54 protein-coding genes (1 of these 54 cut by a window edge) are annotated in these 56,323 nt (G+C 68.0%); 33 read left to right on the forward strand and 21 right to left on the reverse strand.

Features of this window, described 5'->3' with window-relative positions:
- The first annotated feature begins 199 nt into the window (after window positions 1-199).
- The gene (locus ACFULV_RS12560) at window positions 200-544 is read left to right on the forward strand and encodes an MmcQ/YjbR family DNA-binding protein (protein ID WP_378655986.1); all 345 of its coding nucleotides are present in this window, start codon (window positions 200-202) and stop codon (window positions 542-544) included.
- Window positions 545-572: 28 nt separating this feature from the next.
- Here the strand turns inward: ACFULV_RS12560 and ACFULV_RS12565 are convergent, their stop codons facing one another.
- Together ACFULV_RS12565 and ACFULV_RS12570 are read right to left on the reverse strand one after the other, a co-directional pair.
- Entirely contained in the window at window positions 573-1,481 is a 909-nt protein-coding gene (locus ACFULV_RS12565) for an RNA polymerase sigma factor SigF (protein ID WP_378655989.1), read from the reverse strand.
- Window positions 1,481-1,849, reverse strand: coding sequence for an anti-sigma factor (locus ACFULV_RS12570; protein WP_378655992.1), 369 nt, complete (start codon window positions 1,847-1,849; stop codon window positions 1,481-1,483). Before ACFULV_RS12570 ends, ACFULV_RS12565 begins: the two co-directional genes overlap by 1 nt.
- Before the next feature lie 153 nt (window positions 1,850-2,002).
- Between ACFULV_RS12570 and rpe the strand changes: the two genes are divergently transcribed.
- Window positions 2,003-2,659 (forward strand): ribulose-phosphate 3-epimerase, encoded by a 657-nt coding sequence (gene rpe / locus ACFULV_RS12575; protein ID WP_378656384.1) that lies wholly within the window; start codon window positions 2,003-2,005, stop codon window positions 2,657-2,659.
- Here the strand turns inward: rpe and ACFULV_RS12580 are convergent, their stop codons facing one another.
- Entirely contained in the window at window positions 2,660-3,130 is a 471-nt protein-coding gene (locus tag ACFULV_RS12580; protein WP_378655995.1) for a hypothetical protein, read from the reverse strand.
- Between the two features lie 549 nt (window positions 3,131-3,679).
- Between ACFULV_RS12580 and ACFULV_RS12585 the strand changes: the two genes are divergently transcribed.
- The 4 genes from ACFULV_RS12585 (at window position 3,680) to ACFULV_RS12600 (ending at window position 6,745) form a co-directional block, all read left to right on the forward strand.
- The gene (locus ACFULV_RS12585; RefSeq protein WP_378655997.1) at window positions 3,680-4,303 is read left to right on the forward strand and encodes a riboflavin synthase; all 624 of its coding nucleotides are present in this window, start codon (window positions 3,680-3,682) and stop codon (window positions 4,301-4,303) included.
- Between the two features lie 207 nt (window positions 4,304-4,510).
- Window positions 4,511-5,755 carry a bifunctional 3,4-dihydroxy-2-butanone-4-phosphate synthase/GTP cyclohydrolase II gene (locus tag ACFULV_RS12590; protein ID WP_378655999.1) on the forward strand — a complete coding sequence of 415 codons (1,245 nt, stop codon included), beginning with the start codon at window positions 4,511-4,513 and terminating at the stop codon, window positions 5,753-5,755.
- 25 nt (window positions 5,756-5,780) lie between these two features.
- A complete protein-coding gene (gene ribH, locus ACFULV_RS12595; RefSeq protein WP_378627052.1) occupies window positions 5,781-6,257 on the forward strand; it encodes a 6,7-dimethyl-8-ribityllumazine synthase in 477 nt (158 codons plus the stop codon).
- Window positions 6,254-6,745: a PH domain-containing protein gene (locus ACFULV_RS12600; protein ID WP_378656002.1), complete on the forward strand. Its 492-nt coding sequence runs from the start codon at window positions 6,254-6,256 to the stop codon at window positions 6,743-6,745. Before ribH ends, ACFULV_RS12600 begins: the two co-directional genes overlap by 4 nt.
- A gap of 90 nt (window positions 6,746-6,835) precedes the next feature.
- On the opposite strand, the gene ggt is transcribed toward ACFULV_RS12600, so the two are convergent.
- A complete protein-coding gene (ggt, locus tag ACFULV_RS12605; protein ID WP_378656004.1) occupies window positions 6,836-8,788 on the reverse strand; it encodes a gamma-glutamyltransferase in 1,953 nt (650 codons plus the stop codon).
- A 168-nt stretch (window positions 8,789-8,956) separates the two neighbouring features.
- On the opposite strand from ggt, the gene ACFULV_RS12610 reads away from it, so the two are divergent.
- Window positions 8,957-9,649: an HAD family hydrolase gene (locus ACFULV_RS12610; protein ID WP_378627056.1), complete on the forward strand. Its 693-nt coding sequence runs from the start codon at window positions 8,957-8,959 to the stop codon at window positions 9,647-9,649.
- Window positions 9,650-9,659: 10 nt separating this feature from the next.
- Here the strand turns inward: ACFULV_RS12610 and ACFULV_RS12615 are convergent, their stop codons facing one another.
- Window positions 9,660-10,073 carry a hypothetical protein gene (locus tag ACFULV_RS12615; RefSeq protein ID WP_378627058.1) on the reverse strand — a complete coding sequence of 138 codons (414 nt, stop codon included), beginning with the start codon at window positions 10,071-10,073 and terminating at the stop codon, window positions 9,660-9,662.
- A gap of 234 nt (window positions 10,074-10,307) precedes the next feature.
- On the opposite strand from ACFULV_RS12615, the gene uvrC reads away from it, so the two are divergent.
- The 7 genes from uvrC (at window position 10,308) to tpiA (ending at window position 18,650) form a co-directional block, all read left to right on the forward strand.
- The gene (gene uvrC, locus ACFULV_RS12620; RefSeq protein ID WP_378627060.1) at window positions 10,308-12,293 is read left to right on the forward strand and encodes an excinuclease ABC subunit UvrC; all 1,986 of its coding nucleotides are present in this window, start codon (window positions 10,308-10,310) and stop codon (window positions 12,291-12,293) included.
- 120 nt (window positions 12,294-12,413) lie between these two features.
- The gene (gene rapZ, locus ACFULV_RS12625) at window positions 12,414-13,370 is read left to right on the forward strand and encodes an RNase adapter RapZ (RefSeq protein ID WP_358062678.1); all 957 of its coding nucleotides are present in this window, start codon (window positions 12,414-12,416) and stop codon (window positions 13,368-13,370) included.
- Window positions 13,367-14,431 carry a uridine diphosphate-N-acetylglucosamine-binding protein YvcK gene (yvcK, locus tag ACFULV_RS12630; protein WP_378627062.1) on the forward strand — a complete coding sequence of 355 codons (1,065 nt, stop codon included), beginning with the start codon at window positions 13,367-13,369 and terminating at the stop codon, window positions 14,429-14,431. The genes rapZ and yvcK overlap by 4 nt, the downstream gene beginning before the upstream one ends.
- Window positions 14,422-15,405: a DNA-binding protein WhiA gene (gene whiA, locus ACFULV_RS12635; RefSeq protein ID WP_056810477.1), complete on the forward strand. Its 984-nt coding sequence runs from the start codon at window positions 14,422-14,424 to the stop codon at window positions 15,403-15,405. Before yvcK ends, whiA begins: the two co-directional genes overlap by 10 nt.
- A gap of 216 nt (window positions 15,406-15,621) precedes the next feature.
- Window positions 15,622-16,638, forward strand: a complete 1,017-nt coding sequence (gene gap, locus ACFULV_RS12640) for a type I glyceraldehyde-3-phosphate dehydrogenase (RefSeq protein WP_378627065.1) — start codon at window positions 15,622-15,624, stop codon at window positions 16,636-16,638.
- Between the two features lie 5 nt (window positions 16,639-16,643).
- Complete coding sequence (locus ACFULV_RS12645) at window positions 16,644-17,858, forward strand: phosphoglycerate kinase (RefSeq protein WP_378627067.1); 1,215 nt, start codon at window positions 16,644-16,646, stop codon at window positions 17,856-17,858.
- 3 nt (window positions 17,859-17,861) lie between these two features.
- The gene (gene tpiA, locus ACFULV_RS12650) at window positions 17,862-18,650 is read left to right on the forward strand and encodes a triose-phosphate isomerase (RefSeq protein WP_378627069.1); all 789 of its coding nucleotides are present in this window, start codon (window positions 17,862-17,864) and stop codon (window positions 18,648-18,650) included.
- Window positions 18,651-18,722: 72 nt separating this feature from the next.
- On the opposite strand, the gene ACFULV_RS12655 is transcribed toward tpiA, so the two are convergent.
- Window positions 18,723-19,508, reverse strand: a complete 786-nt coding sequence (locus ACFULV_RS12655; RefSeq protein ID WP_378656007.1) for an META domain-containing protein — start codon at window positions 19,506-19,508, stop codon at window positions 18,723-18,725.
- A gap of 71 nt (window positions 19,509-19,579) precedes the next feature.
- The gene (locus ACFULV_RS12660; RefSeq protein WP_378627072.1) at window positions 19,580-20,110 is read right to left on the reverse strand and encodes an MmpS family transport accessory protein; all 531 of its coding nucleotides are present in this window, start codon (window positions 20,108-20,110) and stop codon (window positions 19,580-19,582) included.
- Window positions 20,111-20,346: 236 nt separating this feature from the next.
- Between ACFULV_RS12660 and ACFULV_RS12665 the strand changes: the two genes are divergently transcribed.
- A complete protein-coding gene (locus ACFULV_RS12665; RefSeq protein WP_378656010.1) occupies window positions 20,347-21,942 on the forward strand; it encodes an MFS transporter in 1,596 nt (531 codons plus the stop codon).
- A gap of 34 nt (window positions 21,943-21,976) precedes the next feature.
- Window positions 21,977-22,210, forward strand: coding sequence for a preprotein translocase subunit SecG (gene secG, locus ACFULV_RS12670; protein WP_101468684.1), 234 nt, complete (start codon window positions 21,977-21,979; stop codon window positions 22,208-22,210).
- A 4-nt stretch (window positions 22,211-22,214) separates the two neighbouring features.
- On the opposite strand, the gene ACFULV_RS12675 is transcribed toward secG, so the two are convergent.
- Window positions 22,215-24,338: a thiamine pyrophosphate-dependent enzyme gene (locus ACFULV_RS12675; RefSeq protein ID WP_378656386.1), complete on the reverse strand. Its 2,124-nt coding sequence runs from the start codon at window positions 24,336-24,338 to the stop codon at window positions 22,215-22,217.
- 249 nt (window positions 24,339-24,587) lie between these two features.
- Here ACFULV_RS12675 and ACFULV_RS12680 point away from each other — a divergent pair, with 249 nt between their 5' ends.
- From ACFULV_RS12680 to ACFULV_RS12695, 4 genes are all read left to right on the forward strand, one after another.
- Entirely contained in the window at window positions 24,588-25,304 is a 717-nt protein-coding gene (locus ACFULV_RS12680; protein WP_378656013.1) for a hypothetical protein, read from the forward strand.
- A 173-nt stretch (window positions 25,305-25,477) separates the two neighbouring features.
- Complete coding sequence (locus tag ACFULV_RS12685; protein WP_378656016.1) at window positions 25,478-26,443, forward strand: alpha/beta hydrolase fold domain-containing protein; 966 nt, start codon at window positions 25,478-25,480, stop codon at window positions 26,441-26,443.
- Window positions 26,444-26,481: 38 nt separating this feature from the next.
- A complete protein-coding gene (locus ACFULV_RS12690; protein WP_378656020.1) occupies window positions 26,482-28,212 on the forward strand; it encodes an ABC transporter ATP-binding protein in 1,731 nt (576 codons plus the stop codon).
- Window positions 28,209-29,918 (forward strand): ABC transporter ATP-binding protein, encoded by a 1,710-nt coding sequence (locus ACFULV_RS12695; protein ID WP_378656023.1) that lies wholly within the window; start codon window positions 28,209-28,211, stop codon window positions 29,916-29,918. Before ACFULV_RS12690 ends, ACFULV_RS12695 begins: the two co-directional genes overlap by 4 nt.
- Before the next feature lie 67 nt (window positions 29,919-29,985).
- Here the strand turns inward: ACFULV_RS12695 and pgl are convergent, their stop codons facing one another.
- From pgl to tkt, 5 genes are read right to left on the reverse strand one after another with little or no spacing between them, the layout of a single operon-like run.
- Window positions 29,986-30,771, reverse strand: coding sequence for a 6-phosphogluconolactonase (gene pgl, locus ACFULV_RS12700; RefSeq protein ID WP_378627087.1), 786 nt, complete (start codon window positions 30,769-30,771; stop codon window positions 29,986-29,988).
- Window positions 30,764-31,672 (reverse strand): glucose-6-phosphate dehydrogenase assembly protein OpcA, encoded by a 909-nt coding sequence (opcA, locus tag ACFULV_RS12705; RefSeq protein WP_378656389.1) that lies wholly within the window; start codon window positions 31,670-31,672, stop codon window positions 30,764-30,766. Before opcA ends, pgl begins: the two co-directional genes overlap by 8 nt.
- Window positions 31,669-33,240, reverse strand: a complete 1,572-nt coding sequence (gene zwf / locus ACFULV_RS12710) for a glucose-6-phosphate dehydrogenase (RefSeq protein WP_378627088.1) — start codon at window positions 33,238-33,240, stop codon at window positions 31,669-31,671. The genes opcA and zwf overlap by 4 nt, the downstream gene beginning before the upstream one ends.
- Window positions 33,241-33,244: 4 nt before the next feature.
- On the reverse strand, window positions 33,245-34,378 hold the full coding sequence (gene tal, locus ACFULV_RS12715) for a transaldolase (RefSeq protein WP_378627090.1): 1,134 nt from the start codon (window positions 34,376-34,378) through the stop codon (window positions 33,245-33,247).
- Window positions 34,379-34,382: 4 nt separating this feature from the next.
- Entirely contained in the window at window positions 34,383-36,524 is a 2,142-nt protein-coding gene (gene tkt / locus ACFULV_RS12720) for a transketolase (RefSeq protein WP_378656026.1), read from the reverse strand.
- Between the two features lie 502 nt (window positions 36,525-37,026).
- On the opposite strand from tkt, the gene ACFULV_RS12725 reads away from it, so the two are divergent.
- Entirely contained in the window at window positions 37,027-37,962 is a 936-nt protein-coding gene (locus ACFULV_RS12725) for a heme o synthase (RefSeq protein WP_378628319.1), read from the forward strand.
- Between the two features lie 103 nt (window positions 37,963-38,065).
- On the opposite strand, the gene ACFULV_RS12730 is transcribed toward ACFULV_RS12725, so the two are convergent.
- On the reverse strand, window positions 38,066-39,580 hold the full coding sequence (locus tag ACFULV_RS12730; RefSeq protein ID WP_378656029.1) for an FAD-dependent monooxygenase: 1,515 nt from the start codon (window positions 39,578-39,580) through the stop codon (window positions 38,066-38,068).
- Between the two features lie 95 nt (window positions 39,581-39,675).
- Here ACFULV_RS12730 and ACFULV_RS12735 point away from each other — a divergent pair, with 95 nt between their 5' ends.
- Complete coding sequence (locus ACFULV_RS12735) at window positions 39,676-40,278, forward strand: TetR/AcrR family transcriptional regulator (protein ID WP_378656032.1); 603 nt, start codon at window positions 39,676-39,678, stop codon at window positions 40,276-40,278.
- Here the strand turns inward: ACFULV_RS12735 and ACFULV_RS12740 are convergent.
- On the reverse strand, window positions 40,275-40,865 hold the full coding sequence (locus tag ACFULV_RS12740) for a TetR/AcrR family transcriptional regulator (RefSeq protein ID WP_378656035.1): 591 nt from the start codon (window positions 40,863-40,865) through the stop codon (window positions 40,275-40,277). The genes ACFULV_RS12735 and ACFULV_RS12740 overlap by 4 nt on opposite strands.
- A 74-nt stretch (window positions 40,866-40,939) precedes the next feature.
- On the opposite strand from ACFULV_RS12740, the gene ACFULV_RS12745 reads away from it, so the two are divergent.
- On the forward strand, window positions 40,940-41,842 hold the full coding sequence (locus ACFULV_RS12745; RefSeq protein ID WP_378656037.1) for an oxidoreductase: 903 nt from the start codon (window positions 40,940-40,942) through the stop codon (window positions 41,840-41,842).
- A gap of 13 nt (window positions 41,843-41,855) precedes the next feature.
- Here the strand turns inward: ACFULV_RS12745 and ACFULV_RS12750 are convergent, their stop codons facing one another.
- Window positions 41,856-42,821: a quinone oxidoreductase family protein gene (locus ACFULV_RS12750; RefSeq protein WP_378656040.1), complete on the reverse strand. Its 966-nt coding sequence runs from the start codon at window positions 42,819-42,821 to the stop codon at window positions 41,856-41,858.
- 76 nt (window positions 42,822-42,897) lie between these two features.
- Here ACFULV_RS12750 and ACFULV_RS12755 point away from each other — a divergent pair, with 76 nt between their 5' ends.
- On the forward strand, window positions 42,898-43,263 hold the full coding sequence (locus tag ACFULV_RS12755; RefSeq protein ID WP_378627099.1) for a hypothetical protein: 366 nt from the start codon (window positions 42,898-42,900) through the stop codon (window positions 43,261-43,263).
- Between the two features lie 82 nt (window positions 43,264-43,345).
- Here the strand turns inward: ACFULV_RS12755 and ACFULV_RS12760 are convergent, their stop codons facing one another.
- The 5 genes from ACFULV_RS12760 to ACFULV_RS12780 all read right to left on the reverse strand — a co-directional run bounded on the left by ACFULV_RS12760 (window position 43,346) and on the right by ACFULV_RS12780 (window position 48,898).
- Window positions 43,346-44,317, reverse strand: a complete 972-nt coding sequence (locus tag ACFULV_RS12760) for a heme A synthase (protein WP_378656042.1) — start codon at window positions 44,315-44,317, stop codon at window positions 43,346-43,348.
- Window positions 44,318-44,385: 68 nt separating this feature from the next.
- Window positions 44,386-45,168: an ABC transporter permease gene (locus ACFULV_RS12765; RefSeq protein WP_378656043.1), complete on the reverse strand. Its 783-nt coding sequence runs from the start codon at window positions 45,166-45,168 to the stop codon at window positions 44,386-44,388.
- Window positions 45,165-46,097 carry an ABC transporter ATP-binding protein gene (locus ACFULV_RS12770; protein WP_378627104.1) on the reverse strand — a complete coding sequence of 311 codons (933 nt, stop codon included), beginning with the start codon at window positions 46,095-46,097 and terminating at the stop codon, window positions 45,165-45,167. The genes ACFULV_RS12765 and ACFULV_RS12770 overlap by 4 nt, the downstream gene beginning before the upstream one ends.
- A gap of 73 nt (window positions 46,098-46,170) precedes the next feature.
- Window positions 46,171-47,889 carry a polyprenol phosphomannose-dependent alpha 1,6 mannosyltransferase MptB gene (gene mptB / locus ACFULV_RS12775; protein WP_378656046.1) on the reverse strand — a complete coding sequence of 573 codons (1,719 nt, stop codon included), beginning with the start codon at window positions 47,887-47,889 and terminating at the stop codon, window positions 46,171-46,173.
- Window positions 47,890-47,968: 79 nt separating this feature from the next.
- A complete protein-coding gene (locus ACFULV_RS12780) occupies window positions 47,969-48,898 on the reverse strand; it encodes a rhomboid family intramembrane serine protease (protein WP_378656048.1) in 930 nt (309 codons plus the stop codon).
- Between the two features lie 345 nt (window positions 48,899-49,243).
- Here ACFULV_RS12780 and ACFULV_RS12785 point away from each other — a divergent pair, with 345 nt between their 5' ends.
- From ACFULV_RS12785 to ACFULV_RS12825, 9 genes are all read left to right on the forward strand, one after another.
- Window positions 49,244-50,038 carry a helix-turn-helix transcriptional regulator gene (locus tag ACFULV_RS12785; protein WP_378656051.1) on the forward strand — a complete coding sequence of 265 codons (795 nt, stop codon included), beginning with the start codon at window positions 49,244-49,246 and terminating at the stop codon, window positions 50,036-50,038.
- Window positions 50,035-51,471, forward strand: a complete 1,437-nt coding sequence (sufB, locus tag ACFULV_RS12790) for a Fe-S cluster assembly protein SufB (RefSeq protein WP_062983114.1) — start codon at window positions 50,035-50,037, stop codon at window positions 51,469-51,471. The genes ACFULV_RS12785 and sufB overlap by 4 nt, the downstream gene beginning before the upstream one ends.
- The gene (gene sufD, locus ACFULV_RS12795; RefSeq protein ID WP_378627109.1) at window positions 51,471-52,649 is read left to right on the forward strand and encodes a Fe-S cluster assembly protein SufD; all 1,179 of its coding nucleotides are present in this window, start codon (window positions 51,471-51,473) and stop codon (window positions 52,647-52,649) included. Before sufB ends, sufD begins: the two co-directional genes overlap by 1 nt.
- 32 nt (window positions 52,650-52,681) lie before the next feature.
- Window positions 52,682-53,449: a Fe-S cluster assembly ATPase SufC gene (sufC, locus tag ACFULV_RS12800; RefSeq protein WP_378627111.1), complete on the forward strand. Its 768-nt coding sequence runs from the start codon at window positions 52,682-52,684 to the stop codon at window positions 53,447-53,449.
- Between the two features lies 1 nt (window position 53,450).
- Window positions 53,451-54,704: a cysteine desulfurase gene (locus ACFULV_RS12805; protein WP_378656054.1), complete on the forward strand. Its 1,254-nt coding sequence runs from the start codon at window positions 53,451-53,453 to the stop codon at window positions 54,702-54,704.
- 3 nt (window positions 54,705-54,707) lie between these two features.
- Window positions 54,708-55,190, forward strand: a complete 483-nt coding sequence (gene sufU / locus ACFULV_RS12810; protein ID WP_056810385.1) for a Fe-S cluster assembly sulfur transfer protein SufU — start codon at window positions 54,708-54,710, stop codon at window positions 55,188-55,190.
- Window positions 55,187-55,594 carry a metal-sulfur cluster assembly factor gene (locus tag ACFULV_RS12815; RefSeq protein ID WP_378627114.1) on the forward strand — a complete coding sequence of 136 codons (408 nt, stop codon included), beginning with the start codon at window positions 55,187-55,189 and terminating at the stop codon, window positions 55,592-55,594. The genes sufU and ACFULV_RS12815 overlap by 4 nt, the downstream gene beginning before the upstream one ends.
- 122 nt (window positions 55,595-55,716) lie before the next feature.
- On the forward strand, window positions 55,717-56,196 hold the full coding sequence (locus ACFULV_RS12820) for a DUF4189 domain-containing protein (protein WP_378656057.1): 480 nt from the start codon (window positions 55,717-55,719) through the stop codon (window positions 56,194-56,196).
- Between the two features lie 46 nt (window positions 56,197-56,242).
- On the forward strand, window positions 56,243-56,323 hold the beginning of the coding sequence (locus ACFULV_RS12825) for a DUF4189 domain-containing protein (protein WP_378656060.1). Its footprint extends 516 nt past the window's final position; 81 of the gene's 597 nt are visible here — the first part of the coding sequence; the start codon lies at window positions 56,243-56,245; the stop codon falls past the right edge of the window.

Below are 56,323 nucleotides of genomic sequence, written 5' to 3' on the forward strand. Positions count from 1 at the left end.
AGTTCCTGCCCGGTGTCACCGATCTCGGCGACGGCCCCTCCGCGCAGCTGTGGCCGCATCGCCACGGCACCGACGCCATGTTCCTGGCGACGCTGCGCAAGAAGTAGCCGCGACAGCACGACGGCGCCGTCCCCCCACGGGGGCGGCGCCGTTCCATTTGTCCAAGCGAGGAGCGAGCGCCGAGGAGGAGAATCGGCGTATGGCGATGACATGGGATCAGGTGGTCGCGATGGCAACGGCACTGCCGGGTGTGGCGGAAGGCACCTGGTGGCGCAGTCCCGGCCTGAATGTCGGCGGCACGAGCTTCGCTCGACTGCGTGATGAAGCCGAAGGCGGCCTCGTGCTGCTCTGTGAACCCATGGAGAAGGAAGCGCTGCTGGCCTCCGGCGACCCAGCCTTCTACACGACCCCACACTATGACGGGTACCCGTACATCCTCATCGATCTCGACGCGGTCGACCCACAGCAGCTCGTCGAGCTACTCGACAGTGCCTGGTGGCTGTGCGCACCCGCGAAGCTGCGGCGCGCGAGGCAAGGTGCATAGGAGAGGACGCCGTTGTCCTGTCCCCGAGTCAGTCCCGTTCGGACAATTCGCGCAGGCGTGCCAGGGTTTTCGCGAGAATCCGGGACACGTGCATCTGCGAGATCCCCAGCTGCGACGCGATCTGCGTCTGCGTCATCGACTCGAAGAATCGCATGGTCAGGATGCGGCGCTCACGTTCGGGCAGGCCCGCCAGCAGTGGCCGCACCGCGATGTACTCCTCGACGCGGTCGAACTGCGACTCTTCCTCGCCGAGCGTGTCGAGCAGCGACGCGTCGCTGTCGCGCCCGATCGAGGCCGCGTCGATCGACGTCGGCTGATAGGCATTGCCCGCGATAACGGCCTGGGTGACCTCGTCGGGGTCCACATCGAGTTCGGCGGCGATCTCCTTGGCGGTGGGGGAGCGCCCCAATCGCTGCGAGAGCTGATCCACGGCCGCGCCGATCCGCAGGTGGGTTTCCTTGACTCGCCGCGGAACCCGCATCGCCCAGGTGTTGTCCCGGAAGTACCGCCGGACCTCACCCATGATCGTCGGCACCGCGAAGGACAGGAAGTTCGAGCCACGGCTCAGGTCGAACCGGTCCACCGCGTGCACCAGCCCGACGCGCGCCACCTGCGACAGATCGTCGAACGGCTCGCCGCGTCCGCTGAATTTGCGGGCGATGTGGTCGGCCAGCGGAATGCAGCGGTTGATCAGCGCATCGCGCGCGACCGCGTGCGCGACACTGCCCGGCTCGGTCGCCGCGAGACGCTCGAACAGGGCGCTGACGTCGTCGTACCCGGACACCGGTTCCGGAGTTTCGGTCTCCTCCTCGAGACTTTCCTGCTCGAGGGCTTCCTTGTCCGGTTCCGCGGCGTTCTCCGACTCCGCGGCAGGGGAGTCGGTTTTGTCGGGTTCGCTGAGATTGTGCTGGTCGGGCTGGTTGTCCTCGCCGTGCACTATGCCTTCCCCCGGACCCTGCGGAATCGGACCGTCGTCGGGTACCCGGACACGCCTGCGTCGAAATCCTGCTGTTCGGCGATGACTTCGTCGCAGAGCGTACGCAGCACATGCCACCCGAAGCTGCGCTGATCCGGCATGCCCTGCGCCGCGGCGACACCGTCGACGCGCACCTGGAGTTCGAAGTCGCCGACGAGGAACTCGCAGGTGAGCAGCGTATTCGGGCCGGCGATCGCGATGATCGTCGAGCACACCTCATCCACGGCGAGGCGCACGTCGGCTACCTCGTCGAGGGTGAAATCACTGAGTAGCACCAGTGTTTCGGCCAGTCCGCGCACGATTGGCAGCTGCGTCAGCTGTGCTGCCACACGAATCTCCACCGGGGCGCCGAAGGGCCCATGTTCCGCCGAAAAATTGGTCACCCTGAGAAGGCTACCCATATCCCGGCAGGGCAATCACCATCGCCGTCGCTACACTGGCGCGCTGTGTCCACTCCGACGTTCTCCCGTCCGTCCCAGCCGATGATCGCCCCGTCAATCCTGTCCGCGGACTTCGCGAATCTGGCCGCCGAGGCCGCCGCTGTCGAAGGATGCGATTGGCTGCACGTCGACGTCATGGACGGGCACTTCGTACCGAACCTCACGCTGGGTCTGCCGATCGTGCAGAGCCTGCTGAAGGCGACCGATATTCCGTTCGATTGCCACCTGATGATCGACGATCCGGGCCGCTGGGCCCCGAGCTACGCCGAGGCGGGCGCCTACAACGTCACCATCCACGCCGAGGCGACCGATGATCCGATCGCGGTGGCGCGCGATATCCGCGCCGCGGGCGGGCGGGCCGGGCTGTCGGTGAAGCCGAACACCCCGATCGAGCCGTACCTGGAAATCCTGCGCGAATTCGACACCGTGCTGGTGATGAGCGTGGAACCCGGTTTCGGCGGGCAGTCGTTCATCCCCGGCGTGCTGGAGAAGGCGCGGATCGTGCGCAATCTTGTCGATTCGGGCGAGCTGCACCTGGTCGTCGAAATCGACGGCGGCATCAACGACGACACCATCGAGCAGGCGGCAGCGGCCGGAATCGATTGCTTCGTGGCCGGGTCGGCCGTCTACAACACGGCCGACCCGGGCGCTGCCGTGCAGAAGCTGCGCAACCTGGCCACCTCGGCCTGGCTGCCGTAACTACAGGGCGCGGAGCTTGCGGGTTCCCAGCGCCCGCGCCGCGTCGATGACGGCCTGCACCGGCGGCCGCTGGTCGCCGGATTCGGGTTCCTGCACCCAGGTGCGGTAGCCGGTGCGCTCGTCGTCGGGGGAAGGCAGCACGATCTGGCTGCCCGCGCAGGCGACGGTCGCGTACAGGCGGAACAGTTCGGCCGACGCGGTCGCGGTGACGGAGTCCGGGCGGCAGGGGCCGGTGAGGAACGTCCAGCGCCGCGCGCGGGGGTGATCGACCACCGGACCCGCGATCGCGGCCTCGCGCAATCGGGCCTGGACGCGTTCGCCCAGATCGCCGGGCATGGTGACCGCGCCGTAGTGCGCGCCGATCTGGAGCAGAATGCGGCGGGAATCGAAATCGATCTTGGCCGGCAGGTGCAGTTCTCGCCGATAACGCACGCAGCGCATTTCCAGCGTCGAATCGATCAATGTGCTCACGCGGCACCCCCACATATAGCGAACCTGTTGTGACCCACAGTGTTGTCTTCCTGGAGTGGTGGACTATCCCTGGGGCGAACTCCCGGTAGCCGCTGTGCTCCGGGCGATGATGTCGGGAGAACCTGCAGTTCCAGGGCCCGACATCTGGCTGAACAGCAGGAATCGTTGACGTAACAATATTGCGTCAACGGCGCGGCGGGCGCAAGCATTACACTCACCGTGTTTCCAGTTCGTAGTGGCGGGTAATACCAGGCTAAGGCAGCCTGATGAATGCCGGGGATCGGTTCGCCGAAAATTGGATTGAACGACAACCGCCGTATTGATTAACGGCGGCGTTGCGTCATGTCGATACACGTTCGCGGCCGAATCGATGCGCTATCGATCGCTTTCGGTGATCAAGGGCTGCGTGCGGTCGGGTTCGGCCCCCGACCCGGGCTCACGGGCCGCGCTACTAGGCTGTGCGACGAGCTGGGTGGCCTCGCGGGAATAGCGGCCACCCACCTGCTGTTGGGCCCAACGGGTACGGATGACGCGACAAGGGAGTCAGGCATGTTCACAGGGATCGTCGAGGAGCTTGGCGAGATCGTGGCCACCGAAGCGCTGACCGACGCCGCCCGGTTGACGATCCGCGGCAAGCTGGTGACTTCCGATGCCGGGCACGGCGATTCGATCGCCGTCAACGGCGTCTGCCTCACCGTCGTCAACGTGATCGACGGCGACAGCTTCACCGTCGACGTCATGGACGAGACGTTGAAGCGCTCGAGCATCGGCGGCTTGGTCCCCGGATCGCCGGTCAACCTCGAGCGCGCGGCCGCGTTGAACAGCCGCCTCGGTGGCCACCTCGTGCAGGGCCATGTAGACGGCACCGGCACCGTGCTGCGGCGCACCCCGTCGGAGAACTGGGAGGTCGTGCGGATCTCGCTGCCGGATTCCATCGCGCGCTATGTGGTGGAGAAGGGCTCGATCACCGTTGACGGCGTTTCCCTCACCGTCTCCGCGCTCGGCATCGACGACGAGCCGAACGCCGACGGATCCCGCGATTGGTTCGAGGTCTCCCTGATCCCGACCACCCTCGCCCTGACCGTCCTCGGCACCGCCCCCGTCGGGGCCACCGTGAACCTCGAGGTGGACGTCATCGCCAAGTACGTGGAACGTCTCGCCCAGCGAGGCTGACACCGATCGGCGCCGGGCCTCACCGAACACCCCGAGGCCACGCCGTAATGTAGGAAGTCATTGCCATCCCCAGGGCAGTTTCTCGGCCGCCTCGATCTGGACTGACCAGAGAGTGCGACGGAAGAGTGCCCGCCGGGAGGGAAGATCGAGGCCCACCGGGCCGAGAAACCCGCGGCCCCGGCCGCCAAATATACGGAGCAAGCAGACGTGACCAGGTTGGACAGCATCGAGCGCGCGGTCGCCGATATCGCGGCCGGCAAGGCTGTTGTCGTCATCGACGACGAGGACCGGGAGAACGAAGGCGACCTCATCTTCGCGGCCGAGAAGGCCACCCCGGAGCTGGTCGCGTTCATGATCCGCTACACCTCCGGCTACATCTGCGTGCCGTTGACCGCCGACGACTGCGACCGGCTCGGTCTGCCGCCCGCGTACGCGATGAACCAGGACAAGCACGGCACCGCCTACACCGTCTCGGTGGACGCGCGCGAGGGCATCACCACCGGCATCTCCGGCGCCGACCGGGCCGTCACCATGCGCCTGCTGGCCAGCGCGCAGGCCAAGGCCGACGAGTTCACCCGCCCCGGCCATGTGGTGCCGCTGCGCGCCAAGGACGGCGGCGTGCTGCGCAGGCCCGGCCACACCGAGGCCGCGGTCGATCTGGCCCGGATGGCCGGGTTGCGTCCCGCGGGCGTGATCTGCGAGATCGTCAGCCAGAAGGACGACGGGCACATGGCCCGTACCGACGAGCTGCGCGTGTTCGCCGACGAGCACAACCTGGCGATGATCTCGATCGCCGACATGATCGCCTGGCGGCGCAAGCACGAGAAGCATGTCGTGCGGGTGGCCGAGGCCCGTATTCCGACCGCGCACGGCGATTTCAAGGCCGTGGGCTACCAGAGCATCTTCGACGAGGCCGAGCACGTCGCGCTGGTGCGCGGCGACATCGGTGACGGCGAGGACGTGCTGGTGCGGGTGCACTCGGAATGCCTGACCGGTGACGTCTTCGGCTCGCTGCGCTGCGATTGCGGCCCGCAGCTGGACGCGGCACTGGAGATGGTCGATCAGGAGGGTCGCGGTGTCGTCCTCTACATGCGCGGGCACGAGGGCCGTGGCATCGGCCTGATGCACAAGCTGCAGGCCTACCAGTTGCAGGACACCGGTCGCGACACCGTCGACGCCAACCTCGATCTCGGTCTGCCCGCCGACGCCCGTGACTACGGCACCGGCGCGCAGATCCTGGTCGATCTCGGCATCCGCTCGATGCGCCTGCTCACCAACAATCCGGCCAAGCGGGTCGGCCTCGACGGTTACGGTCTCGCGATCACCGAGCGCGTCCCGATGCCGTTGCGCGCCAATGCCGAGAACCTGCACTACCTGCGCACCAAGCGGGATCGGATGGGCCACGACCTGGTCGGCCTCGACGATCTCGACCTCGGCGAAACCGCGCAGTGATCACTTCGTACGAAAGGCGGCAACGATGAGCGGTACAGGTGTCCCGAGCTTCGCTCTGGCGCAGGCCAAAGACGTCAAACTCGGCATCGTCGCCTCGCGCTGGCACACCGAGATCTGCGACACCCTCGTGGCGAATGCCGAACGGGTGGCCAAGGAAGCCGGCGTCGAACATGTGACCGTGGTGCGCTGCGCCGGTGCGATGGAGCTGCCGGTCGTCGCGCAGGAACTGGCGCGCACGCACGACGCCGTCGTGGCTCTGGGTGTCGTGATCCGGGGTGGCACACCGCATTTCGAGTACGTGTGCGATGCGGTGACGGCCGGGCTGACCCGGGTGTCGCTCGATGCGGCCACCCCTGTCACCAACGGTGTGCTCACCACGAACGACGAGGAGCAGGCGCGTGATCGGGCCGGGCTACCCGGTTCGGCGGAGGACAAGGGCGAACAGGCCTGCGCCGCCGCTCTCGATGCCGCGCTCACCTTGCGCGCGCTGCGATCGGTGTGACCGTGCCGGTGGTGCGGACCTGGCGTCGTAGCGCTCCCCAGCCCGACGCGGGCTGGGAGTTCCAGGTGCGTCCGCGCCGGGCGACTCGCACCGCCATCGTGGTCGCGATCGTCATCCTCGTCGCGTTCACCGCGGGTGGGCTGCTGCTGCGCACCGGATCGACCGGGGTGAACTTCCGGGTCGCCGATCAGGTCGCGATGATCCTGATCGGGGTGGTCGGGGCGGGCGCGGTACTGATGCTCACCCGTCCGCGAGTGCGCGTGGGCAGCCAGGGTGTCGGGGTGCGTAACATCCTGGGCGAGCAGGTGTACCCGTGGGCCTACATCCGTGGCGCGTCCTTCCCGGACCGCAAGGCATGGGCCCGCCTCGAACTGGCCGACGACGATTACGTCCCGATGCTCGCCATTCGTTCCAACGACAAGACCCACGCCGCCGACGCCATCGAGCGCGTCCGCGAACTCGGCGCCCGCTACGCCCCGCGGGACTGACTTCGCTGAGCGGTTGGCCCCTCGAGCCGACAGATTGCCGGCAATGCTGCTGTCTGTGCGCCACCGAGTAGTGACGCACAGACCAGCGCATCAGCGGGTATCGCCGAGGACCGCTCCCTCGCGGCGCGGATCCGCACCGCCGATCCAGCCGTCCTTGCCGTTGTGCTGCAGGGCGCTGAGCCCGCTGGACTGCGGTGCCACCGACACCTGATGGCCCATTGCCCGCAGCTTCTCGACCAGGGGATCGTGGTCGCCGTTGTCGGTCGCATTGATATCGGGGTGCTCACCCCCGACGCCGGTGACCGGCGTATTGCCCGCGCCGAACGACACCCCGGAGACCGCCTGTTGCGGGTCGAGACCCCAATCCAGTGCATTGACCAGCGTTTTCACGACGAACTGGATGATCACCGAACCACCGGGCGAACCCGTGACGAGCTTCAGCTCGCCACGGTCGCCCTGATCGTCACGATCGAACACCAGGGTCGGGGCCATCGAACTGCGCGGGCGCTTGTTGGGCTGGAGCCGGTTGGCCACGGGTGTCCCGTCGGGGTCGACCGGGTCGGCGGCGAAGTCGGTGAGCTGATTGTTGAGCACGAACCCGTCGACGAGATGGAAAGACCCGAACGCCGATTCGACCGTCGTGGTCATGGCGGCGGCGTTGCCGTACTTGTCGACGACGGAGATGTGGCTGGTGCCGTGCTCGGGCGGCTGCGGACCGTTGCCGAGGGGGACCGGCCCGAGGTTGCCGGGCTTGGCGGTACCCATGCTGCGCTGCGGGTCGATCAGCGTCGACCGTTCTTTCAGGTACTGCGGGTGCACGAGCGAGAGCGCCGAATTGCCCGGCAACGGAACGAAATCCGGGTCGGCGACGTACTTGTTGCGGTCGGCGTAGGCCAGTCGTTCCGCTTCGGAGATCAGGTGCACGGCCTGCGCGTCGGGACGCCCGCCGTTGGCATCGAGCTCCTGTGGGCGCAGCGCCGGGAGATCGAAATTGGCGAGAATGCCCAGCGTCGCCGCGACGGTGCTGCCGCCCGAGGACGGCGCGGGCATGCCGCACAGTTCGTACTTGCGATACCCGGTGCACAGCGCCGTGCGCTTCTTCGCCTCGTAATTCGCCAGGTCGGTGGTGGTCAGCGCGCTGGGGGTACGACCGCCCGCCGTGCTGCCCGCCGCCTCGACGATGTCCTGGGCGATGGCGCCGCTATAGAAGGCCTTCGCGCCGTCGGTCGCGATCGCCGAGAGCGTTTTCGCCAGTGCCGGATTGGTGAGGACGGTGCCCGACTTCTTGGGCGAGCCGTCGGCTTCGAGGAAGTAGCCACGCGCGGCCTCGTCGGCGGCCAGGTCTTTCGCGGATTCGGCGATCTGGCCTGCCAGCCGCGGACTGATCTCGAAACCGTTGTCGGACAGGCTGATCGCGGGATCGAACAGTTCCTTCCAGGCGCTCATCCCGTGTTCGGAATGTGCGAGTTCGAGCATCCGCAGCACTCCGGGCACGCCGATGGAACGACCGCTGGCGCGGGTGTTCGGCGCGGGTTCGGTGCGGTCGGTGTCGCTGACCCAGCGCAGATAGTTCTCGGTCGCCGCGGCAGGAGCGGTCTCGCGGCCGTCGTAGGTGTCGACCGTGCGCGACTTCGCGTCGTAGTGCACGAGGAACGCGCCACCGCCGATGCCGGAGGCCTGCGGTTCGACCAGCCCGAGTACCGCCTGCGCGGTGACCAGCGCGTCGGCGGCGGTGCCACCCGCGCGCAGCACCCGGCACGCGGCCTCGGTGGCGATCGGATTGGCGGTCGACACCGCGTAGGTGCTGGTGCGCACCGCGGTCATATCCGAGCGGTATCCCGACGAGATCTCAGGATTGGTGCTGAGGTTCTGCGAGGTCGGCGCACCGCCACCCGTCGCGGGCGCCGCGGACACCGGAGTGCCGTTGGGTGTGCTCGTACACTCGGCAGCCGTCTTCTCATCTGTCGAACAACCGGCCAGTACCCCCACCGCGAGCACTGCGGCCGTCGTGGCCCCGATCCACGTCCGTCGCCTTGGCGTCATGTAGGCAGCGTAACTCGCCGGTCCGACACCCTTCGAGCTTTTTCCGCCGGGGCGCATGCCACGGACCACCTCGACGATCTCGACGCCCGGATGACGAGTTCGCGAATCCTGGACTCCCCGGCCGGTTTCCGCCGGAGCCGCAGTCGCCGGCTGGCTACCCTGGCTGATATGGACATCGACGCGGTGCTGTTCGACTACTCGGGCACGGTCTTCCGTTTGGAAGACGACCGGACCTGGGCCGACGAACTCGTCGGCGACGACGGAACACCCTTCGACATCGCGGCGAAAGCCGAAGTGCTGCGGCGGATGACGGCCCCGGTCGAGCAGTTCATGACCTTCGACGCGGCGGGCCAACACGCCTGGGACAACCGCGACCTCGACCCCGCCCTGCACCGCCACGCCTACCTGGAGGTGCTGCGCGGCTCCGGCGTTCCCGGCATTCAGGCGACCCGCCTCTACGAACGCCTCATCGACCCACTCACCTGGACTCCGTACCCCGACACCGGGACGGTCCTGAAATCCCTTGCCGCACAAGGAATTCCGGTCGGCATCGTCAGCAACATCGCCTTCGACATCCGCCCCGCCTTCGCGAAGCACGGCTGGACGGACCTGATCGGTGCGATGACCCTGTCCTACGAAGTAGGCGCCATCAAACCGAACGCCCAGATCTTCCGCGACGCCACCGACCGCCTCGGCGTCGACCCCGAACGTGTCCTCATGATCGGCGACAGCACCGAAGCAGACGGTGGCGCCACCACCCTCGGCGCCCGCTTCGCCCTCGTCGACGCGGTCCCCACCATCGATCGCCCTCGCGCCCTCATCGACGCACTCGCCGAACACGGCATCCGAACTGCCGACTGACCGCAGCAGGTCAGCGTTCGCGGGTGAACCAGGTCCGGGCGGAGGGCCGAAGGAGCATCCCCGCGACCGCGCCATTGGCGACGACCCCGACCACACCCGGCGGCAGCCCGGTGAGAATGCCCGTCGACGACACCAGACACGCCAGCACCGCGACGCCGATCGTCGCCTTGCGCAACAGATCACCACCCTGCCGGAACAGCAGCACCAGCGGAACCAGCGCGAAGGACGGCAGATACCCGGCGAGCAGTGCGCCGAGCGAGCCGCCCAGCGCCACCGTGATCGCGATCAGCACCACACCGACGGCGGTGGCGACCGCGGCGATCAGCCGCGCTCCGCGCACCGTCCCCGGCATGACTCCGTGCGGGGACACCTCGTCGTCGTACAGGTCGTCGCCGGTTCGGGGCAGGGCGGGGGCATTGCTCATCGGACGTCCTTTCGGGCACATAATCCGAGCACTCACGCTACACAGGCGGGCGCACAGCCCACCCCAGCGACCTCGCTCGCTCCCTCGACCGACGCCGGGGCGGCCATTATCGAGCTGGTTGCCGACCGCGCCGGCCATCGCATCGATGTAGGCCGAAGATTGTCCGTAGGGCTGCTGCGCCGGTTGACACCTCGGCGGTGCGGACCTGTCGGGGCCCCTCGCTAGGCTGGATGGGTGGCAGATCCCGCGACGTACCGGCCGGCGCCGGGCACGATTCCCGTCGAACCCGGTGTGTACAAGTTCCGGGACGTGCACGGGCGGGTCATCTATGTGGGTAAGGCGAAGAGTCTGCGGAGCCGGCTGAACTCCTACTTCGCCGATGTGTACTCGTTGCATCCGCGCACCAAGCAGATGGTCACCACGGCGGCCGCTGTCGAGTGGACGGTGGTGTCCACCGAGGTGGAGGCGCTGCAGCTCGAGTACAACTGGATCAAGGAATTCGATCCGCGATTCAACGTCCGATACCGCGACGACAAGACCTATCCGGTGCTCGCGGTGACCCTCAACGAGGAGTATCCGCGACTGTTCGTCTACCGGGGCGCGCGCAAGAAGGGCGTGCGCTACTTCGGTCCCTACGCGCACGCCTGGGCCATCCGCGAGACCCTCGACCTGTTGCTGCGGGTGTTCCCCGCGCGAACCTGCTCCAACGGAGTCTTCAAGCGGCACAGCCAGATCGGGCGTCCGTGCCTGCTCGGCTACATCGACAAGTGTTCCGCGCCGTGCGTGGGCCGGGTCAGCGCCGACGAGCACCGCCAGATCGTCGAGGACTTCTGCGACTTCCTGTCCGGCAAGACCGACAAGATGGTGCGCGCGCTCGAACGCCGCATGCACGAGGCCGCCGAAGACCTCGACTTCGAGAACGCCGCCCGCCTGCGCGACGACGTGCAGGCGCTACGGCGGGCCCTCGAGAAGCAGGCCGTGGTGCTCGGCACCGGCACCGACGCCGATGTGATCGCCTTCGCCACCGACGAACTGGAAGCCGCGGTCCAGATCTTCCACGTCCGCGACGGACGCGTCCGCGGCCAGCGTGGCTGGGTCGTCGACAAATCCGGCGACGCGCTCGACGTCGCGGAATCGGGAACCGAGATGGCTGCCCTGGTCGAACAGTTCCTCACCCAGTTCTACGGCGAGCAGGCCGCGATGGCGGACCAGAACGGTGACGCCGCCATCGTCGTCCCGCGGGAAGTGCTGGTCCCCGAACTACCCGCCGACGCCGAGGAGATCGGGGAGTGGCTCAGCAAGATGCGCGGCTCCGCGGTCTCGCTGCGCATCCCGCAGCGCGGCGACAAGAAGGCACTCGCCGAGACGGTGCAGCGCAACGCCGCCGAGGCGCTGGCTCAGCACAAGCTCCGCCGGGCCGGTGATCTCACGTCGAGATCGCAAGCGCTGCAAGATATTCAGGACGCACTCGAACTCGACAGCGCCCCGCTGCGGATCGAATGCGTCGACATCAGCCATGTGCAGGGCACCGACGTCGTCGCCTCGCTGGTGGTCTTCGAAGACGGCCTGGCCCGCAAGTCCGACTACCGCCACTACGCGATCAAGGAAGCCGCGGGCGACGGCCGCTCCGACGATGTCGGCAGCATCGCCGAGGTGACCCGCCGCCGCTTCGCCCGGCTGGCCCGCGACCGCGAACAACCCGTCGAGATCGAACCCGACGAGGTCGACGAACCCGCCTCACGCCCCGGCATCGATCCCACCACCGGCCGACCGCGCCGCTTCGCCTACCCGCCCAACCTCTATGTCGTCGATGGCGGCGCACCGCAGGTCGCCGCCGCGGCCGAGGTCCTCGACGAACTCGGCATCACCGATGTCGCGGTGATCGGCCTGGCCAAACGACTCGAAGAGGTCTGGGTGCCCGGCGAAGCCGACCCCGTGATCATGCCGCGCAACAGCGAGGCGCTGTTCCTGCTGCAACGCGTGCGCGACGAAGCCCACCGCTTCGCCATCACCTTCCACCGCAGCAAACGCTCACGCCGGATGACGGCGTCGGCGCTGGATTCGGTGCCGGGCCTCGGCGAGACCCGGCGCACCGCCTTGGTCACCCACTTCGGCTCGGTCGCCAGAATCAAGGACGCGACTGTCGAGGAAATCACCTCGGTGCCCGGAATCGGGGTCTCGACGGCGAAAGCGGTGCTCGCGGCACTCAACAGTCCGTAGCCGCCGACGGCCGGTATCGCAGGACGCAACATTGCGTGTGCCGTACGTTGTGTGTCTGCGCCCGATACCCGAACCGGTGCGGGATGATCGAAAGGCACCCAGAAACGGATCCGGTAGGACATGACACGCGTCGAATCGAATAACAATGCGGGGGCGGCACCCGGGCAATCCGGGACGGTCACCGACACACAGCAACCAGTAGAAGTGGTTATCGTGACCGGCTTGTCCGGCGCGGGCCGCGGCACTGCCGCGCGCGTGCTGGAGGATCTCGGCTGGTACGTGACCGACAACCTACCGCCCGAGCTGATCGGGCGAATGATCGAGCTGGGCGCCGCGGCCGACCCGCCGATCCGGCGGCTCGCGCTGGTCATGGACGTGCGCAGCCGGTTCTTCACCGGCGAGCTCTCCGGTGTCACCGAGCAGTTGCGCGGCGCGGGCATCCGTACCAGAGTGCTGTTCCTCGAGGCCTCCGACGACGTGCTGATCCGGCGGTTCGGCTTCGCCCGGCGCCGTCATCCGCTGCAGAGTGACAGCCCCGACGGGACGCTCTCGGCCGGTCTGACCGCCGAACGAGCCAGGCTCGCCCCGGTCAAGGGGGCCGCCGACCTCGTCATCGACACCACCGAGCTCTCGATCCACCAGCTGCACCGCAAGCTGGAGGAGGCATACGGCGCGGGCGCGCCAGCCGCACTGCAACTGACTGTGCAGTCGTTCGGCTTCAAGTACGGTGTTCCCCTCGACGCCGACATGGTGTTGGACGTGCGATTCCTGCCCAACCCGCATTGGATTCCGGAATTGCGGGAACACACAGGACAGGAGTCGGTGGTCAGCGACTACGTGCTGTCCAGGCCGGGTGCGCGGGACTACCTGCAGACCGGCAAACACCTGGTCGACCTGACGACGACCGGATACCGCCAAGAGGGGAAGCGATACATGACCGTGGCAGTGGGGTGCACCGGCGGCAAACATCGCAGCGTCGCTATCGCCGAGGCACTGGGTGAGCGCATCGGCGCCGATACCGGGCACGTGGCGGTGGACGTCGTGCGCGTCGTCCACCGGGATCTGGGGCGCGAATGAGTGGAATCGAAGCCGACCCAGCCGTCGTCGCGCTGGGCGGCGGACATGGGCTGTACTCGACATTGACGGCCGTGCGCAGGCTGACTAGGCGGATCACCGCCGTCGTCACCGTCGCCGACGACGGCGGGTCCTCCGGCCGGCTGCGCGCCGAACTGGGCATGCTCCCGCCGGGTGATCTGCGGATGGCCCTGGCCGCGCTGTCCGACGACGCCGACGGTGTGTGGACCACGACGGTGCAGCACCGCTTCGGCGGCACCGGCGCGCTCGCCGGGCACTCGGTGGGCAATCTGATCCTGGCCGGACTCACCGACATCCTCGGTGATCCGGTGGCCGCGCTCGACGAGGTGGGCAGGCTGCTGCGGATCACCGGCCGGGTGCTGCCGATGTCGCCGATTCCGCTCGACATCGAGGCCGAAGTATCGGGCCTGGAGTCGGATCCGCGGATCGGCCGGTGCGTGCGCGGTCAGGTTGCGGTGGCGACCACGCCGGGTAAGGTCCGGCGGGTGCGGCTGATTCCGTCCGATCCGCCTGCCAGCCCCGAGGCGACCTCGGCTATCGACGACGCGGATGTTGTTGTGCTGGGACCTGGTTCGTGGTTCACCAGCGTCATTCCGCATGTCCTGGTGCCGCAATTGCACGCGGCGCTGGTGCGCACGCGGGCCCGCAAGGTGCTCGTTCTGAATCTGGCGGCGGAGCCCGGCGAGACAGCCGGCTTTTCCGCGGAGCGTCATCTGCATGTATTGTCCCAGCACGCACCGGATTTCACGGTCGACGATGTGCTCGTCGACTCGGCGTCGGTGCCGGAGGGGCGGCAACGGGAACATGTGGCAAGAGCCGCCGAACAGTTGCGGGCACGGGTAACGTTCTGCGATGTCGCCGAGCCGGGAACGGATCGGCATCATCCCGGAAAACTTGCCGCCGCACTGGATCAGCTGATCCGGTCGCCGCGGCCGCAACTGACTGGGCTTCGATTCGAGAGACGGCACAGTGCCTCAGATGTGCACAGTGTTCCAGATGAGCGTTCGGGGTCGGTGGGAAAGGAGCGCGTCTCGTGGCGATGACAGCCGAGGTGAAGGACGAGCTGAGCAGGCTCGTGGTGTCGCAGGTCAGCTCGCGTAAAGCGGAGCTGTCGGCGCTGCTGCGGTTTGCGGGCGGTCTGCACATCGTGGGGGGCAGGGTGATCGTGGAAGCCGAGGTGGACATGGGGTCCATCGCCCGGCGACTGCGCAGAGAGATTTTCGAGCTGTACGGATACGGCTCCGACGTGCATGTGCTCGGCGCGGGTGGGCTACGCAAGACCTCCCGGTACGTGGTGCGGGTGTCGAAGGAAGGCGAGGCGCTGGCGCGTCAGACCGGACTGCTCGATGTGCGCGGCCGCCCCGTGCGCGGGCTACCCGCGCAGGTGGTCGGCGGCAGCATCGGTGACGCCGAAGCAGCATGGCGTGGCGCGTTTCTCGCGCACGGCTCGCTCACCGAGCCGGGTCGTTCCTCGGCGCTCGAGGTGAGCTGCCCCGGTCCGGAGGCGGCATTGGCACTGGTCGGCGCGGCGCGCAGGCTCGGCATCACCGCGAAGGCGCGGGAGGTGCGCGGCACGGACCGGGTCGTGGTGCGTGACGGCGAGGCGATCGGTGCCCTGCTCACCCGGATGGGCGCGCAGGACACCAGGCTCACCTGGGAAGAACGTCGGATGCGCCGCGAGGTGCGGGCCACCGCCAACCGGCTCGCCAACTTCGACGACGCGAACCTGCGTCGTTCGGCGCGCGCGGCCGTCGCGGCGGCGGCTCGGGTCGAACGGGCGCTCGAGATCCTCGCCGACGATGTTCCCGAGCATCTCGCCGCGGCGGGCAGGCTGCGGGTACAGCATCGGCAGGCTTCCCTGGAGGAACTCGGTCAGCTGGCCGAGCCGCCGATGACCAAGGACGCTGTCGCGGGCCGGATCCGGCGATTGCTGTCGATGGCCGATCGGCGCGCCAAGGACCTCGGCATCCCCGATACCGAGTCCGCGGTGACCGCGGAACTGCTCGACGACGCGTAGTAGGAACGGCAACAGACTCCGCACGCCGAAAGGTGTGGCGAATCCGACGATTAGGGCAGAGCGGTCATACATGACCGCTCTGCCCTCTATTCTGGGGTCTCCGCAGGCCTGAGGCCGGGGAGCTCACAACTCACAGGTGGCTGTCGTGAAGGCTGGCGCGGCTACTACTGTGGTTACCGTCGGAATGAATCCGCTTGAAAGCTGAGGAGCGATAACGTGACTGTCCGGGTAGGTATCAACGGCTTCGGTCGTATCGGACGTAATTTCTTCCGTGCGGTGGAGGCGCTGAAGGCCGTCGGCGAGACCGATATCGAGATCGTCGCGGTCAACGACCTCACCGACATCAACACCCTCGCCACCCTGCTGAAGTACGACTCGATCCTGGGTCGTCTGCCGCAGGACGTCTCCGTCGAGGGCGACACCATCGTGGTCGGCGAGCAGCGCATCAAGGCGCTCGCGATCAAGGAAGGCCCCTCGGCACTGCCGTGGGCCGACCTGAACGTCGACGTGGTCGTCGAGTCGACCGGCATCTTCACCGCCGCGGAGAAGGCCAAGGGCCACCTGTCCGCCGGCGCCAAGAAGGTCATCATCTCCGCGCCTGCCACCGGCGACGACATCACCATCGTGATGGGCGTCAACGACGACAAGTACGACGGCAGCCAGAACATCATCTCCAACGCGTCGTGCACCACGAACTGCCTGGGCCCGATCGCCAAGGTGCTCAACGACTCGTTCGGCATCGTGAACGGTCTGATGACCACCATCCACGCTTACACCCAGGACCAGAACCTGCAGGACGCGCCGCACAAGGACCTGCGTCGCGCCCGCGCCGCCGCCCTGAACATCGTGCCCACCGGAACCGGTGCCGCCAAGGCCATCGGCCTGGTGCTGCCCGAACTGCAGGGCAAGCTCGACGGCTACGCGCTGCGCGTTCCGGTCCCGACGGGCTCGGTCACCGACCTCACCGCCACCCTGGCGAAGCCGGCCACCATCGACGAGATCAACGCCGCGATGAAGGCCGCCGCCGAGGGCCCGATGAAGGGCATCCTCAAGTACAACGAGGACCCGATCGTGTCCAGTGACATCGTCACCGACCCGCACTCGTCGATCTACGACGCGCCGCTGACCAAGGTCATCGACAACCAGGTCAAGGTCGTCTCCTGGTACGACAACGAGTGGGGCTACTCGAACCGTCTGGCCAACCTGGTCGATCTCGTCGGCAAGTCGCTCTGAACGCGATGACTGTTCAGACACTGCAGGATCTCCTGGCCGAGGGTGTCGAAGGTCGGGGCGTGCTCGTGCGCTCCGACCTGAACGTTCCCCTCGACGACAATGGTCAGATCACCGATCCGGGCCGCATCATCGCCTCGGTGCCCACCATTCAGGCGCTGGTCGAGGCCGGCGCCAAGGTGGTCGTGATGGCACACCTGGGCCGCCCCAAGGGCGAGCCCGACGCCAAGTTCTCGCTCGCCCCCGTGGCGGCGAAACTGGCCGAGCTGCTGGGGCGCAATGTCCAGTTGGCCGGTGACGTGGTGGGCTACGACGCGCTCTCGCGCTCGGAGGGCCTCACCGACGGCGACGTGCTGCTGCTGGAGAACGTGCGCTTCGATCCGCGCGAGACCAGCAAGGACGAGTCGGAGCGGGCCAAGCTCGCCGCGGCGTTCGTCGAGCTGGTCGGCGACGACGGTGCGTTCGTCTCCGACGGTTTCGGCGTGGTGCACCGCAAGCAGGCGTCGGTCTACGACGTCGCCCAGCAGCTCCCGCACTACGCGGGCACGTTGGTCGCGGCCGAGGTCGAGGTGCTGCAGAAGCTCACCCAGGACCCGGCCCGCCCCTACGCGGTGGTGCTCGGTGGCTCCAAGGTCTCCGACAAACTCGCGGTGATCGAGGCGCTGGCCCCCAAGGTCGACACCCTGGTGATCGGCGGCGGCATGTGCTTCACCTTCCTTGCCGCGCAGGGTCTTCCGGTCGGCGGCTCGCTGCTGCAGGCCGAGATGATCGACACCTGCAAGGATCTGCTCGAGCGCTTCGGCGACGTGCTGCACCTGCCGGTCGACATCGTGGTGGCCGACAAGTTCGCGGCCGACGCCGACACCAAGACCGTCGCGTCGACCGAGATCCCCGACGGCTGGCTCGGCCTGGACATCGGCCCCGAGTCGGTGTCGCGGTTCGCAGCTCTGCTGACCGAGGCCAAGACGGTGTTCTGGAACGGCCCGATGGGCGTGTTCGAGTTCGAGAAGTTCGCCGCGGGTACCCGCGGTGTCGCCGAAGCCATCGTGACCGCTACCTCCAAGGGTGCGTTCACGGTCGTCGGCGGCGGCGACTCGGCGGCCGCCGTGCGGGCGCTCGGCCTGCCCGATGACGGCTTCTCGCACATCTCCACCGGTGGCGGCGCTTCCCTGGAATACCTGGAAGGCAAAGAGCTGCCCGGTATTTCGGTGTTGGAGGGCTGAGCGATGGCAGCACGTAAACCGCTCATCGCGGGCAACTGGAAGATGAACCTCAATCACCTCGAGGCCATCTCGCTGGTGCAGAAGGTGGCGTTCGCGCTGCCCGAGAAGTACTTCGCGAAGGTCGACGTGACGGTGATCCCGCCGTTCACCGATCTGCGCAGTGTGCAGTCGATCGTCGACGGCGACAAGCTCCTGATCACCTACGGCGCCCAGGATGTCTCGGCGCACGACTCCGGTGCCTACACCGGCGAGATCAGCGGGTCGATGCTGGCGAAGCTCGGCTGCACCTTCGTGGTGGTCGGGCACTCGGAACGTCGTCAGTACCACCACGAGGACGACGCGACCGTGCTGGCCAAGGCCAAGCAGGCGCTGAAGAACGAGATCACCCCGATCGTCTGCATCGGTGAGGGTCTCGGTGTCCGCGAGGCGGGCACGCATGTCGAGTACAACCTCGAGCAGCTGCGTGGATCGCTCAAAGGCTTGACGGCGGAACAGATCTCGCAGGTCGTCATCGCCTACGAGCCGGTCTGGGCCATCGGCACCGGCAAGGTCGCCTCGGCGGCCGACGCGCAGGAAGTATGCGGTGCTATCCGCGGCGAGCTGGAGAAGCTGGCTTCTCCGGAGGTCGCCGCCGGTGTGCGCGTGCTCTACGGCGGCTCGGTGAACGCCAAGAACATCGGCGAGCTGATCCGGCAGACCGATATCGACGGCGCGCTGGTCGGCGGTGCTTCGCTCAAGGGTGACGAGTTCGCCACCCTGTCGGCGATCGCCGCGGGCGGTCCGCTGCCCTGATCGGGCACTGAACACCGAAGGGCCGGAAACCGAGTGGTTTCCGGCCCTTCGCTTTTCGTGAACGGGGTGCGGCTACCGCGCGTGCAGGATGAGGCCGTAGCCGTTGTCGTTGCGCAGCGTGAGGGTGTCGGCGTCGATAGTGGCGCTGGTTCGGCCCTCCAGTGCGCGCAGCACGTTCTGCTCGACCTCCATCACCTCCGGCGCGCACATCATCTTGGTGGTGGCGACGGCGAAGTTCACCGCGTCGCCGGGACCGACGCCCGCGGTGCCGGTGATCCGGTTGCAGCCCGCCGAGCCGTTGACGGTGCCGCCGTCACCGATGGTGAGATTCGGGCTCACCTCGTCGAGCGTGGTCGAGCGGATCTGCGCGTCCGGGGTGAGCATGGTGGTGACCACCCACGCGGTCCCGGTCAGCGGCTTGTCGGGAGTCACGATCTTCTTGTCGGTGAGATGGATGGTGACGGACTTGCCCGTCAGCGTCAGCCGATCACCGTCGAGGCGCCAGGTGGGGTCGGATTCCAGGAAGTTGCTCTGCCAGGCGTCGGCGCGTTCGCGGTCGCCGGGACATGCCATCAGGGTGCTCGCCAGTGGCGAGGTGTGCAGGATGTGGTTGCTCAGGTCGACGGTGCCGCCCGCGGAGTTGCAGCCCGAGTTCGCCGAGATCCGTCCGTCGGTGAAGCCGAGCGTCATCGGACCGCCGCCCGGGATCTCGTCGCCGACGACCTCGGTGGAGACATAGGTGTGGCCCATGGGCGTGGCGGTGTCGTCCACCGGTTCCTCCCCGGTCGATCCGCACCCGGCCGCCACCAGGCCGACCAGGGCGAGCGAGGCGGCCAGAGGACGAGGTGATATCCGCATGGAGCCGATGGTACGGACCGCCCCGAGCACCGCTCATCGATGTTCGGGGCGGGTCGCGATCCGGCGGGGAACTACTTACCCGCGTCGCCCGTGCAGCTGGCGCTGGCGAGCTGACCGGTGGCCTGATCCTCGGCGATCACCTTGCCGCCGACCGTGATCTTGCAGGACACCGTTCCGCCGTCGATGCCCGACATGACGCTCAGCGACACGAACTTCACCAGCCCGGTGATCGTCACGTCCTTGGACCACGGCAGCGCGGTATCGGACTCGGTGACCACGTCCAGGCTGCCATCGGTGTAGATGACCGTGGAGGTACCGGTTCCGCCGGCCTGATAGGAGACGGTGACCTCCCGGCTCACCTCGTTCTCGATCTCATTGGCGACCGTGCCGACCAGCGCGACACATCCGCCGACGACCAGCAGCAGGACCACCAGCACCCCGCCGAGCACCCATGGCCACACCTTTTTCTTGCGCGGCGGCTGCGGGTAACCACCCTGGGGCGGGTAGCCACCTTGCTGTGGGTAGCCACCCGAGGGCTGCTGGCCGTAAGGCGGCGGTTGCTGGCCATAGGGCTGCTGCGGATGGCCGGGTGGGACAGTCATGCGATTTTCCTCCGTGTCGTGCAGGCCCGCCGAACGAAACGGGAGCTCTGTACTGATCGCTCGAAAGCGACCAGAAGATAACACCGCATCGACGATTCGCTCTTCTATTGTCTTGCACCACAGTATTTCTGACCGATCACGGGGATCTGTCGCGGAAGCCGTCGCCACTGTCGTCCCGCTGCCTCGGCACGGAGTGCTGGCCGGGGATCGGCGGTCGCCAGGGATATGCTCGACCGGTGAGCACAGTGGCGGCGGAGCGGATCTCGACCTGGGCCCCGTTGCGTTCACCGGTGTTCCGGGCGCTGTGGATCGCCCAGCTCGTGTCGAATCTGGGCACGTGGATGCAGACGGTCGGCGCGCAGTGGATCCTCGTGGATCAACCGAACGCCGCGGCGCTGGTGTCGTTCGTGCAGACCGCGCTCGCCCTGCCGGTGATGTTGCTGTCGATCCCGTCCGGCGTGCTGGCCGACCTGGTCGACCGGCGCAGGCTGCTGATCGGCGCGCAGACCGGGATGGCGGTCGCCTCGCTCACCCTCACCGTCTTCACCGCCACCGGCCACACCACGCCCGCGGTGCTGCTCAGCCTGCTGTTCCTGCTCGGCTGTGGGCAGGCGCTCACCGCGCCCGCCTGGCAGGCGGTACAGCCCGAGCTGGTGCCGCGCGACCAGATCACCTCGGCGGCGGCGCTGGGCAGCATGAGCGTCAATATCGGCCGAGCCGTCGGGCCCGCGGTGGCGGGTGTGATCGTCTCGATCGCCGGGCCGACCGTGGTGTTCGGGTTCAACACGGTGTCGTTCGTCGGCATCGTCGCGGTGCTGCTGGTGTCGAAGTGGCCGACGCGAACGAGTCCGCTGCCCAGCGAGCGGCCCCTCGCGGCGCTGCAGGCGGGCACCCGCTTCATTCGGGCCGCGCCCGCGATCCGGCGGGTGCTGTTCCGCGCAATCCTGTTCATCGCTCCCGCCAGCGCGGTGTGGTCGCTGCTGCCGGTGATCGCCCACGACCGACTCGGCCTGTCGTCCTCCGGCTACGGTCTGCTGCTCGGCGCGCTCGGGCTCGGCGCGGTGTGTGGCGCGCTCGGATTGTCACGCCTGCGGGTCCTGTTCACCCCCACCCAGCGGCTCGCGCTCGCCGCGGTCCTGTTCGGCATGGGTGCGGTCGCGACCGCACTGGTCCACCACGTGGTGGTGGTGCTCGTGTTGCTGGTGGGATCCGGCCTCGCCTGGTTGCTGGCGATGGCGACGCTGAACTCGACCATGCAGTTGCTGCTGCCCGCCTGGGTGCGCGCCCGTGGGCTGTCGGTGTACATGCTGGTGTTCATGGGTGGGCAGGCCATCGGTTCCCTGCTCTGGGGCCTGGTCGCCGGTGCCTACGGTGCCGTGACGGCACTGATGATCGCGGCCGCGCTGCTGGCGTGCTGTGCCGTGAGCACCCTGTGGTGGCCGATCCGGCACAACGTCGAGGAGATCGACCTCTCCCCGGCGGCGTACTGGCCAGAACCGCAACTCGTCGTCGAGCCCGAACCCGAGGACGGCCCCGTCCTGGTGATGCGCGGCTACGACGTGCCACCCGCCGACGTCGCCGCCTTCACCGACTCGATGGCGCTGGTCGGGCGATCGAGGCAGCGCACAGGCGCGATGGAATGGCGGCTCTACCGCGATGTCGGCACCGTCGACCGGTTCGTCGAGGCCTTCGTCGTGCGGTCATGGGCCGAGCACATGCACCAGCACCAGGTGCGCCTGACCGCCCGTGACCGGGAAATCGAAGAGACCGTCGCCCAGTACTCCGCAGGCCCCCACACGGTCTCACACCTGGTCGCAGTCGAGCCTGGTTAGACCAGTCGGTCCCACACCACCTAGGATGAACCTCATGTCGCTGTTCCTCGATATCCTCCTTGTGATCACCAGCTTGCTGTTGGTGCTGCTGGTGCTGCTGCACCGCGCCAAGGGTGGCGGCTTGTCCAGCCTCTTCGGTGGCGGCGTCCAGTCGAGCCTGTCCGGCTCCACCGTCGTCGAGAAGAACCTCGACCGCATCACCATCTTCGTCGGCATCGTCTGGTTCATCGCGATCCTCGGCATCGGCCTCGAGATCAAGTTCGCCTGACGCGTCAGCTCGACGACACAATTCGTCGGGCCGCTGCTTCGATCGCTGATTCACCGAGCAGGACTGTGTCCGCGGCCGGTCCCAGCGGGATGAAGCTGTCCGCGCTGGTGACCCGCGCGAGCGCGCCGTGGTAACCGCCGTCGATGAGCGCCGCGAAAACCGACTCGGAGACGCCTCCGCTGCGCCTGGTCTCGTCCGCGACCAAGACCCGGCCGGTGGCTTCGGCGTGGTGGAGCAGGTCGGCGGCCGGTAGGGGATTGAGCCAGCGGAGGTCGAGTACTCGCGTGTGAATTCCTTGGGCGGCAAGGCGATTCGCGGTGCGCAGGCTCATCGGGACGCCGTTGCCGAACGTGACGATGGTGAGGTCGGTGCCGTCGCCGTAGGTGCGTGCTGCGCCGATCGGGATGTGGTCGGTGGTGGGGGAGGCCAGCCAGGCTTCGTCGCCTGGATGGAGATCTCTGGTGTGGTACAGGGCGATCGGTTCGACGAACACGCATACCCGACCGTCGACGCGGGCCGCTGAGACGCAGGTGCGCAGCATGGCTGCCGCGTCGTCGGCGCGCGCGGGCACCGCTACGACGACGCCGGGGATATCGCGCAGCGCGGCCAGGGAATCGTCGTTGTGGAAGTGGCCGCCGAAGCCCTTCTGATAGGCGAGGCCCGCGATGCGTACCACCATCGGATTGCGGTACTGCCCGTTGGAGAAGAATTGGAGAGTAGCCGCTTCGCCGCGGATCTGATCGGCCGCGTTGTGGATGTAGGCCAGATACTGGACCTCGGGGATCGGGATGAATCCGGCCAACCCGGTACCGAGCGCGGTGCCGAGGATGGACTGTTCGTCGAGGAGGGTGTCGAAGACCCGACGTACTCCGAAGCGTTTTCTGAGGCCCTTCGTGACACCGTATACGCCGCCTTTACGGCCGACGTCCTCGCCGAATACCAGTACATCGGGGTCTCTGGTGAGGAGTTCGCCGAGTGTGTGGTTGATCGCTCGAGCCAGTGTCATCCGGGAGTCAGGGGCCTGTGGTGCGGGAGTCGACGGGCTACAGCGGGTGACGTCTTCGCGGATCGAGGTGGGGTGAGTCGGCGCGAGCGGCGCGACCACGGCCGCCGCGGAATCGAGGCGAGCCTCGTGAACCACCTCGTCGGCGGTCTCCCGCACGCGGGCACCGATCCGCTCGTAGCGCTCGAACAGGTCGCCGGCGTCAGCGGCACCCGCCGCGATCAGGTAGCGGGCGGTGCCGAGGAGGGGATCTCGGGCTAGGTCAGCGGCGATATCGGCCGGACCACGGTAGGCGGACTCGACATCGGACCCGGCGTGTCCACCGAGCCGGACAGTGCGCACGTGCAGGAAGACCGGCACCCGCCAGGTCCGTGCCAGATTCACCGCGTCTTCGGCGGCGCCGAGAACATCGGGCAGATCGCAGCCGTCGGCGGCGAGGTAGGTGAGACCCGGCCGTGGACCGTAGGCACGCTCGATCCAGCCCGGCGCGGTGGGCACACTGATGCCGAGCCCGTTGTCCTCGCAGACGAACACCAGCGGCATCGGCACACCCTGATGGGCGGCATGCAGGGCGGCGTTGACCGCCCCGACCGCCGTCGAATGATTGGCCGACGCGTCCCCGAAACTGCACACCACCACCGCATCGGCAGGCCATGGACACGAAATCCCCTGCTTCGCAGCGCGATCCAACGCGAATGCCAGCCCCACGGCTCGCGGCAGATGCGAGGCGATGGTCGAGGTCTGCGGAATGATCGATGCCGCCGCGCTGCCGATCACCTTGTGCCTGCCACCGGAAATCGGATCGGCGGCCGCCGCGACAACCCCCAGCAGCACATCCCGAATCGGATCCAGCCCCGGAATCTGGCGGCATCGCTGCACGAAGAACGCTGTCGACCGATAGTGCAACAACGCCGGATCATCGACGCGCAGCGCGGCCGCCACCGCCGCGTTTCCCTCATGTCCCGAAGACCCGATGCTGTAGTAGCCCTGCCGAGCGGCCCCCAACCGCCGCGCCGCCAGATCGAGATGCCTGCTGGCAGCCTGGGATTCGAACAACTCCACCCCGAACGTGGCGTCGATGCTCCCGACCGCGTCGATCCGATCGGACACGACGAGACCGTCCATCGCGGCCCGAAACGCCCCATCCAGGTCAAGCGAACCCAGCACCACCGCAACAACTCCTCGCCCGCAGTCGAGTCGACGTCCGAACCGTCGGCATGCCAAGAACCCGATGCTAGTGCCTGTCCGGCCGGATCCAGGGAGAACCAGAAAGGGGGAAGAATCCCGCAACCGAGAGAGTCGTAGCTGGAGTGTTGGGGTGGTTCGGGCAGCCGGTAGTGTCCGGTGTTCAGGTGGGACGGTGAAGGAGGGGCTATGACGACGCCAGGTGGGCCGGGCGGTCCGTGGGGGTATCAGCAGCAGTCGGGGCCTTTCGGGGCGCCGCCGCAGCAGCCGTATGCGCAGCAGCCGTACGGGCAGCCGAACTTTCCGCCGCAGCAACCGCAATACCAGCAGCCTCCTGCTCACTACAGTGCACCGCAGGCGAATTACGCTGCGCCGCAGCAATCCTCGCCGCCGGGTGGTCCGCAGGAGAGCGCGGCGGTGCAGGCCTATCTGGCGGCGGTTGCCCACCACATGACGATGGGTGGGCTCCAGGTGAGCCGGAGTTGGGTCGGTCCGGTGCTGTCGCTGATCGGCGTCGGGGCGGTGATCAAGAGTTCGCTGAATCCGATCGAACTGGCCGTGTGTGTCGGCCATGCGGGCGAGATCTCACCCGCCACCGTCGCCGGATTCACCAGGCAGGTCGATGAATTCGCCCGCTCGATTCGGCGCCCGAGCGCCTTCGCGATGAAGGGTGGCGCGTGCGCCGTCGCCGCGCTGATATCCGATCGTGTACACCCGGCCAGCTTCGGCGCCGTCACCAACAAGGCGATGAGCTTCGGCACCGTCGTCGTACCCGCGGTGATCGACCTGAGTAACCGGCAGATGATGATCGCCCAGAACACTCCGGTGATGGGATTCGCGATGTGGAGTACCGTGCGCGGCAAAGCCGGTATGTACCTTCCGGATCCACGCGCGGTCTTGGGCTGACAGTCGGCAATGGGCCCCGCGAATCGGTGATCGCGCGAATGGCGTAAGGGCTGCGGCAGCCCCTGCTCGAGAGGGTGACCGCATGTTTCCGAAAGCGCAGTGGTGGTCGCGGCTGTCAGGGTAGCGCTACGCCGCCGGGAGGCGGGCGGTGAGTGAGCGCCAGGAGGCAGATCATGCGAGGCAGAGTTCCAGTTCGGATGCGGGTGTTGGCCGCACTGAAGAGTGGGCCGGATTGGGATTCGATCACCCCGGCGGAGGTTGTCGAGGGGCGTGCGGCGCAGGAGCAGTTGCGTCGGTCGGCTTTCGGGACGTTCATCACCGGTCGGTCGCATCGCGGTGCGCTCGGTACCGATCACACGCTCGAACTGGCCGGTCGCACGCTGCGTGTTCGCGTGCATCGGCCGGTGGGCGGTGGTTCGGGGTTGCCGTTGATCGTCGCGTTTCACGGTGGTGGGTTCATCACGGGAGTTCCTGAGCAGGACGATTGGCTGCTGAGTCACCTGGCTGCCGAGTGTCCGGCGGTGGTCGCCTCGGTGGACTACCGGCTGGCGCCCGAGCATCCGATTCCCGCCGCTGTCGAGGATGCCCGCGAGGCGGTACCGCTTCTTGTCGCGCGGACGGGGGAGTGGGGTGCGGACGGTACTCGGCTCGCGCTGCTCGGTAGTAGCGCGGGTGCCACCCTCGCGGCGTTGACCGCCTTCGACATTCGTGACCTGCGGACGCAGGTACTGATCAACCCCCAACTCGATTGGACCGACGGGGTCTTCGACTATCCCTCGTTCACCGAGAACGCGGACAGCCCCACCGCGACCCCCGCGAACTGCCGTGCGGTGCAACGCATCGCGCTCCCCGAGGGATTCGACGCGCGACAGATATCGCCGATGTTCCACGACGATCTCGCCGGTGGCGCCCCCACCCTCATCCAGTCCGCCGGTCTCGATCCGCTGGAAGATCAATCGCCCGCCTACGCCGATCGTCTGCGGCAGGCGGGGGTCGAGGTAACGCTGACCCGCTATCCCGAGGCGACACACGGTTTCCTGAGCATGCGGGGGCTGATCCCGGCCGCTGGACCCGCCCGCGCGCAGATCCTCGACCATCTGCGAAGCCACCTGGCTGTGCGCTCGGGAGTGCGTCGATGACCACCGTCGACGAACAGCCCACTCGGGCAACGAGTCTCATGAGCTTGCTTCGACCGTATCTCGGCGGTTTCGGCGCGGTGGTGATCCTGCAGGTCGTCGGGGCCGTGGCCGGGTTGGCTCCTTTGCTGGCCGTGGTCGAGCTGGGCCGAATCCTGTTGTCGCCCGGCGAGGTCGACCACGCTCATGCGTGGCTCGTCGTGCTGGCCGGTGCGGTGGGGCTGCTCGTCCGATTGCTGTGTACCGCAGGCTCTTCGGCGATCGGGCACCTCCTCGACGATCGCGTCCAGCTGTCGTTGCGGCGGCAACTGGCCGATCAGCTGGGCCGGGTGCCGATCGGCTGGTTCGCGCGGCGTCGCACCGGTGAGCTGGCGAAGATCGTCGGCGACGACGTGAGCGCGGTGCATCCTTTCATCGCGCACGCGCCCGGCGAACTGGTGTCGGCGTTCGTGGTGCCGTCGGTCTCGCTGATCTACCTGTTCACCGTCGACTGGCGGCTCACGCTCATCACCCTGATTCCGGTGGTGCTGGCGATCGCGCTCGTCCCCTTGATGATGACCCCCACCCGGCTGCGCGAACAGCAGGATTTCGACACTGCCATGGGTGGTATCGCCAGCTCGGTCGTCGAGTTCGTGCAGGGCATCGCGGTGGTCAAGGCCTTCGGCGGGTCCGAACGCGCCCATCGCCGATTCCGCACCGCCACTGATGATTTCGCCGACATCTTCCTGCGGATGGTGCGTGGCCTGGCGGGTATCGCGGCGGGCATGCAGGTGGCGCTGTCGCCGCCGTTCGTACTGCTGGTGGTGCTGATCGGCGGCACGGTGCTGATCACGAACGGCGGAATGGCCCCGGCCGATCTGCTGCCGTTCCTGCTGCTCGGCATCGGGCTCACCGCCCCCGTGGCGGCGCTCGGACACGGTTTCGACGACCTCCAGGCCGCGCGGCGCGCGGTAGGCCGGATACGCGACGTACTCGACGAGGCGCCGCTGCCCGAGCCGACCCGACCGAGGATGCCGCAGGGGCATCGCGTGCGGTTGGCGGACGTCCGGTTCGGCTACGACGCCGAACACGAAGTGCTGCGCGGGATCGACCTGGTACTGGAGCCCGGCACTGTCACCGCACTCGTCGGACCGTCGGGCAGCGGCAAATCCACCCTGGTCCAGCTACTGCCGCGGTTCTTCGACCCGACCCACGGCACGGTCTCTCTCGGCGGCGTCGACCTGCGCGAACTCGGTAGCCGCGAGCTCTATCGGACGGTCTCGTTCGTGTTCCAGGACGTGCGGCTGCTGCGGGCCTCGGTCGCGGACAATATCGCCCTCGCCGTTCCCTCTGCCGACCGTAACGCCGTGGTACGCGCGGCCCGCCTGGCCGACATCCACGACCGCGTCCTCGAACTGCCGCACGGCTACGACACGGTGATCGGCGACGATGCGGTCTTGTCCGGCGGTGAGGCACAGCGGATTTCGCTGGCTCGTGCCCTGCTCGCCGATACTCCGGTACTGGTCCTCGATGAAGCGACCGCCTTCGCCGACCCGCAGACCGAGCAGGCCGTCCGGCAGGCGCTGACATCGCTGGGACGTGACCGGACCATCCTGGTCATCGCCCACCGGCTGGAAACGATCGCCGACGCCGACACCGTCGTGATGCTCGACAACGGCACGATCGTCGAACAGGGCAGACCCGCGGATCTGCTTGCCCGACCGGGAAGATTCGCCGACTTCTGGCACGCGCACCGAACGGTGACCGCGGAACTACAGGGAGACCCACGATGATTCGCATGCTGTTGCGCGTGCTCGGAGCCGACTACGCAGGCCCGGTTCGGCGCACGGTCGCGCTGATGACGGTCACCGCGGTCGCCGAGGGCCTGTCCTATGCGCTGCTGGTTCCGGTACTGCGGGAGCTGTTCGGTGACGACCCCGCCGCTGCCCGACCCTGGCTGATCGCACTGGGTGGTGCCGTCGCCGTCTATGCCGCCCTGCGCTACCGCAGTGACCTGTCCGGATTCCGCGTCGGCACCACGCTGCTGCGCGGGGTGTACTACCGACTCGGCGACCACCTGGCCCGACTGCCCATCGGTTGGTACACGGCCGGTCGGGTGGGTGAGGTGTCGGTGCTCGCCAGTCGCGGTGTGCTGCAGGCGTTGAGCGTGCTCGCACACCTGCTGGCGCCGCTCATCTCGGCGGCCGTAACGCCGCTCACGATCATCGTCGTGATGTTCGCGTTCAATTGGCAGCTGGGGTTGGCCGCGGCCGCCGCCGTGCCGCTCGTGGCGGCGATCCAGGTCCGGTCGGGGCGTGCGATGGCGGCCGGTGACGCGCAGCGACACGAACGCGACCACGACGCCGCGCAGCGGGTGATCGAATATCTGCAGGCCCAGCCTGTTCTGCGGGCCGGAGGGCGTACCGCGCAACGGTTCGACCTGCTCGACGGTTCGCTCCAGGAAGTCGCGCGCACCTCGCGCCGCCGAGCCTTCACGGCGCTGCCCGGAATCCTCGGTCTCTCGCTCGCGGTGCAAGCGGTGTTCACCGGTTTGCTCGCCCTCGGCACGTATCTGGCTCTCGGCGGAGACATCGGTGCGGCGGAATTCCTGGCGATCCTGATTCTGGCTGCTCGGTGCGCCGACCCGCTGCTGTCCCTCGCTGATATCGGCGGCCGGCTGCGCGGTGCCCGATCCGAGCTGGTGCGCCTCGAGGCGCTGCTGCGGACCGAAACCTTGCCGGAACCCGGCACGCCCCTGGAACCGCGGGCTCATGACCTGACCTTCGACGCCGTCACCTTCCGGCACGGCACCCGCACGGTGCTCGACGAGGTCTCGCTGACGATTCCCCGCGGACAACGGCTGGCCGTGGTCGGGCCGTCCGGCGCGGGCAAAACCACTCTCCTGCAACTGATCGCCCGCTTCTACGATGTCGACGCGGGCACCGTCAGCATCGGCGGCGTCGACGTGCGCTCCATCAGCACCGAAACACTGATGGCCCAGTTCGCCATCGTCTTCCAGGACGTCTACCTGTTCGACGGGACGATCGAGGACAACATCCGCCTCGGCCGCCCCGACGCCACCGACGACGAGGTGCGAACCGCCGCCACCGCGGCCCGCCTCGACGAGGTGATCGACCGGCTCCCCGGCGGCTGGACAACGAACGTCGGCGAAGGCGGCACCCTCCTGTCCGGTGGTGAGCGCCAACGCGTTTCGATCGCCCGAGCCCTGCTGAAAGACGCCCCGATCGTCTTGCTCGACGAGGTGACCTCCGCCCTCGACCCGCTGAACGAGGCCGCGGTCCACGAGGGCATCGAACGCCTGATGTCGGGCCGAACCGTGGTCATGGTGGCCCATCGCCTGCGCACCGTCCACCGCGCCGACCGCATCATCTTCCTCGACAACGCCCACATCGCGGAAGACGGCACCCACGAAGAACTCCTCCACCGAGCAGGCCGCTACGCCGACTTCTGGACGAGCTCCCTGACCCCGGTCACCTGACTCGGCGAGCCTCACCCGACACGACGAAGCCCGGGCCCGATCAGCGGGCCCGGGCTTCGTCAGTGGCTTATTCGTCGTCGAGCAGCAGGCCTGTTGCCGCGGCCTCGTCGATCACCCAGGTGGTCGATTCGATGCCGACCGCGCCGGCCGACGGGATGTCGTCGGGGGAGGCGCCGTTGACGGCGGCGGCCACCGCGGCGGCCTTGCCTTCGCCGCTGACCACGAGCATCACGTGGCGGGAGCGGTGGATCGCGGGCAGGGTCATGGTGACCCGCGTAGGCGGGGGCTTCGGGCAATTGTGTACGGCGACAACATAATCCGTTGTCTCCTGGACCGCGGGTGAGTGCGGGAACAGGGAGTCGATGTGGCCTTCGGGCCCCATGCCGAGGACCGTGAGGTCGAACTCGCCGCGCTCGTCGAGTTCGGTGTGTACGACCTGGGCGTAGGCGGCCGCAGCTTCCTCCGGGGTGCTGTAGGGGCCGTCGGAGGGGCCGATCGGGAACACGTGGGCCGGGTTCAGCGCGACGAAGTCCAGCAGCGCCTCGCGGGCCTGGAGTTCGTTGCGGTCCTTGTCGCCCGCGGGGACGAAACGCTCGTCGCCCCAGTAGACGTAGAGGGCGGACCAGTCGATGTCGCCGGGGGACTGGCGCACGCGTTGGAGCAGGCGGATGCCGTCGCTGCCGCCGGTGAGCGAGACCGACGCGTGGCCGCGTTCGGCCTGGGCGGAGACGATCACGTCGACGAAGCGTTCGGCGGCCGCGTCGGCGAGCAGCTCGGCGTCGTCGTGGATCTCGATCGTGTTGGCGGGGAATTCGGCACCGAGGTCGTCGTGCACGTCTATGTGGTCACTCATAGGTCACCTTCTCGATTCCGGCGAGCGCTTCGGCGTAGATCTCGTCGGCGTCGAGCCGGCGCAGTTCTTCGGCGAGGCAGTCGCGAGTTTCCCGGCGTGCCAGCGCGATCCGCTGGTCGGGTTCGCCGGTGCGGGTCAGCGTGGCCGTCCTTCCTAGTTGCGGGCGTTCGATGGCGATCGAATCGGTGGCGCGCTGGATTTCCACCTTCAGCTCCCCGGTCTTGCGGATCACCGGGCAGTGCAGGCGGGAGGCCAGCCAACCGGCCAGGGTGTCGAGTGCGGGTTCGGAGGCCAGGCCCGACACGGTCACCGAGGTGACAGGTTCGAACGGCGGCTCGTCCAGCGCCGCGGCCAGCAGCGCCCGCCAGTAGGTGATGCGGCTCCACGCCAGATCGGTATCACCGGTGGCGTAGGAGAAGCGGCGCTTCTTGATCGCGGCCTGCGGATCAGGGGCGTAGGTGGCGTCGGTGATGCGGCGCTTGGCCAGCTTGCCCACGGAGTCCATCGACGGGTACTCCGGCGCGCCACGCGGCCACCACGCCACCACGGGGGTGTCGGGGAGCAGGAACGGGGTGACGACGCTGCTTTCGTGGTTCACCAGCGCGCCCTGCAGGCGCAGCACGATCACCTCGGCCGCACCGGCGTCACCGCCGACGCGGATCTGCGCGTCGAGCCGGGTGTCGGCGTCGCGGTCACCGCGGGCCAGCACGATGACCCGGCAGGGATGTTCGCGGCTGGCGTCGTTGGCGGCGTCGATCGCGTCCTCGGCTTCGGAGGAGTCCAGCGTGCACACCACCAGGGTGAGCACCCGGCCCTGGGTGATCACGCCGTTGGTCTCGCGCAACTCGACCATCCGCTTACCGACATCGACGGTGTTGGTGTCGGGCATGTCGACGATCACGGACGCCGCCATTCCCGCCCGCTGCGCGCGAGCATCTCATCGGCCGAGCCGGGACCCCAGGTCCCGGCCTCGTAGGGTTCGGGTTTGCCGCCCGCGGCCCAGTGCGCGAGCACGGGATCGAGGATGCGCCAGGACAATTCGACCTCCGCGTTGACCGGGAACAGCGACGGCACGCCGAGCAGCACGTCGAGGATGAGCCGTTCGTAGGCTTCGGGGGAGGACTCGGTGAACGCCTCGCCGTAGCTGAAGTCCATGTTCACATCGCGCACTTCCATGCCCGATCCGGGGACCTTGGAGCCGAAGCGCAAGGTGATGCCCTCGTCCGGCTGCACCCGGATGACCAGGGCGTTCTGACCGAGCTCCTCGGTCATGGTCTGGTCGAAGGGCAGGTGTGGCGCGCGCTTGAACACCACCGCGATCTCGGTCACCCGGCGGCCCAGGCGTTTTCCGGTGCGCAGATAGAACGGCACACCCGCCCAGCGCCGGTTCTCCACGTGCAGGGTGAGCGCGGCGTAGGTCTCAGTCCGTGACTGCGGATCGAAGCCCTCTTCCTGGTGCAGGCCGACGACGTGTTCGCTGCCCTGCCAGCCCTCGGTGTACTGCCCGCGCGCGGTCGTCTCGTCCAGCGGCGCGACGAGTTTGGTGGCCGAGAGGGCCTTGATCTTCTCGGTGGTGAGCTGCATCGGCTCGAAGGAGGTCGGCTCCTCCATCGCGGTCAGCGCGAGCAACTGCAACAGGTGGTTCTGGATGACGTCACGCGCGGCGCCGATCCCGTCGTAATAGCCCGCGCGACCACCCAATCCGATGTCCTCGGCCATGGTGATCTGCACGCTGTCGACATAGTTGGCGTTCCAGATCGGCTCGAACAACTCGTTGGCGAAGCGCAGCGCCAGAATGTTCTGGACCGTTTCCTTGCCGAGGTAGTGGTCGATGCGGAAGACCTGCTCTTCGGGGAAGACCCGGTTGACCAGGGCATTGAGTTCCTTGGCGCTGGTCAGGTCGTGGCCGAACGGCTTCTCGATCACCACGCGCCGCCACGGGGTGTACCCGTCGGGGTCCGGCTTGGCCTGAGCCAGGTGGTGCTCGGAGAGCTGATCGAGGACCACGGGGAACATGTTCGGCGGAATCGACAGGTAGAAGGCGTAATTGCCGCCGGTGCCGCGGGTTTCGTCAAGATCGCGCAAGGTGTCGGCGAGCGTCGCGAAGGCCGCGTCGTCGTCGAAACTGCCCTGCACGAAGCGCAGCCCCTCTGCCAGGTGGTCCCAGACCTCCTGGCGGAAAGGGGTGCGCGCGTGCTTCTTCACGGCCTCGAGTACCACCGAGGCGAAGTCTTCGTCGGCGTAATTGCGCCGGGCGAAGCCGACCAGGGCGAAACCAGGGGGCAACAGCCCCTGGTTCGCCAGGTCATAGATGGCCGGCATCAGCTTCTTGCGGGACAGATCTCCGGTGACACCGAAGATCACCATGCTGCACGGGCCCGCGATGAAGGGGACCCGTTTGTCGCGTTCGTCGCGCAGCGGGTTGTGCCACAGCCCCGCCGCCTGATCCGTCGATGCTGTGCCGGCCATCGTGCTAGTTGCCCTCCGCCGCGATGTCGAGCTGGCCGGTGGTGGCCTCGATCAGTTCGCCCCACGCGCTCTCGAACTTCTCGACGCCCTCGCGCTCGAGCAGCGCGAACACATCGTCGAGATCGATACCCACCGCTGCCAGATCGGCGAAGACCTGAGCGCCCTCGGCGCCACGGCCGCTGAGCGTGTCGCCGAGCACCTCACCGTGATCGGCGAACGCCTGCAGGGTCTTCTCCGGCAGGGTGTTGACCGTGTTCGGGCCGACGAGTTCGGTGACGTAGAGGGTGTCGGGGTAATCCGGGTTCTTCACCCCGGTCGACGCCCACAGCGGCCGCTGCCGGTTGCCGCCCTGTGCGGCCAGGTGGTTGTAGGTGGAGGTGTGCGCGCCACCGTCGAACACGTCCTGGTACTCGGCGTACGCCAGACGCGCGTTGGCCACACCGGCCTTGCCACGCAGGGCGAGGGCCTCCGGGGTGCCGATCGCCTCGAGGCGCTTGTCGATCTCGGTGTCCACGCGGGAGACGAAGAACGACGCCACCGAGTGGATCTTGGCCAGGTCGTGGCCACCGATCTTGGCGTTGCGCAGACCGTCGAGGTAGGCGCCCATCACCGCGCGGTAGCGCGGCACCGAGAAGATCAGCGTCACGTTCACGCTGATGCCCTCGGTGATCACCGAGGTGATGGCGGGCAGACCGGCCTCGGTGGCCGGGATCTTGATGAACAGGTTCTTGCGGTCGACGATCTTCCACAGCTCGATCGCCTGGGCGACGGTCTTGTCGGCGTCGAAGGCGAACCGGGGATCGACCTCGATCGACACCCGCCCGTCCACGCCGCCGGTCGCCTCGAACACCGGCGCGAGCACGTCGCAGGCGGCGCGCACATCGTCGGTGGTCATCGTGCGGATCGCCGCGTCGGCGTCGGCGCCTTGGGCCGCAAGGTCTTTCAGCTGCGCGTCGTAGGCGTGGCCCACGCTCATCGCGGCCTGGAAGATGCTCGGGTTGGTGGTGACACCGACGACGCTGCGGGTCGCGACCAGGTCGGCGAGATTGCCGGACTGGATGCGTTCACGCGAGAGATCGTCGAGCCACACCGAGACGCCCGCGGCCGAGAGCGCGGCGAGATTCTCGTTCTGTGCCATGGTCTTACCCCTTCACCTTGTCGGTGGAACGCAGTGCCGCGCGGACGACGGCATCGGGGGTGATACCGAATTCGCGGTACAGAGTCTTGTAGTCGGCCGACGCGCCGAAGTGGTCGATGCCGACGACCTCACCCGCGTCACCGACGAATCGGTGCCACGGCATCGCGATACCGGCCTCCACCGCGACCCTGGCCCGCACCGACGGGGGCAGCACCTCGTCGCGGTATCCCTGATCCTGCACGTCGAACCACTCCACACACGGCATCGAGACCACGCGGGTCGGGATGCCCTGCTCTTCCAGCGTAGTGCGCGCGGCGACCGCGAGGTGGACCTCGGAGCCGGTGCCGATGAGGATCACTTCCGGTGTGCCGGTGGACGCCTCGACCAGCACGTAGCCGCCCTTCTTGACACCCTCGTAGCTGGTGCCCTCCAGGGTCGGCACGTCCTGGCGGGTGAGTGCCAGCGCGGACGGGCCGTCCTGCTGCGGCGACTCGTACACCGGGAAGTGCGAGGTGTGCTCGTCGGAGTCACGCTCGAGCACGGTGCGCCAGGCGTGGACGGTCTCGTTGGCGTCCGCGGGGCGAACGACGTTGAGGCCCGGGATCGCGCGCAGCGCGGCCAGGTGCTCGACCGGCTGGTGGGTCGGGCCGTCCTCGCCGAGGCCGATGGAGTCGTGGGTCCACACGTAGATGGCGGGCACCCGCATCAGTGCGGCCAGGCGGACCGCCGGGCGCATGTAGTCGCTGAACACGAGGAAGGTGCCGCCGTAGGGGCGGGTCGGGCCGTGCAGCGCGATGCCGTTGAGGATCGAGCCCATCGCGTGCTCACGGATGCCGAAGTGCAGGGTGCGCCCGTACGGGTTGGCCTTCCACGCGCCGGTGGAGATCGACTCGGGGCCGAAGCTCGCCTGGCCGGGCATCGTGGTGTTGTTGGACTCGGCCAGGTCGGCCGAACCGCCCCACAGCTCGGGCAGCTCGTCGGCGACCGCGGCGAGGAACTTGCCCGACGCCTTGCGGGTGGCCATGCCCTTGGGGTCGACCTCGAAGCTCGGCAGCGCCTCGGTCCAGCCCTTGGGCAGCGAGCGGGTCTGCAGGCGATCGAACAGCGCCTTGTTCGACGGGTTGGCCTCGGCCCACTCGTCGAAGCTCTGCTGCCACTTCGCCTGTGCCTCGGCGCCGCGGGCCAGTGCCTTGCGGGTGTGCTCGATGACGGCCGGGTCGACGTCGAAGGACTTCTCCGGGTCGAAGCCCAGCGCCTTCTTCACCGCGGCGACTTCGTCGGGGCCGAGCGCGGCGCCGTGCGCGCCACCGGTGTTCATCTTGTTCGGGGCCGGGAAGCCGATGATGGTGCGCAGAATGATGATCGAGGGCTTGCTGGTCTCGGCCTTCGCCGCGGCCAGCGCCTTCTCGATGGCCACGACGTCTTCGCCGCCCTCGACGATCTGCACCTGCCAGCCGTAGGCCTCGTATCGCTTGGCCACGTCTTCGGTGAAGGCGATGTCGGTGTCGTCCTCGATGGAGATCTCGTTGTCGTCGTAGATCACCACGAGGTTGCCCAGCTGCTGGGTGCCCGCGATCGAGGAGGCCTCGGCGGTGACGCCCTCCTGCAGGTCGCCATCGGAGGCGATGGTGTAGATGAAGTGGTCGAACGGGCTGGTGCCCTCGGGGGCGTCCGGATCGAACAGCCCGCGTTCACGCCGCGCGGCCATCGCCATGCCGACCGCCGAGGCCAGACCCTGGCCCAGCGGGCCGGTGGTGATCTCGACGCCGTCGGTGTGGCGGAACTCGGGGTGGCCCGGGGTGAGCGAGCCCCACTGGCGCAGCTGCTCGAGGTCGGTCAGCTCCAGGCCGAAACCGGCCAGGTAGAGCTCGATGTAGAGGGTGAGGCTGGAATGCCCACAGGACAGCACGAACCGGTCGCGACCGACCCAGCGCGGCTCCGCCGGGTTCTGACGCATGGTGCGCTGGAACAGGGTGTAGGCGAGCGGCGCGAGGCTCATCGCGGTACCGGGGTGCCCGTTGCCCGCCTTCTGCACGGCGTCGGCAGCGAGTACCCGGGCGGTGTCGACGGCCTTGGTGTCGAGGTCCGTCCAGTCGCTGGGATAGTTCCGCTGAGTGAGGGCGCGAATGTCGTCTGTGACTGGCACGACCGTAGTTCTCCTGACCTAGGTTTCGTCGACGGCGATAGCTTGGCAGCGGCGATGATGTTCGACAGCGGGTCGCACGCGGCCGGGATGCGTACCGATGTACAGGAATACCCTAGTGGTGCTGCTACAGCGGTTGGCGCGAACCCTGGCGTTGAGTCTAGTTCGGATCGCCGTGAGTCGGCGGTGTGCGGTGTAGACCATCGCCGCCGCGCGGGCGGAGCCCGTCGCGATGCCGTTCACCTGCGCGTCGATGCGGGTTCACCGCCGCGTGGGCCCGGGATGCGGGCTCGTGGGGCGTAGTGACCGCGCCCACGGTGGCGGGGGTCTGGCGCGGAGCGGCAGGTGAGTGGGTCTACCATCCTCTGTAGTAGTGGCCGCGCCGCAGCCGCGCGCTGCTCGTTCCATTACCGGATGCGAAGCGAAGCACAGCGTGCGAGGAGAAACAGTGCGGATCGGTCACGAGCCGGGTAGTAGCGGTGCGCACGGAACTTCGTCGACGGCGCTGGCCGACCGACTCCAGGGCGACAGCCTGGCCGCGCGGATAGTGCGCAAGCCCCTTGCCTACATCGCGCTCACCAAACCACGCGTCATCGAGTTACTGCTCGTTGCCACCATTCCGACGATGTTGCTGGCCGACCGCGGCACGGTGGACATCCGGCTGATCCTGGTCACCCTGTTCGGTGGCTGGATGGGCGCGGCCAGCGCCAACACTCTCAACTGTGTGGCCGACGCCGATATCGACAAGGTGATGAAGCGGACCGCGCGCCGCCCGCTGGCCCGCGAGGCGGTGCCCACCTCGCACGCGTTCGTCTTCGGTGTCGTGCTCGGCGCGATCTCCTTCGCCTGGCTGTGGTGGCAGGCCAACCTGCTCAGCGGATTGCTGGTCGTCGCGACGATCCTGTTCTACGTTTTCGTCTACACCAAGGGCCTCAAGCGCCGGACCTCGCAGAACGTGGTGTGGGGCGGCGCGGCCGGCTGCATGCCCGCGCTGGTGGGCTGGTCCGCGGTGACCGGCACTATCGGCTGGCCCGCGGTGGTGCTGTTCGCGGTGATCTTCTTCTGGACACCGCCGCACACCTGGGCGCTGGCCATGCGCTACAAGGAGGACTACCGCGCGGCCGGCGTGCCGATGCTGCCGGTGGTCGCGACCGAGCAGGTGGTGACCAAGCAGATCGTCATCTACACCTGGTTGACGGTGCTCGCGACGATGGCGTTGGTGCCCGCGACCGGTGTCATCTACGCGGCGGTCGCCCTGGTGGCCGGTGCCTGGTTCCTGCTGATGGCGCATCAGCTCTACGCCGGGGTGCGCCGTGGCGAGTCGGTGAAGCCGCTGAAGCTGTTCCTGCAGTCGAACAACTACCTCGCGGTGGTGTTCTGTGGTCTGGCCGTCGACTCGGTGCTCGGGTGGGACACGATCGGCAGCCTCGTCGGGCTGTAAGACTTCTGGAACAGTGGCCGGGCAGCGATGCCCGGCCACTGTCATGTCCGGACCTGGTCCGGTCGCGGCCTCGCCGGATCAGGGGAGTGGCCGACCTGGAAGCTCACCAGCGACGTGCGAGGTGGCCGTCGGGTCGGATCAGGATGTCGGTGCCCGCCGTCGCCGAAAAGGCAGTGAAGGCGTGTCCGTCGGTGTCGACAAGTGTCACAGACGCCGGTCGGGTGGATGACTCGGACGGGGTGTCGACGCGGCGAATCTCGACCGTGAGAACGCCGGATCCGTCGATCGGTGTCGCTGGGGACACGGATGTGGAGTTCGCGCCTGCCGCGAAGGCCGGGAGCTCGATGTCGAGTGAGTCGTTGGTCGGGGCGAAGCGGAGCAGGGTCGCGTGGGGTCCCCGGAAGACGTCGAACAGGCGGATCGGGCGGCCGGTTTCGTCGTGCAGTGTGGCGTCCGGCGCGCGGTCGCCCGCGACGAGGGGGCCGTCGTCGGCGGGGGAGCGATAGGTGATGGCGAGCTGGCGGGTTTCGGGGCCGCGGTGCATCGCGTCCTCGTCGCCGTCGACGAGTTTGTCGAGGAGCTCAGTGCTCAGGCCGAGGATGCGGGCCGCGACCGTGCGGCGTTCGGGTTCGTAGGTGTGGAGCGGGGCCGGGTCGCCACCGAGGGCAGCGGCCAGTTTCCAGCCCAGGTTGTAGGCATCCTGAACGCCGGTGTTCAGGCCTTGGCCGCCGGTGGGCGGATGGACGTGGGCGGCATCGCCCGCGAGGAACACCCGGCCGTCGCGGAAGCGTTCGGCGAGTCGAATATTGGGGCGCCACACCGTGATCCAGGACAGGTCGCTCAGCACCAGGCCTGTCTCGGGGCCGTGGCGGTCGGCCAGATCCTGCAGGGTGGCCAGGTCGGGGAAGCGGTCGTCGGTCAGCGGGGCGGCGAACTGGAAGCGCCGCGCGCCCGGTAGCGGGGACAAGGCGAAACCGGTCATCGGCTGGTCGGCCGCGGCGGCGAACCAGTAGCCGTACTCGTGGTCGAGAGAGTCGGCGCGGACATCGCCGAGCAGCATCTTGATCGACTCGTCGGTGCTGCCCTCGAACGCGATCCCGAGGCGCTTGCGCACCGTGCTCGCGCCACCGTCGGCACCGACCAGATAGCTCGCACGCACCGTCTCCGATGTGCTGCCGCGTTGCAGTGTCGCGGTGACGCCGGCGTCGTCCTGGGTGAAATCGACCAGCGCCGTGGCGAATTCGACCGTCACCCCGAGCTCGGCGAGCCGCGCCCGCAGGATCGCCTCGGTGTCGGACTGGCCGAGCACCCAGGTATTCGGATACGGCACATCCGGGGTCGGCTCGACCGGGTCGGCCATGCGGCGCTCGCCGACGAAGGTCCCCGCGAAATAGGCGCGCATCACCGGGACCTCGCGCCCGGCGGCCAGTACCGCGTCGATGACGCCGAGGTCGTCGAACACCTCCAGGGTGCGCGGTTGGATGCCGTCGCCGCGCGACCCCTGAAACGGCGAATCGGCCCGGTCGACGAGCCGGACGTGCACGCCGCGCCGTGCGAGATCGAGGGCGAGGGTGAGACCGGTCGGGCCCGCACCCGCGATGAGTACCTGCTCTGACATGGCAATGCCTCCTGCGACAAGAACTGAACTGATATTCAGTGAATATGAATTCAGTTTCAGTGTTGGTACCGTGCTTGTCAAGGAGGTGATGTCCGGTGGTGGGCAGCAGGCGCGAGAAATCCGCGGAGACCGAGCAGGCGCTCAAGGACGCCGCCCGGCAGGTTTTCGCCGAACACGGCTACCTGAACGCGAAGATCACCGACATCACCACCGCCGCGGGCCGCGCGGCCGGATCGTTCTACAACCACTTCGCGAGCAAAGAGGAACTGCTGCAAGCGCTTCTGCGTGATATGGCGGTGGCAAGCGACGAGCGAGCGGCCGACCCGGAGCACAACGGTGACTTCACCGACCCGGCCGCAGTCCGCTACCACGTCCGCGGCTACTGGACCTTCGCCCGCGAACACGCCTCGGTCCTGCGCGCGATGGGCCAGGCGGCGCAGGTCAGCCCGGATTTCGCCCGGATCATCGCGGGCTTCGGCGCCGAACAGCGCACCGACATCGCCGACCACGTGGCGGACTTCCCGGAACGGGGGCTACGCCTGCCGGGAACGGTCGACGCCAGCTTGGCGATGATGTTCGCCGCGGTCGACGGGATGTTGCGGATGGTCGAAGACGGCTCGGTGACCCTCACCGACGAGGAGGCGATCGAGTCGATCACCCGTTTCGTCTACCGCGGTCTGACCGGCCGCGACTACTAGCCGCGTGCCGGGTTCCGAACTCCGGTGGCCGGGTTCGGTGTGAGTGCTCGGCGAGCTAGCGTCAACCAGCGCGACTGCTCCACCTCGGACATGGCGTCGGTCGGCGCGGTGGACAGCAGGAGGACCACGTCGTCCGCGGTGACGTCCGGGTAGAGCGAATTGTTGCGGTGCGCGGTGGCGACCAGCTGCTCGACGGCGGCACGCCCGCGCGCCTGGATCTCGCGGAGTGAGTCCTCGGCGACCCCGGCGACGGCGAACCGGAGCAGGCGTTCCTGCCGCATATCGATCATCACGTGGCGCAGTAGTGCGATCACCTCGTCGATGGCCGAGCTGGTCCCGTCCTCGGCTCTGGCGAGCGCCGAGTTCAGCGACCGGTCGATGCCCTCGGCCAGGTCGGCCACGATGCTCTCGATCAGATCCTGCTTGGTCGGGAAGTGCCGATACAGCGTGCCGGTCGCGACACCCGCTGCCGTGGCGATCTCGTCCATGCCGATGCCCGGCCCTTCGCGGATGACGAGTTCGCGTGCGGCGGCGGCGATCGCCTCGCGATTGCGCCGCGCGTCCGCGCGCAGGGGGCGGTCGGTCATCTCGGTGCCATCCTTCTCGAGTGCCTTGCCAATAACATGAACGACTGGTTCACTTTAATGTGAATGCATCGTTCATGTTAGGAGCTGTCATGAAGTGGTCCGAAGCCGACATCCCCGACCTGGCCGGGCGAATCGCGGTCGTCACCGGCGCCAATACCGGACTCGGCTTCGAAACCGCACGAGCCCTGGCCGCGCGAGGCGCCACCGTGGCGCTCGCCTGTCGCGATTCCGGTAAGGCGGCCGACGCTGCCGAGCGCATCGCGAGACGGGCGCCCGGAGCGAAGGTCGACACGGTCGCTCTCGACCTGGCGTCTCTCGCGTCGGTCCGCGCCGCGTCCGAGACGGTGCGCAGCCGCTACGACCGCGTCGATCTGCTGATCAACAATGCCGGTGTCACCGGGCTGTCCGGCACGACCGAGGACGGATTCGAGAGCCAGTTCGGGATCAACCATCTCGGTCACTTCGCGCTCACCGGACTGCTGCTGGATCACCTCGTCGCAGCCGAGGCCGGGCGGGTGGTGACCGTCAGCAGCATCGGCCACCGCTTCGGGCGAATCGATCTCGACGACCCTGCGAGATCCGCTGGAAATGCTTATGCCGTATCGAAATTGGCGAATCTGCTGTTCACCTATGAGCTCGATCGCCGACTCGCGGGAACGTCGGCCTGCGCACTGGCCGCTCATCCCGGCGGCGCGAGCACCGAGGTGTTCCGGTACTCCCCGGCGGTCTTCCGTCTGCCGAATCTCGCCGTCGCCCGCCTGTTCGGGCGCACCCCCGCCATGGGGGCGCTCCCGACTCTGCGTGCCGCGACCGATCCGGCCGCGCAGGGGAGTGAATACTACGGACCCTCAGGACTTTTCGAGATCGGCGGCTATCCGGAGCGGGTGCGCTCCAGCTCTCGCTCGATGGACCGCGAGAGCGCGCGCCGACTCTGGGAAGCTTCCGAGGAACTGACCGGTGTCCGCTTCCCGGGGTGAGTGGACAGCCGGGCTACGGCAGCAGCACGATCGAGCCGGTGGTCTTTCGCGCCGCGAGATCGCGCTGGGCCTGGGCCGCGTCGGCCAGCGGATAGGTGGCGCCGATGCGCAGGTTCAGGGTGCCCGCGGCGATCCAGTCGAAGACATCGGTGGCACGCCACAGGAATTCGGTGCGATCGCGGGTGTAGGCGCCCAGGGACGGGCGGGTCAGCCAGAGGGAACCGGCGGGGTTGAGGCGTTGCGGGTCGAAGGGCGGGACCGCGCCGCTGGCCGCGCCGAACAGCGCGAGGGTGCCGCGGATTCGGAGGGCGGCGAGGCTCGCTTCGAAAGTGCTGGCGCCGACACCGTCGTAGACCGCGGCCACGCCGATGCCGTCGGTGAGGTCACGGACGCGGGCGGCCAGGTCGTCGCCGTAGCGCAGGACGTCGGTGGCGCCCGCTTCGCGGGACAGTTTCTCCTTGGCGTCGGTGGAGACCGTGGTGATGACTCGGGCGCCCCTCGCGACGGCCATCTGAGTGAGCAGCAGGCCGACGCCGCCCGCGCCCGCGTGGATGAGAACCGGGTCGCCGGGTTCGGGCGAGAACACCGATTCGGTGAGGTAATGGGCGGTCATGCCCTGCAGGAGGGCGGCGGCCGCCACGGCCGGTTCGACGTCGTCGGGCACCTTCACCGCCACGGCCTCGTCGACGGCGACCAGGTCCGCGTAGCTGCCGGGCGCCGACGCCCAGGCGACGCGGTCGCCGACGGCGAACTCGGTGACATCAGAACCGATCGCTACCACGATGCCCGTGCCCTCGGAGCCGGGGATGTAGGGCGTCGCCTGCGGATACTGGCCCGTGCGGAAGTAGATGTCGATGTAGTTGACGCCCACACCCTGGGTCTCGACCAGCAGCTGACCGGGCCCGGCCTGCGGGTCTGCCAGCTCGACGTACTGCAGGACCTCGGGACCGCCGTGCTCGGAAACCTGAATCGCGCGCATGAGTCCTCTTTCTACACCCCGTGTTCCAGGCCACTCGAGGCTGGACTGGAAACTACCTGCCGGTAAACTCCGGTTCATGAGTACAACCGCCGCCCCCGAGGCCGTGAAGGTGCCGGCCGAGGTCGAGAAGTCCATCGTGAAGTTCCTCGCCCAGCACGGTGGTTCGGGAACGGCCGTGCTGCAGTACATCGGCAAGCAGGGCGTGCGGATCACCCTGGTCGGTGCCGACGGCATCCTCGGCGACCGGGTGGTCGGCGACATGGCGACCGCGAAGGCGCTCGTGGAGCGCGTCGACGGCCTCGCCGAGACCGACGAATGGAGCCGCGAGCTGGGCTCGATCGTGACCCCCGCCCCGACGCACTGGGCCAAGATGGCCGGCTGGGTCGCCCATCAGACCAAGTTCCCGAAGGCGCGCAACTGGAAGTTGTTCGCGGGGGCCTGATCTCCGCGGCGCAGAATTACCGACGAACATCGAACAGCCCGCGATCGGGTATACCGATCGCGGGCTGTTTCGTTGTGACGGGTCAGTGCACGGAAGCCTGGGGCACCGCGGGAACGTCGACCTTCTCGCGTGTCCGCAGCGACGCCCACAGTGCGGCGGTCGCGGCGGTGCACGCCGCTGCCCCGCCGACGTGGATCGCGACGAGCGCGGCGGGCACATCGGTGAAGTACTGAACGACACCGACCAGCCCCTGCGCGAGCACGAGCGCGAGCAGGACGAACAGCCGCTTGCGGATGGCGGGGGTGATGCCGACGGCGAAGAGCCCGAACGCGAGCCCGACGAGCAGTGCGAGATATCCGATCATCAACTGCGAATGCAGGTGAACCAGGGTGACGATCTCGACTTGCAGTCGCTCGACCTGCCGCTCGATGCTCTTGTCACCGGCATGCGGGCCGGCCGCGGTGACCAGCGTGCCCGCGATCAGCACACCCGCGAGGGCCACGCCCGACAGTGCGGTGAGCCAGCGCAGGGGAGCGGGCACCTGGACGGTCTCGATGCCGTCGTCGGGTTCGCAGATCTTCGCGTACAGCACCACGGCCAGCCAGACCATCACCATCGAGACGAGAAGGTGCACGGCGACGGTCCACCACAGCAAGCCGGTGCGCACGGTGATACCGCCGATGATCGCCTGCACGACCGTGCCGCCGGGCATCAGCCAGGCATAGGTCAGGACTTCCCTGCGCCGCCGTGCCCGGATGACGGCCAGCACGATCAGCCCGGCGCACAGCGTCACCGCGAAGGTGAGCAGCCGGTTGCCGAACTCCACGGTCTGGTGCAGGACGGGCACTTCCGACACCCCGATGGGGGTGAAGCTGCCAGGGAAGCACTGCGGCCAGGTCGGGCAGCCGAGGCCGGAGGCGGTGACGCGCACGATCGCGCCGGTCACCGAGATTCCCGCCTGGCTCAGGATCACCGCGATGGCGATGAGCCGCTGCACCCGCAGCGAGGGGAGCGGCAGCCGGTCGACGAGGCCAACGAAGGCGCGATACAGCACGTCAGGAATGGTACCGGCCAGGATTTCGGCGCTGATACCAGGGCTACTACAGCGCGTCGTTGGTCACGTCAGTGGAACCGGAACAGCCGGGTCGCCAGCCATCCGCACACCACGCCCCACGCCGCGAGCACCGCCACGCCGAACCAGTCGATCGACCCCGTCAGCGCCGTGTCCAGCGCGAAAGCCAGCGCCCCGGACGGGATGAGCCGGGCGATCACGGTCAGGGCGGTGGGCAGGGTATCGCCGACGAGTACCAGGCTGGCGATGCCGAGCATGATGAACCACAGGATATTGGCCAGCGCCAGCACGACCTCGGCCTTGAGCGTCCCGCCCAGCAGCAATCCCATCGCCGCGAAGGTGGCCGTGCCGAGGGCGATCACCAGCGCGCCGAGGGCGAGTCCGCCGATCCCGGGGCGCCAGCCGAGCGCGACACCGATCGCGCCGAGCAGCATCGCCTGCAGCACCACCACGATGAGGACGGCGGCGCACTTGCCCGCGATCACGCCCCAGCGGGGCAGCGGTGTCGCGCCGAGTCGTTTGAGGGCGCCGTAGCGGCGGTCGAAGCCGACCGCGATGGCCTGGCCGGTGAACGCGGTCGACATCACCGCGGTCATCATCACCATGGGCACGATCCGGTCGACCCGGTGCTCGCCCAGGTCGCCGAACGGCAGCAGGGTGAGCCCGACGAGCAGGGTGATCGGGATGAACATGGTGAGCAGCAGCTGTTCGCCGTTGCGCAACAACAGTTTCAGCTCGAGCCCGGTCTGCGCGGTGAGCATCGTCGCGCGCGAGGCGGGCCGCGGATCGGGGGTGAAGGTGCCGGGCAGGAAACGGCTGGTGGTCTCGCTCATCCGCGCAGGTCCCGTCCGGTCAGTTCGAGGAAGACGTCTTCGAGGCGGCGCTGGTCGATGCGGATGTCGGTGGCCAGCACGTCCATCCTGGCGCACCAGGCGGTGACGGTGGCCAGCACCTGCGGGTTGATCTCGCCCTCGACGAGGTAGGTGCCCGGTGTCGTCTCGCGCGGCGAAAAGCCCTCCGGGAGAGCCGAGGTGAGCAGGTTCAGATCGAGTTTGGGTGGGGCGCAGAATCTCAGCTGGCCCGCCGCGCCGTGGGCGGTGACCTCGGCGGGCGTGCCCTGGGCGACGATCTGCCCGTGATCGATGATGACCAGCTGGTCGGCGAGCTGCTCGGCCTCGTCCATCATGTGCGTGGTGAGCACGACGCTCACGCCGTCGCGGCGCAGGGCGTCGATGAGTTCCCAGACGATCAGCCGGGCCTGCGCGTCCAGGCCGGCGGTGGGTTCGTCGAGGAACACGATCTCGGGCTTGCCGACCAGCGCGCACGCGAGCGCCAGGCGCTGCTGCTGACCACCCGACAGGCGACGATAGGGAGTGCGGCGATTGTCCTGTAGGCCCAGCGTCGACAGCAGCCAGTCGGGATCGATCGGATCAGCGGAGTAGGACGCGACCAGGTCGAGCATCTCGCCCGCGCGGGCGCCGGGGTAGGCGCCGCCACCCTGGAGCATCACGCCGATGCGCGGACGCAACTGCTCGGAATCGGCGATCGGGTCGAGACCGAGGACGCGGACCGTGCCCGCGTCCGGGCGCACGAAGCCCTCGCACATCTCGACGGTGGTGGTCTTGCCCGCGCCGTTGGGGCCGAGCAGAGCGAACACCTGGGCGGGCTCCACGTCGAACCGGAGACCGTCTACCGCTGTGGTCTCGCCATAGCGCTTGACCACACCGTCGACGCTAACGGCGGGTCCAAGGCGTGTTGTCACAACTGCGCCTCGCTGACGCTCGGCTCCGTCGCGCCAAAAGGTGCTGTGCCCTCGGTTCGCTCGCTGCGCTCCCTCACGTTGTCACACGGTAAGCCGTGCCCTCCTGTGACGGAGCCGACACCCCCGGCTGCGCCCGCCAGGGCAGCGTGTGCCGGGTGAGCGCGAAGAACAACGCGAAGCACACGACGGCCGCGAGCGCGGCGCCGATGATCTGGAAGACCTGGAATTCCGCACCGCGCGGCATCACGAGCATGGAGACCACCGCCGAGAAGGCGACGGCGGGCACCCGGAACACCGGCTGGGTGGCCCAGGCCGCCAGCGGCACGATCGCCCAGAGCAGGTACCAGGGCTGGACCACCGGAAACAGCAGCACGATGGCCGCGAGCGAGACGCCGAGCGCGCCGACGGGATGGAGCCTGCCCATACCGGTGGCGACGAGCATGCGGACTGTCACGTAGCCCGCGACCACCGCGGCGATGGGCCGGGTGATCGACAGCAGCGCGGTGGTGTGGTCGCCCAGCCCGAGCAGCACACCGCCGAAACCGGTGACGATCCCGATGATGGTCGGCAGCGACATCCAGCTCCGGACGGCATTGGCGACGCTGAGGGTATTGACCCAGCCGAAGCCGAGCCCACTGGCGAAACCGATGAGAAGCGTTGTCGCCACGGCGATGACGCCCAGCAGAGCCGCGGCCTTGACGACGGCGGTGAGCGTGCCGCCCCAGCGTCTGGCCAGCGCCATGCCGACGAAGCCGAGCGCGATGATGGAGGTGAGCTTGATCGACGACGACAGCGTGATCACCACCGCGCCGCCGATCAGCAGCCCGTAGGCGCGGCTGTCGAACGGTGGCAGATTCATGGCCGTCAGCCGGTCGGGTCTGCCTCCTTCGCCGTAGATCGCCCGCAGCATGAGCTCCACCCCGGCCAGCATCAGCCCGAGCATCAGCGCGTCGTTGTGCACGCCGCCGACCAGGTGGAACAGCACCAGCGGATTGGCCGCACCGAGCCACAACGCACTCACCGGCGCCACCCCGCAGCGCACCGACAACCGCGGCAGCGCCCACACGATCAGCGCCACTCCGGCCAGCGCCAGCAACCGGTGCACCCAGACCCCGGCGATGATGTTGTCCCCGGTGAGCTCCGCGATACCGCGACCGATCCAGAGGAACAGCGGCCCGTACGGCGCGGGCGTATCGCGCCAGATCGTCGGCACATTGTTGGTGAGCACATTGTCGATTCCGAGTCCGGCGACGGGACCCTCGGAATAGGGGTCGATGCCGCGGGCGGCGATCTCGCTCTGTGCCAGATAGGAATAGACGTCGTTGCTGAACATCGGCGGCGCCACGGACAGCGGAATGATCCACAGCAGCAGCGTGCGGTCCAGTTGCGAGCGGCTCAGCCGGTGCAGTGGCGAACCCGCGAGCCCGCCGATCGCGAAGCGCCCGAGCAGCAACCACGCACCGATCACCAGCGCGGTGCCGAACATGCACATCGCAAGGGATCCGGTGTGCGCTCGCGCGAAGATGCCGAGCACCCGCACGCCCGAGACCGGATTCTGGTGCACGGGTTGGGCGCCGATGCCCAGCGCCGCGATCGCCATCAATACTGCGCCGGTCGCGCCCATCAGCCGGATCCGGTCCAGTTGCGCGCGTTCGCTCTTGTCGAGCCCGGGGACCTCGGTCTCGTCGCGATGCAGCACCGCGACGGTGTGATCGGGCGCCGACACGTCGAGCCCGAGAGCTCGCCGCCCGAACGCCAGTGTCTTGCGCGCCGCGCCCTCCAGTACCGCCACGAAGTCAGAGCCTAGTGTGCGTGGACGCGACAGGGTTCGTCAGTCGTTCGCGCACCGGAGGTGCGCCTGTCGCGGCGGACTACCTGGGTGCTTCGACCGGGGTCGGCGCGGTCACGGCCGGTGGTCCGACGAACACCGGGTCCGAGCGCAACGAGAGCGCGGCGGCGACGATCACGGCCACGCAGATCAGCGCTACCGCACCGAGCGCCGCCCAGCCGATGCGCTGCGCGGATCGCTGATCGCGGGCCGACAGCCAGCCGGGCACGAACAGGATGCCGAGCGCGCTCAACGTGCCCGCGGCCAGACCGCCGAGGTGGCCCCACAGCGAGATTCCCGGGATCGAGAAGCTGATCAGCACATTCACGCCGATGACCACCAGCATCGGGGTCGGGCTCTGCCGCAACCGGATCAGCGTCACCGTGACAGCGCCGAACAGGCCGTACACCGCACCGGAGGCGCCGGCTGTCGCCGTCACCGAATCCGACAGCGCCATCACCGCCGCCGACCCGCCCAGCAGCGAGACCAGGTAGACGCAGCCGTACCTGATCCTGCCCAGCACCTGCTCGAGGTCGCGCCCCACGACATACAGGGCGAACATGTTGACCAGCAGATGGATCGCGCCGTAATGCAGGAACCCCGACCCGAGCAGCCGCCACCACTCGCCGTCGGCCACCAGCAACGGCACCAGGACGAACTCCCGGAACACCGACGACCCGCGGTAGTTGTACATAGGACTGCCGGCCTGCGCCGCGGTGAGCACATAGACCAGCACATTGACCGCGATCAACCCGTAGGTCACGTACGGAACCGCGCCGCCCTCGCGTGCGCCGCCGACGGTCCGCACCGGCCGCACGTCCTGCTGCCCCTGCCGTACACAGTCCACGCAGTGCTGCCCGACCGCTGCCGGACGCAGGCAGTCGGGGCAGGCGGGCCGCCCGCATCGCGTACACGCGAGTCCGGTAGGCCGATCAGGATGACGGACACACGTGGGTGTGAGCGGGTTCGACACCCTGCCATCGTGCCAGACCGCCCCCTGCGCCCGCCGCGTTCGCCACTGCGCACCCGGATCGTCGATCGCCGCGCTGTGGTGCGAATATTTCCTGCGAGCAACGCCGCGTGAGCGTGCCGGGCGGACCGTTCGGGACCGGGTTCGGTGTTGCTGGGCGCCGGGTGGTCGCGGTAGCCGACCTGTGCGATGGGTCACCCGGACGAGCGACCGGGATCGGTCCGCAGGGTCCGCACCTGGGGTTTTGTCGGGCGGGGGAGCGCCCCGATGATCTTCATGCAGGTCAGGGCACCCTTTGTCAGGTGACCCTTATTAGATTTAGGGAAGCAATTCCGCCACACTGGTGTTGTGAAAACCGTGGGTTTGCGGACAGGCGTGGAAAGTGACGGTCGTAAGACGACCGGCGCTCGGTCGTCGGCTGTCCCCGCGGCGACCGCGCACGAGGGGCAGACCAGGGCGGCCATCGTCCAGTTGCTGCTCGAGCAGGGGCCGATCACCGCGACGGCGATCGGCACCGAACTCGGTCTCGCGCCGGCCGGGGTGCGCAGGCACCTCGACGCGCTGATCGACGCGGGCCAGGCTCGGGCGAGCCGCTCCGCGCCGTGGCAGCAGAAAGGGCGCGGTCGACCGGCCAAGCAGTACCAGCTCACCGCGGCGGGCCGGGGCAACCTCGGTCACGCCTACGACGATCTGGCCGGCGCGGCGATTCGTCAGCTCGGCGAGATCGGTGGCGACGCCGCGATCGCCGAATTCGCGCGCAAGCGGGTTCGCGTGATCGTCGACGGCATCGAACCCGTCGCCGACCACACCGCACCGGTGATCGAGGCCAAGGTCTCCGAGATCGCGGAAGCGTTCGCCGAGGCCGGTTTCGCCGCCACCACCCGTCAGGTCGGCGCCGGTGTGCAGATCTGTCAGCACCACTGCCCGGTGGCCCATGTCGCCGAGGAGTTCCCGCAGTTGTGCGCCGCCGAATTGGACGCTTTCCGCGACCTGCTCGGTACCCACGTGCAGCGCCTTGCGACGATCGCCAACGGCGATTGCGCCTGCACCACCCACGTACCGCTGGTCGCGGTGCCGAAGACCCCAACCGCCGCACAGCCCGCGGCGGGACGAACGAACGACTCCGGAAGGAGTGCCGAATGACGACCTCGACCGACCAGGTACAACCGCTTACCCAGGACGAAACCATCGCCTCGCTGGGCACCTACGGTTACGGCTGGTCCGACTCCGATGTGGCAGGCGCCAGCGCCCAACGTGGCCTGTCGGAGGCTGTCGTTCGCGACATCTCGGCCAAGAAGAGCGAAGAGGAGTGGATGCTCGACCTGCGCCTCAAGGCGCTGCGCATCTTCGACCGCAAGCCCATGCCGAACTGGGGTTCCAACCTCGAGGGCATCGACTTCGACAACATCAAGTACTTCGTGCGCTCGTCCGAGAAGCAGGCCGAGAGCTGGGAAGACCTGCCCGAGGACATCAAGAACACCTACGACAAGCTGGGCATCCCGGAGGCGGAGAAGCAGCGTCTGGTGTCCGGTGTCGCGGCGCAGTACGAGTCCGAGGTCGTCTACCACTCCATCCGCGAGGATCTGGAGAAGCAGGGCGTCATCTTCCTCGACACCGATACGGCGTTGAAGGAGCACCCGGAGATCTTCCACAAGTACTTCGGTTCGGTCATCCCCGCCGGTGACAACAAGTTCTCCGCGCTCAACACCGCCGTCTGGTCGGGTGGCTCGTTCATCTACGTGCCGCCGGGCGTGCACGTCGACATCCCGCTGCAGGCCTACTTCCGGATCAACACCGAGAACATGGGCCAGTTCGAGCGGACGCTGATCATCGTCGACGAGGACGCCTACGTCCACTACGTCGAGGGTTGTACAGCGCCGATCTACAAGTCCGACTCGCTGCACTCCGCGGTCGTGGAGATCATCGTGAAGAAGGGCGGCCGCTGCCGCTACACGACCATCCAGAACTGGTCGAACAACGTGTTCAACCTGGTCACCAAGCGGGCCAAGGCCGAAGCCGGCGCTACCATGGAGTGGGTCGACGGCAACATCGGCTCCAAGGTCACCATGAAGTACCCGGCGGTCTGGATGACCGGCGAGCACGCGCACGGCGAGGTCCTCTCGGTCGCGTTCGCGGGCCCCGGCCAGCACCAGGACACCGGTGCCAAGATGCTGCACCTGGCCCCGCACACCTCCTCGACCATCGTGTCGAAGTCGGTGGCGCGTGGTGGCGGTCGCGCGTCGTACCGCGGTCTGGTCCAGATCAACAAGGGCGCGCACGGGTCGAAGTCGACCGTGAAGTGTGACGCCCTGCTGGTCGACACCATCAGCCGCTCCGACACCTACCCCTACGTCGACATCCGCGAGGACGACGTGACGATGGGTCACGAGGCGACCGTCTCCAAGGTCTCCGAGGAGCAGCTGTTCTACCTGATGAGCCGCGGCCTCACCGAGGACGAGGCGATGGCGATGATCGTGCGCGGCTTCGTGGAGCCGATCGCCAAGGAACTGCCGATGGAATACGCATTGGAACTGAACCGGCTCATCGAGCTGCAGATGGAAGGGGCCGTGGGCTGATGTCGACGCTCGAGACGCCGATCCAGAATCCTGGCGCGGGCGCCGCGGTCAACAAGGGCGAGGTCTTCACCTCGTTCGACGTGAACGCATTCGAGGTCCCGTCGGGTCGCGACGAGGCGTGGCGGTTCACCCCGCTGCGCCGCCTGCGCGGCCTGCACGACGGCACCGCTGCCGCCGATGGTCAGGCAACCGTCGAGGTGAGTGAAGTCGCCGGTGTCACCGTGGAAACGGTGGGCCGCACCGACTCTCGTCTCGGCCAGGCCGGTACGCCCGCTGATCGTGTCGCCGCCCAGGCCTACTCGGGTTTCTCCGAGGCGACCGTGATCACCGTCGGCCCCGAAACCGAGGTGTCGGACCCGGTCACCGTCACCATCACCGGTCCCGGTGAGGGCAAGACCGCCTACGGTCACCTGCAGGTGCGCCTGGACAACTTCGCCGTCGCCACCGTGGTCATCGACCAGCGCGGCAGCGGAACCTACGCCGAGAACGTCGAATTCGTGCTCGGTGACAGCGCCAAGCTCACCGTCGTCGCGGTCCAGGAATGGAACGAAGACGCCGTGCACGTCACCGCGCATCACCTGAAGCTGGGCCGTGACGCGAACCTGCGCCACGTGTCGGCGACCCTCGGCGGCGACCTGGTTCGCCTGTCGGGCACCGTGCGCTACGCCGGTCCCGGTGGTGAAGCGGAGCTGTTCGGTCTGTACTTCGCCGACGCCGGCCAGCATTTCGAGCAGCGCCTGCTGGTCGATCACGCCGAGCCCAACTGCAAGTCCAATGTGCTGTACAAGGGTGCGCTGCAGGGCGATCCGTCCTCGCCCAAGGGCGATGCTCGCACGGTCTGGATCGGCGACGTGCTGATCCGCGCGGCCGCCGAGGGCACCGACACCTACGAGGCGAACCGCAACCTGGTGCTCACCGACGGCGCGCGCGCCGACTCGGTGCCGAACCTGGAGATCGAGACCGGCGAGATCGCCGGTGCCGGACACGCCAGTGCCACCGGCCGTTTCGACGACGAGCAGCTGTTCTACCTGCGCGCTCGCGGCATCCCCGAAGACGTCGCCCGCCGCCTGGTGGTGCGTGGCTTCTTCTTCGAGATCATCCAGAAGGTCACAGTCCCCGAGGTCCGGGAGCGGCTCGAGGCGGCCATCGAGGCCGAACTCGCCACTGTCGGTATCTGACTCACCTACTTCCCACGAAGGACTTCAATTCGATGACAACTTTGGAAATCAAGGACCTGCACGCCGAGATCACCACCCCCGAGGGTGAGTCGAAGCAGATCCTCAACGGCGTCGACCTGACTGTGAAGTCCGGCGAGACGCACGCCATCATGGGCCCCAACGGCTCGGGCAAGTCCACGCTGTCCTACGTGATCGCGGGCCACCCCAAGTACACCGTCACCCAGGGCACCATCACCCTCGACGGTGAAGACGTCCTCGCGATGTCGGTCGACGAGCGCGCCCGCGCCGGCCTGTTCCTGGCCATGCAGTACCCGGTCGAGGTCCCCGGCGTCTCGATGTCGAACTTCCTGCGCACCGCTGCCACCTCCATCCGCGGCGAGGCCCCCAAGCTGCGCACCTGGGTCAAGGAGGTGAAGGAGTCGATGAAGGAACTCGACATCGACTCGGCCTTCGCCGACCGCTCGGTGAACGAGGGCTTCTCCGGTGGCGAGAAGAAGCGTCACGAGGTGCTGCAGCTGGGTCTGCTCAAGCCGAAGATCGCCATCCTCGACGAGACCGACTCCGGTCTGGACGTCGACGCGCTGCGCATCGTCTCCGAAGGCGTCAACCGCTACAAGGAGCGTACGGACGGCGGCGTGCTGCTGATCACCCACTACACCCGCATCCTGCGCTACATCAAGCCCGACTTCGTGCACGTGTTCGTCAACGGCAAGATCGTCGCCGAAGGTGGCTCCGAGCTGGCCGAGGAACTCGACGCGAACGGCTACGAGCGCTTCACGTCCGCGACCGCTGGAGCCTGACATGACCGCGACGGTGCCAGCGCTCGACGTGGCCCGGATCAGGGCCGACTTCCCCATCCTGCACCGCACGGTGCGGGACGGGAAACCGTTGGTGTACCTGGACTCCGGTGCCACTTCGCAGCGCCCGCTGCAGGTGCTGGACGCCGAGCGCGAGTTCCTGCTCACCCGGAATTCGGCGGTGCACCGCGGTGCCCACCAGCTGGCGGAGGAGGCGACCGACTCCTATGAGGAGGCGCGCGCCGACATCGCCCGCTTCGTCGGCGCCGACACCGGCGAGATCGTGTTCACCAAGAACGCGACCGAGTCGCTGAACCTGGTGGCCAACGCGTTCGGCGACGACCGGTTTCCCTACAAGGTGGGCCCCGGCGACGAGATCGTCATCACCGAGCTCGAACACCACGCGAATCTCGTTCCGTGGCAGGAGCTCGCGCGTCGGACCGGTGCCACCGTGAAGTGGTACGGCATCACCGATGACGGCCGCATCGACCTGGATTCGCTCGAACTGTCGTCCGCGACAAAGGTTCTCGCGTTCAGCCATCAGTCGAACGTGACGGGCGCGGTGGCTCCGGTGGACGAATTGGTCCGCCGGGCGAAGGCGGTCGGCGCGCTCGTCGTGCTCGACGCCTGCCAGTCGGTGCCGCACATGGCGGTGGACTTCCACGAGCTCGGTGTCGATTTCGCCGCGTTCTCCGGCCACAAGATGCTCGGCCCCATGGGTGTCGGCGGACTGTACGGCCGCCGCGCGCTGCTGGAGGAGACGCCGCCGTTCATCACCGGTGGGTCGATGATCGAGACCGTCACGATGGAGAAGACCACCTACGCGCCGCCGCCGCAGCGCTTCGAGGCGGGCACGCCGATGACCTCGCAGGTCGTCGGATTAGCCGCCGCGGTGCGCTATCTCGAGGACCTCGGCATGGACGCGATCGCCGCGCACGAGCACGCCCTCACCGGCGCCGCGCTCGACGGTCTGTCCGGGATCGAGGGCGTGCGCATCGTCGGGCCGATCGAGAACGTGGATCGCGGTGGCGCGGTGTCGTTCGTGGTCGACGGGATCCACGCCCACGACGTGGGCCAGATCCTCGACGACCAGGGTGTGGCCATCCGGGTCGGGCACCACTGCGCCTGGCCGCTGCACCGCAAGTTCGGTGTCGCCGCCACCGCGCGTGCCTCGTTCGCCGTCTACAACACCCTCGATGAGGTCGACGCACTGGTCGCGGCCGTGCGGAAGGCCAAGACCTTCTTCGGAGTTGCCTAGATCATGCGTATGGAACAGATGTACCAGGAAGTGATCCTGGATCACTACAAGCACCCGCATCACCGCGGGCTGCGGGAACCGTTCGGTGCGCAGGTGCACCACGTGAACCCGACCTGCGGTGACGAAGTGACGATGCGGGTGCAGATCGACGACGCCGGTGAGGTCGCCGACGTCTCCTACGACGGCCAGGGCTGCTCGATCAGCCAGGCAGCCACCTCGATCCTCACCGATCAGGTGATCGGGCTGCCGGTGCAGCAGGCGCTGAAGGTGGTCGACTCGTTCAGCGAGATGATCTCCAGCCGCGGCACCGTCGAAGGCGACGAGGACATGATCGGCGACGGCATCGCCCTCGCCGGTGTGAGCAAGTACCCGGCGCGGGTCAAGTGCGCGCTGCTCGGGTGGATGGCGTTCAAAGACGCTGTCGTGCAGATCAGTTCGGCCGAGGAAACCAAGGCACCGATGGGAAATGGGGAGTCTGCCACATGAGTGAGAGCACCGATATCGCACAGACCCCGGACGTCGCGGCGGCAGCCGAGGTCGACAAACCCGCCGAGGTCGAGTTGACGGCCGAACAGATTCAGCACCTCGAGGACCTCGAGGAGGCGATGCGTGATGTCGTCGACCCCGAACTCGGCATCAATGTCGTCGACCTCGGCCTGGTCTACGGCCTGTCGGTCGACGGGGAGAACATCTGCACCCTCGACATGACGCTCACCTCGGCGGCGTGTCCGCTGACCGACGTCATCGAGGATCAGTCCCGCAACGCGCTGGTGCGCAGCGGTCTGGTCGAGGACCTGAAGATCAACTGGGTCTGGATGCCCCCGTGGGGCCCGGACAAGATCACCGACGACGGCCGCGAACAGCTGCGTGCCCTCGGCTTCACGGTGTAGCACCGCACTTTTCGGGCCCGGATCCTGGCTGGATCCGGGCCCTTTTTGCGGTTATGTGTCGACCGGTTCCGGTGTGATGATTCCCGTTCTGGTTGGTTGTCACCGGGCGATCAGTGATGATCTTGACGGTTCTGGACTTGCCGGAACTGTTTCACGAGGAGATCTTTCGAATGAATTTCATGAGTAAGGCCGGCCTTGCCGTTGCGGCGCTCGGCCTTGCGGCCGGCTCGGTGCTCGGTGCCGGTTCGGCGAACGCGGTCGGCCTCGACCAGTGGGGCGCGATGGCCGCGGACGGCGACTGGGCGAACTACGGTCGTTCGGTCGGCTATCCCACGCGCGCCGAGGCCGAGGCTGCCGCACTGGAACAGTGCGCCGCGGATGGTTGCATGGTGGAGGCCGTGTGGGTCAACGGCTGCGCGGCCCTGGTGGAGAACGATGAATTCATCGCCTGGGGCAAGGGCCCGACCCGCGCCGACGCGGAGCGGGAGGCTTACCTCGCGCTGACCGAGGGCACTCCGCAGAGCCTGCTCGTCAACGTCGGCTCGTCGCAGCTGGCCGGCGGTCATGTCATCGAAACGGTCTGCACCGCCAACGCGCGCTGATCGTCACGGCGATTCTCGAGCCCGGGCCGCGCAGCGGTCCGGGCTCGTGTCGTCTTCGGCCCAGACGCTGATCACGGCGGAGCATGCGGGCCCGGATTCATGTGCTGACGGCGGTGATGTGATGTTT

The sequence above is a fragment of the Nocardia sp. NPDC057272 genome, from assembly GCF_042668615.1.
In the GTDB taxonomy this organism is placed as follows: Bacteria; Actinomycetota; Actinomycetes; order Mycobacteriales; family Mycobacteriaceae; genus Nocardia.

What these genes read in the sequence shown, in the direction of transcription:
- ACFULV_RS12560 (WP_378655986.1), top strand. Translation starts at nt 200, where the DNA reads ATGGCGATGACATGGGATCAGGTGGTCGCGATGGCAACGGCACTGCCG.
- rpe (WP_378656384.1), top strand. Translation starts at nt 2,003, where the DNA reads ATGATCGCCCCGTCAATCCTGTCCGCGGACTTCGCGAATCTGGCCGCC.
- ACFULV_RS12585 (WP_378655997.1), top strand. Translation starts at nt 3,680, where the DNA reads ATGTTCACAGGGATCGTCGAGGAGCTTGGCGAGATCGTGGCCACCGAA.
- ribH (WP_378627052.1), top strand. Translation starts at nt 5,781, where the DNA reads ATGAGCGGTACAGGTGTCCCGAGCTTCGCTCTGGCGCAGGCCAAAGAC.
- ggt (WP_378656004.1), bottom strand. Translation starts at nt 8,788, where the DNA reads ATGACGCCAAGGCGACGGACGTGGATCGGGGCCACGACGGCCGCAGTG.
- ACFULV_RS12610 (WP_378627056.1), top strand. Translation starts at nt 8,957, where the DNA reads ATGGACATCGACGCGGTGCTGTTCGACTACTCGGGCACGGTCTTCCGT.
- ACFULV_RS12615 (WP_378627058.1), bottom strand. Translation starts at nt 10,073, where the DNA reads ATGAGCAATGCCCCCGCCCTGCCCCGAACCGGCGACGACCTGTACGAC.
- rapZ (WP_358062678.1), top strand. Translation starts at nt 12,414, where the DNA reads ATGACACGCGTCGAATCGAATAACAATGCGGGGGCGGCACCCGGGCAA.
- yvcK (WP_378627062.1), top strand. Translation starts at nt 13,367, where the DNA reads ATGAGTGGAATCGAAGCCGACCCAGCCGTCGTCGCGCTGGGCGGCGGA.
- ACFULV_RS12645 (WP_378627067.1), top strand. Translation starts at nt 16,644, where the DNA reads ATGACTGTTCAGACACTGCAGGATCTCCTGGCCGAGGGTGTCGAAGGT.
- tpiA (WP_378627069.1), top strand. Translation starts at nt 17,862, where the DNA reads ATGGCAGCACGTAAACCGCTCATCGCGGGCAACTGGAAGATGAACCTC.
- ACFULV_RS12655 (WP_378656007.1), bottom strand. Translation starts at nt 19,508, where the DNA reads ATGCGGATATCACCTCGTCCTCTGGCCGCCTCGCTCGCCCTGGTCGGC.
- ACFULV_RS12660 (WP_378627072.1), bottom strand. Translation starts at nt 20,110, where the DNA reads ATGACTGTCCCACCCGGCCATCCGCAGCAGCCCTATGGCCAGCAACCG.
- secG (WP_101468684.1), top strand. Translation starts at nt 21,977, where the DNA reads ATGTCGCTGTTCCTCGATATCCTCCTTGTGATCACCAGCTTGCTGTTG.
- ACFULV_RS12675 (WP_378656386.1), bottom strand. Translation starts at nt 24,338, where the DNA reads ATGGACGGTCTCGTCGTGTCCGATCGGATCGACGCGGTCGGGAGCATC.
- ACFULV_RS12680 (WP_378656013.1), top strand. Translation starts at nt 24,588, where the DNA reads ATGACGACGCCAGGTGGGCCGGGCGGTCCGTGGGGGTATCAGCAGCAG.
- ACFULV_RS12685 (WP_378656016.1), top strand. Translation starts at nt 25,478, where the DNA reads ATGCGAGGCAGAGTTCCAGTTCGGATGCGGGTGTTGGCCGCACTGAAG.
- ACFULV_RS12690 (WP_378656020.1), top strand. Translation starts at nt 26,482, where the DNA reads ATGAGCTTGCTTCGACCGTATCTCGGCGGTTTCGGCGCGGTGGTGATC.
- ACFULV_RS12695 (WP_378656023.1), top strand. Translation starts at nt 28,209, where the DNA reads ATGATTCGCATGCTGTTGCGCGTGCTCGGAGCCGACTACGCAGGCCCG.
- pgl (WP_378627087.1), bottom strand. Translation starts at nt 30,771, where the DNA reads ATGAGTGACCACATAGACGTGCACGACGACCTCGGTGCCGAATTCCCC.
- zwf (WP_378627088.1), bottom strand. Translation starts at nt 33,240, where the DNA reads ATGGCCGGCACAGCATCGACGGATCAGGCGGCGGGGCTGTGGCACAAC.
- tal (WP_378627090.1), bottom strand. Translation starts at nt 34,378, where the DNA reads ATGGCACAGAACGAGAATCTCGCCGCGCTCTCGGCCGCGGGCGTCTCG.
- ACFULV_RS12730 (WP_378656029.1), bottom strand. Translation starts at nt 39,580, where the DNA reads ATGTCAGAGCAGGTACTCATCGCGGGTGCGGGCCCGACCGGTCTCACC.
- ACFULV_RS12740 (WP_378656035.1), bottom strand. Translation starts at nt 40,865, where the DNA reads ATGACCGACCGCCCCCTGCGCGCGGACGCGCGGCGCAATCGCGAGGCG.
- ACFULV_RS12745 (WP_378656037.1), top strand. Translation starts at nt 40,940, where the DNA reads ATGTTAGGAGCTGTCATGAAGTGGTCCGAAGCCGACATCCCCGACCTG.
- ACFULV_RS12750 (WP_378656040.1), bottom strand. Translation starts at nt 42,821, where the DNA reads ATGCGCGCGATTCAGGTTTCCGAGCACGGCGGTCCCGAGGTCCTGCAG.
- ACFULV_RS12755 (WP_378627099.1), top strand. Translation starts at nt 42,898, where the DNA reads ATGAGTACAACCGCCGCCCCCGAGGCCGTGAAGGTGCCGGCCGAGGTC.
- ACFULV_RS12765 (WP_378656043.1), bottom strand. Translation starts at nt 45,168, where the DNA reads ATGAGCGAGACCACCAGCCGTTTCCTGCCCGGCACCTTCACCCCCGAT.
- sufB (WP_062983114.1), top strand. Translation starts at nt 50,035, where the DNA reads ATGACGACCTCGACCGACCAGGTACAACCGCTTACCCAGGACGAAACC.
- sufD (WP_378627109.1), top strand. Translation starts at nt 51,471, where the DNA reads ATGTCGACGCTCGAGACGCCGATCCAGAATCCTGGCGCGGGCGCCGCG.
- sufC (WP_378627111.1), top strand. Translation starts at nt 52,682, where the DNA reads ATGACAACTTTGGAAATCAAGGACCTGCACGCCGAGATCACCACCCCC.
- ACFULV_RS12805 (WP_378656054.1), top strand. Translation starts at nt 53,451, where the DNA reads ATGACCGCGACGGTGCCAGCGCTCGACGTGGCCCGGATCAGGGCCGAC.
- sufU (WP_056810385.1), top strand. Translation starts at nt 54,708, where the DNA reads ATGCGTATGGAACAGATGTACCAGGAAGTGATCCTGGATCACTACAAG.
- ACFULV_RS12815 (WP_378627114.1), top strand. Translation starts at nt 55,187, where the DNA reads ATGAGTGAGAGCACCGATATCGCACAGACCCCGGACGTCGCGGCGGCA.